The sequence below is a fragment of the Halomonas sp. 25-S5 genome (genome assembly GCF_029889845.1).
Taxonomy (GTDB): Bacteria; Pseudomonadota; Gammaproteobacteria; order Pseudomonadales; family Halomonadaceae; genus Halomonas.
In genome coordinates, this window is the sequence record NZ_JARANV010000001.1 from 338,502 (window position 1) to 395,425 (window position 56,924).

Genomic DNA, 56,924 nt, shown 5'->3' on the forward strand with positions numbered 1-56,924 from the left:
GACCTGCTGGTGGTCGCGGTGGGCAAGCCCGGCCTGGTCAAGGGCGAGTGGATCAAGCCCGGCGCCATCGTCATCGACGTGGGCATCAACCGCCAGGAGGACGGCCGCCTGATCGGCGACATCGACTTCGCCCCGGCCGCCGAGCGCGCCAGCTGGATCACCCCGGTCCCCGGCGGCGTCGGCCCCATGACCGTAGCCACCCTGCTCGAGAACACCCTGCAGGCCGCCGATATGCATGACGCCGAGAAGGAGCAAGGAGCAAGGGGACTATTGTAGGAGCGGTGCTTGCACGGCGATGGCTGCCGGAACCCGTTGTAGGAGCCGTGCTTGCACGGCGATGGGTGCCGAGCTAAGCAATTCGCGGTGCAAGCACCGCTCCCACATGCACCGTATCGCGAATTCCGCTAGAATCGCGCCTCCATTTTTCCCGACTCGCGAGGTCGCCCGATGACCGACCAGAAGATGAACGTCGAAAGCTTCAACCTCGACCACACCAAGGTGAAGGCCCCCTACATCCGCCTTGCCGACATCAAGACCGGCGAGCACGGCGATACCATCCACAAGTACGACATGCGGATCTGCCAGCCCAATCAGGACCACATGGAGATGCCCGGCCTGCACTCCCTGGAGCACCTGATGGCCGAACTTTCGCGCAACCACTCCGACAAGGTCGTCGACATCAGCCCCATGGGCTGCCAGACCGGCTTCTACATCGCGATGATCAACCACGACGACTACGACAGCGTGCTCGATCTGGTCGAAGGCACCCTCAAGGACGTGCTGGTGGCAGACGCGGTGCCCGCCTGCAACGAGATGCAGTGCGGCTGGGCGGCCAGCCACAGCCTGGAGGGCGCCCAGCAGATCGCCCGCGGTTTCCTGGCCAAGCGTGACGAATGGTCCCGGGTGTTCGCATGAAGCGCATCGGCATCATCGGCGCCATGGCCCAGGAGGTCGCCGCACTCGCTTCCCAGCTGGAGGATCGCCGCACCCGCCAGCACGTGGGCTGCACCTTCCACCTGGGCAAACTGCATGGCGTCGAGGTGGTGATCCTGCAGTCCGGCATCGGCAAGGTGAATGCCGCCATCGGCACCACCCTGCTGCTGGACGTCTACCATCCCGAGGCGATCATCAACACCGGCTCCGCCGGCGGCTTCGGTGAGGGGCTCGAGATCGGCGACGTGGTGGTCTCCAGCGAGGTGCGCCACCACGACGTGGACGCCGTGGTGTTCGGCTACGAGCACGGCCAGGTGCCCAACATGCCCGCCGCCTACGTCCCGGACGCGCGGCTGGTCACCATGGCCCGGGAGTGCGTCGAAGCGCTGGACGAGGTCAAGGTCGTCGAGGGCCTGATCGCCACCGGCGACGTCTTCATGGCCTGCCCCGAACTGGTGGCGACGACCCGCTCGCGCTTCCCCACCATGCTGGCCGCCGAGATGGAGGCCGCGGCGATCGCCCAGACCTGCCACCACTATGGCTGCCCTTTCGTGGTCATCCGCGCGCTCTCCGACATCGCCGGCGGCGGCGACAACCACCTCTCCTTCAGCGAGTTCCTGGAGAAGGCCGCCGACCACTCCACGCGCATGGTCACGGCCATGGTCGACCGCCTGGCATGCATGGAATCTCCGTCTTATCCTGAGGTCGAACAAGCGACTTGATCGCAGTCAGGAGTCTCCATGCTACTCGATGAACTACACGAGAAGCGCCATGCCATCATCAATGCCGCTAGGGCACATGGGGCCCATGGCATACGGGTATTCGGTTCCGTGGCTCGGGGGCAGGAAGATCAGGGCAGTGATATCGACTTTCTGGTGGATTTCGACAAGGGCTATGACCTCTTCACGCAACGCATGGCGCTTGCAGAGAGGCTTGCTGAGATTACGGGTCACGACGTCGACTTGATTCCCCTCCACGAACTCAATCGCCACATCAGGGATACTGTTCTCGCGGAAGCCCGAGAGTTATGAGCAAGGAGTCATGAGCAAGGAGTGGCAGCTATACGCCCAGCATATTCTTGACGTCATCGAGAAGATTGCACGCATCAGACAGCGTGGCGACATCACCGAAGATGACATCCTCTATGATGCTGCCCTGAGGAACCTCCAGACCCTGTCTGAGGCAACCCAGCGCCTACCCGACTCGAAGAAAGCCCGCTATCCGGATATCCCCTGGCACCAGATAAGTGGCTTCCGGAATATTCTGGCACATGAATACCTTGGCAATATTGACCCCTTCACAGTAAGCGGTGTTATCGACCAGCATCTGGAACCACTGGGTCGAGCTGTCCGGGAGATGCTGGCCGGTGACGATGGGTGCCGATAGATGAATGACAACAATCTCGCGGCACAAGCTCACTGGTTGCGAAAATTGCTTCTAGCCCTGCCCCTGCTGCTGACCGGCTGCGCCACCCACCTCGACCGCAACGGCGAGGTCATGGCCCTGAACGACGTGGAACCGGCCGACTATGCCGTCGAACGCCTGGCGCCGCTCACCTATACACCACCCGACTGGCCAGAGGCGCTGGAGGCGCGCGTCCTGCTACCGGACACCCCCGACGACCGGCTGCGCCCGGCGGCCCTGCTGGTGCATGGCGGTGGCTGGCAGCGGCGCAGTCCCGACGACATGGACGAGATCGCCGAGAGGCTCGCCGAACGCGGCTACGTGACGGTCAATATCGCCTACCGCTTCGCCCCGACCTACCGCTTTCCCGCCCAGCTCCACGACCTGCAGCAGGCCATGGCCTGGATCCACGAGCGGGCCGAGGCGTGGCGCATCGACACCGGCCGCATCGTCGGCGTCGGCTACTCCAGCGGCGCCCACCTGGTCAGCCTGCTCGGGGTGGCCGGCAATGTCGGGGCCCTGAGCGAGCCTTACGGCGGCGATCACGCCCGGCTCGCGGGGGTGCTGGGCGGCAGCCTGCCGAGCGACCTCTTCAAGTTCGCTGACGGGCGGCTGGTGGTGGAGTTCATCGGCGGAACCCGGGCGGAGAAGCCCGAAGCCTACCGACTGGCCTCGCCGATCTACCACGTCGATGCCGACACGCCGCCCCACTTCCTCTTCCACGGCCGCTGGGACAGCCTGGTGCCGGTGGACCATGCCACCGACTTCCACGCCGCACTCCTCGCCCAGGGGGTGGAGAGCGAGCTCTACCTGCAACACTACCGTGGGCACTTCACCAGCTTCCTGACCCGCGACAGCGCCATCGAGGCCGGCATCGCCTTTCTCGACCGGCAGCTACTCGACGGTTAAGCCCGCGCCTGGAACGACAGCGGCCGCCCCTCGGGGCGGCCGCTTGCTACTGTCGCGCTCACTGGTGACTGGCATCAGTCCTGAAGCGTCCACCCCAGCGTCTCGCCGGCGGCCAGGGGCACGATGGTCTGGCCCTCGGCATAGGGCAGCACCTCGGGCAGCTGCCAGGGCTCGCGCACCAGGGTGACGGTCTCGGCGTTGCGCGTCAGGCCATAGAAGTCGGGGCCGAAATGGCTGGCGAACCCCTCCAGGCGCTCCAGGGCCCCGGCCTGCTCGAAGGCCGTGGCATAGAGCTCCAGGGCCGCCGGCGCGGTGTAGGCCCCCGCGCAGCCGCAGGCACTCTCCTTGTCGCCCCGCGCATGGGGCGCGCTGTCGGTGCCCAGGAAGAACTTAGGGCTACCCGAGGTCGCGGCGGCCAGCAGTGCCAGGCGGTGGCGTTCGCGCTTGAGGATCGGCAGGCAGTAGTAGTGGGGGCGAATGCCACCCACCAGCATGTGGTTACGGTTGAACAGCAGGTGATGGACGGTAATGGTCGCCGCCACATTGGCCGGCGCCGCGGCCACGAAGTCGGCGGCCTGCGCCGTGGTGATGTGCTCGAAGACCACCTTCAGGTCAGGATGGCGCTCGAGCAGCGGCTTCATGACCCGCTCGATGAACACCGCCTCGCGATCGAAGATATCGATATCGGCGTCGGTGACCTCGCCATGCACCAGCAGCGGGATACCCAGCCGCGCCATGGCGGCCACAGCCGCGTCGCAATGGGCCAGGTCGGTGACGCCGGAGGCCGAATTGGTGGTCGCCCCGGCGGGATAGAGCTTCACCGCCTGCACCAGGCCGCTGGCATGGGCCCGCTCGATCTCATCAACCGGCGTATCGTCGGTCAGGTAGAGCGTCATCAGCGGTTCGAAAGTGGCCCCGGCGGGCAGCGCCGCAAGGATCCGCTCGCGATAGGCCAGCGCCTGCTCGGTGGTGGTCACCGGCGGCTTGAGGTTGGGCATGATGATGGCGCGGCCCATCTGGCGGGCACTGGCGGCCACCACGGCCGCCATGGCCTCGCCGTCGCGCAGGTGAAGGTGCCAGTCATCCGGGCGGGTCAGGGTAATCGCGTTCACGTCAGGTCCTGTGTCGAAAGCCTCTGTGTCGAAAAGATCAAAGAGGGTCTTGAGCCAAGGTGGGACCAGTATATCGCAAGCCCGCCGCCACCCCGAGGCCCACCCAAGTCATTTGTCTGCTAACATGTCCGGCCGATTTCTCCACGCCACGGTGACCGATGCCGCCCATTGACCCGACACGCTCGCCCCTGCGCGCCGACCTCCTGCTGCTGCTGGTCACGATGCTGGCCGCGGCCGGCTGGATCTTCTCCAAGGAGGCCCTGGCCGGCATGCCGCCGCTGCTGTTCATCGGCACGCGCTTCTTGATCGCCGGGGGGATCCTGGCGCTCTTCGCCCTTGCCGCCCTGCGTCGGCTCTCCCTTGCCGACTGGCGGCGAGCCGCCGGCGTGGGGCTGATCTTCAGTGCGGCCATCTCGCTGTGGGTGCTCGGCCTGCACCACTCCCGCCACCTCGGCGAGAGCGCCTTCATCAACAGCCTGGGTATCCTGCTGGTCCCGGTGGTGGCACGCCTGCTGTTCGGCGATCGGCCGCCGCGCACCACCTGGATCGCCCTCCCGGTGGCACTGGTCGGCTTCATGCTGCTGTCGTTGAATGCGGGCTTCCGGATCGAGCCCGGCCAGTGGCTGATCGCCGGCTCGGCGCTGGTCTTCTCGGTGCTGATCAATGCCAACTCGCGGGTGGTGCGCCGTGTGCCCGCCCTGCCGCTGACCGCCATCCAGCTGGTGGTGGTGGGCCTGGTACTCACCCTCGCCTCCCTGCCCGTCGAACCCTGGCCGTCACGCCTCTCGGCGGCCACGCTCGGCTGGGTCGCCGCCAGCATCCTCTTCGCCAGCACCCTGCGCTTCTTCCTCCAGGTCCACGCCCAGGGCCTGACCACCCCCAGCCATGCCGCGGTCATCCTGATGCTCGAGGCGGTCTGGACCGCACTGATGGCCGCCTGGTGGTTCGGCGAGACCATGACGCTGCTCCAGCTGCTGGGCTGCTCGCTGATATTCGCGGCCCTGCTGATCAACCGCTGGTACTGGGTACGGCGACTCTTCAAGCGGCGCTGAATGCCGTATCATGGCGCCAGCGTGCGCATCGCCACCGACGCTCGGCCACCCATGAGGACTCGATGCCCAAGGTAAGACACTACGCCGATATCGTTGCCATCCTCGCCGGCCTGATGTGGCTGGTGCTCTACTGGTCGGTCAGCATCTCCGCGCACCTGGGCAGCATCGAACCCAGCCTCGCCGCCCTGTTGATGTTCGGCAGCCTGATCCTGATCAGCTTCGTGCACCGCCCCATCCGCGTGCTGCTCGGCCGCTACCATGTCCGCAAGCGACGCACCGAGATGTGGATGCACATCCTCGCCCTGCCCCTGACCCTGGCCTTCCTGCTGGCCATCGTCATCGACCACCTCATCACCCCGATGAACGGCGAGCAGAAGATGCTGCTGTTCAACGTGCTGGCCACCGCCGGCTGGCTGGTGTTCGTCTTCACCCTGGTGGTCAAGCTGCTGTGTCACCTCGTCCAGCAGAAGCGCAAGGCCAAGCGATAAGCCGTCCACAAGGGTGCGGGATCTCCATCGCGTGCAAGGGGAGAAGCCCTTGTGGGAGCTGTGCTTGCACCGCGATTCGAACAGCCGAGCGCAAATCGCCGTGCAAGCACGGCTCCCACAACGCCTTATACCCCCCCCCTTCAGAACCTCTCGGCCCGAAACGGCGCCATATCGATTTCCGGACGCTCGCCGTCCATCATCTGGCCGAGCAGGCGGCCTGTGGCCGGGCCCAGGGTGAAGCCCTGGTGGCCATGGCCAAGCGCCAGCCAGAGCCCCTCCTGCCCCGGCGCCGGGCCGATGACCGGCTTCATGTCCGGGGTGCAAGGCCTCGCGCCTTTCCAGGGCTCGGCATCCAGCCGCTCGCCCAAGGGGAAGAGTTTTTTCGCCACACGCTCGGCGGCGGCCAGCTGTTGCAGGTGCGGTGGCGCCTCGAGGCGCTCGAGTTCCGCGCCGGTGGTCAGGCGGATCCCCGCCTGCATGGGAGCCAGCAGGTAGCCGACCTCGGCGTCCATCACCCAGTGGCCGAGCCTGGCCGAGCCCGTCGCGCCGTAATGCATGTGATAGCCGCGCTTGACGAACAGCGGTATCTCCAGCCCCAGGCGTGAGAACCAGTCACGCGACCAGGGGCCCATGGCCATCACCACCTGCTCGGCGTCCAGTTCACCCTCGGAGGTGGCGACCCGCCAACCGGCGCCATGGCGAGCGACGTCGGTCACGTCCGCCTGCAACACACGCCCCCCTTCGGCCTCGAAACTGCGGGCATAGGCCTGTACCAGGCCACCGGGATCGGCCACCGTCCAGGGCTGCTCCCAGTGGATCGCCCCGGCCAGCTCATCGCTCAGGTCGGGCTCCAGGGTCGCCAGCTCACTCGCATCCAGTGCCCGGTAGCGGACACCGAACCGCTCGGCGTTGGCCTCGGCATCCCGCAGGCGCGCCGACATGGCCTCCCGGGTGCGATAGACCTCCAGCCAACCCTCCTTACGTACCAGATGCTCGGCCCCGGCCGCCTCGACCATCGGCGCATGCGCCTCCAGCGACAGGCAGATCAGCGAGGCATATTCGGGCACGATGCGCGCATAACGCTTGGGGGCGGAGTTCTGCCAGTACTGCAGCAGGGCCCCGGCGGCCCGCACCATGCCACCGGGCCGGTAGCGGATATCCACCTGGCGGTTGGGCAGCACCCGCAGCATGGTGGCGAGATCCCGCGGGAAGGGATAGGGCCGCACGGCCTCGCGCTGGATGATGCCGGCATTGCCGAAGGAGGTCTCGCGCCCCGGCTCCCGGCGGTCGACCAGGGTCACCGAGTGCCCACGTCGAGCCAGGTACCAGGCGACCGACACGCCGACCATCCCGGCACCCATCACCACGATTTCACGCGCCATCTCTGACTCCTTGTCTGCTGTACGGGGGGCTGGAACCGAGCATGCACCTTAGCCGCGCAGAGAGAAAGCCACGGCTCGCCCTCAGTGGCTGGAATCATCCTCCCGCACCCGCAGCTTGGCACGGATGAAGTCCGAATGGCTCACGTGCAGCAATTCCGCCAGGCGGCGAATGCGGTGCTCCTCCAGGTGATGCTGCTCACCATCGGCCAGCGAGAGCGACCACATCATGCGCACCAGCTCGCAACGCTCGCCATAATCGAAGTGCTCCTTGACCAGGCTGACGAACTGGTAATGGTCCACCGCCGACTCGGCCTCTTCCCGGGCCAGGCGCATCAGTTCGTCGAGATCCGCCTCCGCCAGCTCGAAGCGCCGCTGCAGCAGTTGGCGAAGCAGGGCGACCTCGCTGTCGTCGAAGTGGTAGTCGGCACGTGCCACCTCGAACAGCAGTGCCGCCGTGGCCAGCTCCAGCGTGGGGGCCGCCTGCTCAGCGCCTCCACCGTCGGCCATCATATCGCTGAAAAAACGCTGTATCGAATCGATCATCCTGACTCTCCTCGTGGCGGCAGACCCGAGACAATCTTTCAGACCCGCCTTAAGGCTGGCTTATACCAGCAGCGACTCCCCCCGCCCCACGGCGAAGTAGAGCAGCCCGGCCGCCTTCACCGCGTCCGGCTCGAAGAGATTACGCCCGTCGACGACCACCGGCATGGCCAGCTGCTGCTTCAGCCAGGCGAAGTCCAGGGTGCGGAACTCCTTCCACTCGGTGCAGATCACCAGGGCATCGGCGCCCTTCACCGCCTGGATGCGATCGCCCACCAGCACCAGGTCATCGCGCTCGCCGTAGAGCCGGCGGCACTCCTTCATTGCCTCGGGATCATAGGCCTGCACCTTCGCGCCGGCGTCCCACAGCGCCTCCATCAGGGTGCGGCTGGGCGCGTCGCGCATGTCGTCGGTGTTGGGCTTGAAGGCCAGCCCCCACAGCGCGATGGTCTTGCCGGTGAGGTCATGGTCGAAGGCCTGCGCCAGCTTGGCGAAGAGGGTCTGCTTCTGGCGCCGGTTCACCGCCTCCACGGCGGTCAATAGCTCCGCCTGGTAGTCCACGTCGGCCGCGGTGCGCGCCAGGGCCTGCACGTCCTTGGGGAAGCACGAGCCGCCATAGCCGCAGCCCGGGTAGATGAACTGGTAGCCGATACGCGGGTCCGAGCCGATGCCGCGACGCACCTGCTCCACGTCGGCCCCCAGCCGCTCGGCCAGGTTGGCGATCTCGTTCATGAAGCTGATCTTGGTGGCCAGCATGGCGTTGGCCGCGTACTTGGTCAGCTCGGCGGCGCGCACGTCCATGAACATCAGCTTTTCCTGCTGACGGATGTAGGGGGCATAGCACTCGCGCATCAGCGCCATCACCCGTTCGGCCTCGGTGCCGACGATGATCCGCGCGCCGTGGGTGAAGTCCTCGATGGCCGCCCCTTCCTTGAGGAATTCCGGATTGGAGCAGACGTCGACCTCGAGGGCCTCGCCCCGGGCCTGGAGCGCGTTCACCACCGTCTCGCGCACCCGGTCCGCCGTGCCCACCGGCACGGTGGACTTGTCGACGATGACCTTGTAGTCCGCCATGTGCTTGCCGATGGTCTCGGCCACCGCCAGCACGTACGTCAGGTCGGCGCTGCCGTCCTCGTCCGGCGGTGTGCCCACGGCGATGAACTGCAGGGTTCCGAAGGCCACCGCCGCTTCCGGGTCGGTGGTGAAGCGTAGCCGCCCCGCCGCCATGTTGGCCTTCACCATGGGCTCGAGCCCCGGCTCGAAGATGGGGATCTCGCCGCCCTCCAGCCGGGCGATCTTGTCGGCGTCGACGTCCACGCACAGCACGTCATGGCCCACGTCGGCCAGGCAGGTGCCGGTTACCAGCCCCACGTACCCCGTCCCGAAAATGGTGATCTTCATTCCCTGTCTCCCGATCTGTCCTGATGATCTCTTCTATTCATGACGCATGCCTTGCAAGCGTCCATGGCAATCCCTTCGCGCTGCAAGCAGCGCTCCTACAATAGCTATGGCGCCCTCTCCCAATGTGATTCAGGTTGTGGGAGCCGCCGGTATTGTGGGAGCCATCGGTATTGTGGGAGCTGTGCTTGCACGGCGATGGCCCGACGCCTCCGCATGCCCCTAGACCCCATAGAACCCGCGGTACCACTCAACAAACTTCCTCACGCCCTCTTCCACGCCCACCCGGGGCCGATACCCCGTCGCCTGGAACAGCGCCTCGGTGTCCGCCCAGGTGCGTGGCACGTCCCCCGGCTGCATGGGCTGGAAATCGCAGATCGCCTCACGCCCGGTGGCCGCTTCCACCGCGCGGATGAAGTCCATCAACGGCACCGGGCTACCATGGCCGATGTTATAGAGCGCATAGGGCGCACTGGAGCTGTCGGGGCCCGCCTCGCTGGCCTGCCACTGCGGATTTGGCTGGGGGATGCGCGCCAGCACCCGCACGACCCCCTCGACGATGTCATCGATATAGGTGAAGTCCCGCTCCATGTCGCCATGGTTATAGACTTGGATCGGCTCGCCGGCCAGCACCGCCCGGGTGAACTTGAACATCGCCATGTCCGGCCGCCCCCAGGGCCCGTAGACCGTGAAGAAGCGCAGCCCGGTGGTCGGCAGCCCGTAGAGGTGGGCATAGGTGTGCGACATCAGCTCATTGGCCTTCTTGGTGGCCGCATAGAGGCTGATGGGATGGTCCACGGCATCCGAGGTGGCAAAGGGCACATGCTCGTTCATGCCATACACCGAGCTCGAGGAGGCATAGACCAGGTGCTCGACCCCCTGATGCCGGCAGCCCTCCAGCACGTTCAGGTGCCCCACCAGGTTGCTGTCAGCATAGACATGCGGGTTCTCCAGCGAGTAGCGCACCCCGGCCTGGGCCGCCAGGTGGATGACCCGGTCGAAGCGATGCTCGGCGAACAACGCCGCCATCCCTGCGCGGTCGGCCAGGTCCAGCCGGATGAACCGCACGTCCTCGCAGTCGGCGAGGTCGTCGAGCCGTGCCTGCTTGAGCGACACGTCATAGTAGTCGTTGAGATTGTCGATGCCGACGATCTCATGGCCCTGGCCGGCCAGTCGCCTGGCCACGGCATGACCGATAAACCCGGCCATGCCGGTGATCAGAAGCTTCATGGTAGTTCCCTGCCTTGTGCCTGACCCGCCCTTTGCCTCAACAGGCCGGCGGGAATTGTAACGCAATAGAAGACCAACCGCGTCCCTGCATGCCCGACACGACGGCATGATAGAATATGGCGTTTTCAAGACACCCCCTCGATCCGACCACGCTGACGTTCCAGAGGCCATGACCCGATCACACTCCCCGCGCCCCGCCCTCTTCCGCACCTGGCTGCGCTTCTTCCTGACGCTGGCCCTGCTGACCTGGGGCCTGCGCCTGGCGGCATCGTTTCTGATGACGCCGGAAGGGCTCTGGCCCACCGCCTGGTGGTGGGGGCTGCGCTTCGACCTGGCCATCGCGGCACTGATGGCGGGGCTCACCGTGCTGGTGATCTGGCCACTCGCCCGCCTGCTGCCTCGCCTTCCCCGCCGGGGCTGGCTGGTGCCGGTCACCGCCATCCTCCTGTTCGCCCATCTCGGCGACTGGCTCTACTGGCAGGAGACAGGCCGCCACGTCGGCTACGAAGCCGGCGAACTGATGAACTCAGCCGGCAGCCTGGGCGGCATGCTGATGGCCCAGTGGCCCTATCTCGTCGGCATCCTCCTGCTGCTGGGGCTGGCCGCGCTGGTTCCCTGGTGCCGAGCAAACGGTCAACGCCAAGGTCTGAAACCGGAACTCGCCCTGCTGGCCGTGATCGCCGCCACCGTGCTGATCGTGCGGGGCGGGATCAGCGGCGTTCCCCAGAGCCCGGACGATGCCCTGCGCCTCGGCGAACCCGAGGCGGCGACCGCCGCGCTCAACGGCGCCTATGCCGCCCTGCACGGCCTTCAGCGCGGCAAGCAGCATGACCTCGAACCGATGGTCCTCGATGACATGAGCGAGGCTGAGGCACGTCAACGGGTGGACGAGCTCTATCCGAACGTCTCTCGGCTAGGGCCCGACACCAACACACGGCCGGTCAACGTGGTCGTCGTGTTGCTGGAAAGCTGGGCCAGCGAGTTCATGCAGCCGCTCGAGGATGGCCGCGTCGTCACGCCCCGCTTCGATGCCCTCGCCGAGCGGAGCCTCAGCACGCGTAACATGATCGCCGGTGGGCGGCGCACCACCGAAGGCATGTTCAGCCTGTTTTGCAGCTTCCAGAACCCGCCCGGCGAGACCATCGCCCAGACCAACCTGGCCATGCGCGACTACGCCTGCCTGCCGGAGCTGCTGAACAAGGCCGGCTGGCAGAGCGCCTTCTTCCAGGGCTCCCACGAGAACACCAGCGGCACCGGCGCCTTCGCCCAGTCGCTGGGCTTCCAGGCGAGTTACGGCAAGGAGGCGATCAGCGAGCGCACCCTTGCCGAGAACTACTGGGGCGTTCATGACCGCGACCTCTATCGTTTTACGCTGGAGCACATGGACGACATGGCCGAGCCGATGCTGATCGGCATCAACACCAACACCACCCATGACACCACCGTGCCCGAGAGCGTGGATCGCCTGATCGACAGCGACAGCCGCTGGGCCGGCATCCGCAATACCCTGCATCTGGCCGATGAGGATCTGGGGCGCTTCATCGAGGCCCTGGAGAAACGCGACTGGCAGCATCCCTGGCTGGTGGTGATGGTTTCCGACCACACCTCCCGGGTCGAGGGCACCATCCTCGAGCGCTCGCGCCTGCCTTTCGCCCTCTATGGCCCCGGGCTGGTCGAACCGGGCACGCCGGAGCGCACGCCTCACCAGCGCGACGTGGCCCCCACCGTGGCCGAGATCCTCAATATCTCCATGCCCTCCGCCATGGGACATTCGCTGCTCGACCCGGATGCGCCCCAGCTGGCCGAGTATCACCAGGCCGGCACCCTGGGCTGGGTCATGGCCGACAGCGTGGTAGAGTTCTCCCTGCGCGACCCGAACCAGCAACGCTGCTTCGACTGGCAGCCACCAGAAACCCCGGGGCCGGAAAGGGCCTGCTCACCCCATGAAGTGGAAGGCGTACAGGATGCCTATGCCCTGACCCAACAGGCCCAGGAGGCCCTCTTCTCGGGAACCACCCAACGCTTTGTCCCGCTGGCCCGTCACCTCGAAGTCGACACGAGCCCACAGTTCGCCGGCAGGGAGGCACCATGATGACCACCGACGCAAAAACCCGAGAGCCGCAGAAGCGATTCGCCTTCGTCATCGAGGACCTCTACGGCGGCGGCGCCCAGAAGTCGCTACTCTATACCGCCGACCAGTTACGCCAGCGCGGCCACGAAGTCATCGTCTTTACTCTCCGTGAGCTGATCGAACACCGCATCCCGGAAGGGCTCGCCATCGAGAACCTTGGCGTGGTGACCCCCTTCACCAAGGCCACCACCACGGCGCTCACCGAGAAGTGGCAAGCGCGCAGGATCGCCCGGGCCCTGGCGGCCTGGCGCCCGGACGTGGTGATCTCCTGTTCCTGCGACAAGATCACCCGCCACCTTCGCCACCCCAACCTCTACTTCTGGGTGAAGTCCGACGTCTCCGCCAAGTTCAGTGACCCGAAGAAGCGGGAGCGGGCCTTCGACAAGGTGCGCCGCTTCTATGGCGGCCGGCAGGTCATCGCCGTCTCCAAGGGCGTGAAGGAGAACCTCGAGAACGTGGTGGGCCTCGAGGCCGAGCGGATCCTGCCCATCTACAACCCCTACGAGCGCGCCCCCTTCGTCGAGATGGCGGCGGAACCTGCCGAGCTTCCCGCGGGGGAATTCTTCCTCTGCGTAGCGGCGCTGGAGCCCCGCAAGCGCCACGACCGCCTGCTGCGCGCCTATGCCGAGAGCGGCGTGGCCACACCGCTGGTGATCATGGGCAAGGGCAAGCCGGAGCACGAAGCCGCCATCCGCCGCCAGGTCGCCGAGCTCGGCCTGGAGGCGCGGGTCCGCTTCGCCGGCTACCATCGCAACCCCTACCCCTGGATCGCTGCCGCCAAGGCGATGCTCCTGACCTCGGATGCCGAAGGGCTGCCCCGGGTGCTGATCGAGGCCTTGCTGCTGCACACTCCGGTGATCAGCGTCGACTGCCCCAGCGGGCCGAAGGAGATCCTCACCCAGGAGCTCGCCGACTTCCTGGTGGCCCCGGAAAACGAAAGGGGCCTGGCCGATGCGATCGCGCGCATGGACCAGGCCCCCATCGAGATCGAGGAACGCCACTACCGGCAGTTCCTCAAGGAAAGCGTGCTGCCCCAGTTCGAGGCCCTGTGATCAAGCTTGAGTAATCAGGACATGACGTGACCCTGCTGGATATCCCCTTCGATGACCGCCGCCGGCGCTACCTGGTCTTCCATCCGGAGGGCCTGCCGGACCGGCTGGCCCTGGCCAGCACCACCACCACCGCGGCCTTCGAGGCCGTGGGCAGCAGCCGCTTCTATGTCTCGGCGGACCAGCAAATCCTCGCCAAGGTGGTGCCGGACAAGTTCAGCAAGCGCCAGGCACCCTTCAAGTGGCTGCTGCGCGACTACCTGGAGAAGCGCTGGCTGGGCCAGTCCGATGCCCGCAAGGAGCACCTGAGCCTGCAGATCCTGCGCCGGGCAGGCCTGGCCACGCCCCGTTGCCACGGCTGGGGCATCTCGCTCAACCCCGGCAACCGCAATGCCTCGCTGCTGCTGATGGAACACCTGAAGGATGCCAGGGCGGGAGGCGAGGTCTTCGATGCTCTGGATGAGGAAAGGCGACTGGTGTTCCTGGAGCGCTTCTGCCGGGAAGTCGTACAACTCGCTCGTAGCGGCTACGCCCACCGCGATCTGCACTACAACAACCTGCTGGTCGACGCTGATGGTTCTCTGATATGGATCGACGCCCACGTGCGTCGGCTGCCCACGAAAAGCGCCGACCAATGGCCGGCACTTAGGAGGTCATTGACGGTGAACAAGCTGCGAGGGGAAACCTATCGACAGAAGGCCGAGAAATTACTCCATCGGCTTTTCGTCAACGGGTGAGGGGACAGAGAAATATTCGACCTCCTTCGAATAGAGCTTATGAACGCGCTCCACACTCCCTTCGTCGTACCAATCATGCAATTTTTTGGTACGCCGATGTTTTTCGACCTTTTCTTCGTGCAACCTTCCTTGATAATGGATACCCAACTGCTCACATAGCCAGGCGAAATCTTCCTCCAGGTTTTCATAGCGACCAACATGATCGACAGCCACCTGGTCATTGATGGTATAGAGTGGCCAATTACTGGTAAGACCACTGGGCATGATATCCCGATCTTCAATCTCACCACTCAGAGCCTTGAGAAAATAAACGAAGTCGAACTCACGTCCGGAGTTTCGCTTCTGATGCGAATACTCCGACAGCGCCTGTTCATAAGGATTACGGACGAAGCAGAACTTGAAATAATTCTCCCACTCGTGGGGAAACATCGCTTTGGCACTTTCCGCAGGGGGATGCACCGGGTTTCGGAACAACGAACGACGATAGCGAGCCTTGACGGCCGTGTTCACAAGATTACGATAGCGAGCGGTATCACCATGTTGCCACCGCTCCAGAGCCGCCTTGCGTGTCACGTTCAGTGCTCGTGGGTGCCTCATGGCTTTCCGAGCTGCCCGGTTGAGCTGCCCACCGCGCTGTAACACCTCATCGAGGCTGCCGATCATGATGTCGTCAGGGCCAAGATGAGGCCACAGTGTAGTCTTGATGGCGCTGCCCGCCACCTTGCGGCAATGGATGAAGATAAAACGATACTTGTGGCTGATAATCACAGCGCCACCCACATCGAGCTCATATCTGCACAACCCCCATATCAAGACCAAGGTTCCCTGGCTCGTAACCGACTCAATGATTCACAGACTCGGAGCCAGGCAACGAGACACTCTCATTTAGTAACACAGATCAAGGCTAAGTAATCGGTGACGGCGAAACGAAACGCGCGGCCACCGTCTCGGGCCGGAAATCATCCAGCCAGTTCTCCTTGATGAGCAGCTTGTCACCCTGCACGCCCGTGCGGATGCCCTCGGCCAGGCGCTCCTCGTCGTGGGGCACCACACAGCTCGCCAGTTCGCCCTTGAGGATCTCGCGAATGCCCCCGGGGCAGTCCACGCTGAGCACCGGCGTGCCGCAGGCCAGCGCCTCGAAGAGCACGATGCCCATGCCCTCGAAGCGAGAGCTGAGCACGAACAGCCGGGCATGGTGCATCCAGGGATAGGGATTGGCACGCTGGCCGGCGAAGATCACTCGCTCGGCGATGCCGAGCTCCCGCGCCAGGGCCCCGAGACGGCCCCGCTCCTGGCCCTCACCGACCATCACCAGGGGAAGATCCACCCCGGACGCCGCATAGGCCCGCAGCAACAGCGCCTGGTCCTTGGCCGGCACCAGGCGTGCCACGTTGACGATGTAAGGGCCTTCGGGAAGGTCGGGCTCAGGCTCGACCATCTGCCGACGAATGCTCTCGATCGGGCAGGGGTTGGGGATGACCTCGAGTGACTCCGGCGCGAAGCGCCAGGCCTGCATGGCCGCTCTGACGCTCTCGGCCACCCCCTGGGACACCGCCACCAGATGACGGCGGTGGTAGAGGCAGCGCGCAAACAGCCGGCGTTGCCAGTTGGCCTCACCCGCGTGCAGGATGTTCTCCAGCACGTAGCGCGCCCGGTCGTCCCGGAAGGACCACACCAGCTCGAAGGTGCCGACCCCGCGGAAGACGATACGGTCCACCCGGCCATGACGTCGCTCGAAGGCCTTGAGCCAGAGCCGGAACACCACGCCACCCATGATGCCCGAACCAAGAAACAGCGAGCGCTTAACCACCGGGTTCACGAACAACCGCACCAGCAGTTCCAGCACCAGGCCCACTCCGGTAAGCCGGGCCCACCAACGCAGCGCCAGACGGTGCTGCCGCACATTAGGGTGTTCCGGTGCCAACGGCGCCTCCACGCGCCGGAAGCTCAGCAGGTGACTCTCGTGCCCAGCCTGGGCGAAGGCATCCGCGAGGTTCACCGCCACCCGCTCCATGCCCCCCATCTTGAGCGAGCGAACCACCACCAGCGTGCGCATCAGGACTGCCTGCGGAAGGGGTTGGGAAAGACGGCCTGGCCGCTTTCCAGCTGCCATCGCCAGATATGAGTCACAAGCCCCCCCATGACCATGTTGAACACGTACACTCCACTCCCAAACCCCATGAAGGATTCGAACTGGTTCACCACCATCCAGAAGACGAAGAAGGCGGTGCCAAACAGCGCCATGTCTCCCGGCATCACTCCTGCGCGCCAGGCCTTCCAGGTACCGATTCCCATCCAGGCCGCCAACGCCACGAATAGCCCCACGCCAAGCAGCCCGTAAGCAACCCATATCTCGAGGAAGCTGTTATGCAGGTGGCCATAGCGCTCCTTGTAGATAGGGGGGAGCCACTCGGTATGATCCATCACAAGTCCACGAGCCTGACCTCCCCAACCGACCAGTGGCCGCTCGGCAATCCACTCCCCGGCGGCACGCCAGGAATGGATACGCACCCCGATGCTGGTATTTGGTACCTGCTCCACGTCACCGGCAATAATCTGCTCAATGACCTGACGCTCATTCCCCAGTCGCCTCTCGATGGTCTCGTGGAAAAAGCCGCCTACCAGCACCAACAGTAGAATCATTCCTCCCAGCAGGGCGAACATTCGCCTGGCCGCACGTGGGTGGCCGGTGACACGTTCGTATACCGCCCAACAAAGGCCAGCCAGGCTGAGCGCCAGCAGTAGCCCCAGCCAGGTAGCTCGGGTCTGGGTTACCATCACCCCAGCAAGGCAGACTGCAATACCCAATAGCCAGCTAATTAACCTGACAAGGCGCCATGGCCCGGCACCCAGCAAGCGACCCGACGTGGCCACCAGGCCAAGCAGTACCGTGCCCAGCAACATGGAATCGTGCTGGGCATTCTGGATCGACAAGTTGACCCGCGAGCCCCAAAGCCCCCGCTGCCACACTGACCAGGCGGTAAACGGCGGAAGCATCACCAGGATCACCCCAAGCGCCCCTAGCCCCCAGGCCAGCCAGGTGAACCGGGTATTGCCGCCCAGCCACCAGGCCACGCCGATGAACAGGAATAACTTGGCGAGGCGGTCGAGTTGCGGGTTATCGGAGATCCACTCGGAATGATGGAAGTAGCCGCCTGTCCAGGAGACCAGTTGCACGACCACCGCCGCCAGCAACAGCCAGAGCGGGCCCGAGCCGCGTACTCCCTTGCCCCAGGTGAGCGCAGCCACGAGGCCCAGGAGACCCATCAGCGTACCGCCGCCCTCGCCCACTTCGGGCCAGAGAAACCGCAGCGCGGCATAGGCCAGCAGGCCGATCAGGGCAAACCACCTCAGCCCTGCCGGGGTTTGCCATGCGGTTTCCGGCAACCCGCCAATGTTCTTCAGATGTGCCATACCAACCCGTGACAAGCCTTTTTGAAGAGGCATATCATACCAGAACGCACAGGCCCGAAGCTGCTCCCGAACCAGCACCAGAAGCAAGAGACCCGGCACCAGGGCCGGGTCTCGTTTCTCAAGGGCAGTGACGGTAACGTATCAGCCGCTACCGAGCTTTCGTGGCCTCGTGTTGACCGGCACCACCTTGCCGCCCGGCGTGGCGGGCAGCAGCAGGTCGCAGGGTTCGCTGCTGTGGGCGAAACCGCTCACGCCCCGTTTCAGGCTCTCGCAGGCATGATGGCAGTCGAGCCGCTGCTCGGCCTCGAGTAGCGCCTCCAGCAGTTCCCGCAGGGTCGGCGTCGGCAACACCTCCTCCCGGGCGCGCATGATCTTGGGGTGCGAGGTACCCACGACGTTGTCGCCGATCAGCAGCTCTTCAAAGAGCTTTTCCCCGGGGCGCAGGCCCGCAAAGGTGATCTCGATATCGCCATCGGGGTTGGCTTCGTCCTTCACCTCCAGCCCCGTCAACTGGATCATGCGCCGCGCCAGGTCGAGGATCCGCACCGGCTCGCCCATGTCGAGCACGAAGACATCCCCGCCCTGGGCCATGGAGCCGGCCTGGATGACCAGCAGCGCCGCCTCGGGAATGGTCATGAAGTAGCGGGTGATCTCCGGATGGGTGACCGTGACCGGCCCGCCCTTGGCGATCTGGCGGCGAAACAGGGGCACGACCGAGCCACTGGAGCCCAGCACATTGCCGAAGCGCACCATGGAGAAGATGGTGCGATGCCCTTCCTTCTGGCCATGGCGCGTGGCCAGGTCCTGGAGTACCAGTTCCGCCATGCGCTTGGTGGCTCCCATCACGTTGGTGGGCCGCACCGCCTTGTCGGTGGAGATCAACACGCAGCGCTCCACGCCGAACTTGGCGGCGCTCTCGGCCACCACCCGGGTGCCGTGGATATTGTTGCGCACGCCCTCCAGCACGTTGTTCTCCACGATGGGCACGTGCTTGTAGGCCGCCGCATGATAGAGGGTGTTCACCCCGTAGCGCCCCAGGGTGGCCTCCACACGCGTGCGATCGCACACACTGCCCAGCAAGGGGAGGATGGGGAAGGTGGCGCCCATCTCGCGCTTCAGGGTCTCGAGCTCCTGGTCGATGGTGTAGAGCCCGTATTCGCTGATCTCATAGAGCACCAGTGCCCGAGGCCCGCCGCGCATCACCTGGCGACACATCTCGCTGCCGATGGAACCCCCGGCGCCGGTGACCATCACCACCCGGTCGCGGATGCTGGCATCGATCAGCTCGTCCCTGGGCGGCACCGGATCGCGCCCCAGCAGGTCCTCCAGCTCCACCTCGCGCAACTGGTCCAGGCTTGCCTCGCCGGAGACGATCTCCGGCATGGAGGGCACCGTCTGCACATGAACGGGCAGCTCCGTCAGCTTGTCGAGCGCCTGCTTGCGCTGGGCCTTGGTGGCGTTGGGCATGGCCAGCAGCACACGCTGAATCTCGTGCGCCGCCACCATGGCCTCGACCTCCTTCGGCGAGAAGACCTTGACCCCCTTGATGAGGCTCCCCCACAGGGACGGCTCATCGTCCAGAAACGCCGCCACATAGAACTCGCGCCCATTGCCCAGCGCCATGGCCAGCTGCACCCCGGCGCCACCGGCACCGTAGATCGCCACCGCCTGCTTTGCGGTGTAGTGGCGAATCAACCACTGGTAGTAGCTGCGCACCAGCAGCCGCGTGCCCCCCACGTACACCAGGGTGACCAGGGCGAAGTTCACCGGTACCGAGCGCGGAAAGCCCTGCCACTGGTAGAAGTAGGCCGCCGCCCACATCATCAAGGCCAGCAACACCGAGCCCTTGATCACCGCCCACATCGCCTGGGGGCCCATGAAGCGCACCACCGCGCGGTAGAGCCCGAGCCTGGCGAAGATGAACACCCCCACCACCGGCACCACCAGAAACAGCCACCAGAAAGGCTCGATGTAACGCGCCGGCCACCACTCGGCCAGGCGCAATGCATAGGCCGACCAGAGCGCCAGCGGCAGCGCCACGAGGTCCGCCGCCACCATGATCAGCCGCTTGCGCGAACGGCTCAAGGTGGTAATCCGCTTATGCATGCCGTCAGACCTTTTCATACTCAAATCCCTGAGTTTTAAAGCAATTATGGCAAGAACCGCAGCACGTCTGCCCGACCAGCCAAGGGTGACATGATAGAGCGAAATTCTACTCTGCGTACCCAGCCTTAACTAGTGGCAAGTGAACCGCGCTCCCACTCCTTGCATCGTCTGGTTCCGATGTATTGATCGGAGGATGCAGGGGAGACCCTTGAGCCTGGTCACTAAAGGCTCAGATCCAGAATAAAAGTTACTGCGTCTGTTACAAGATCACCGACAACCGCATTTTCGGGGCGTATCTGATGAGTTGGCCCATGAGAACGCTGTCAGAAAGGAAATACCAGCGGCGTGAGCAGCAGCACCGCGGCCGAGTAGGTCAGGCTGACCGGCAGGCCGACCCGCAGGAAATCGCCCATGCTGTAGCGGCCGGGGGAGTAGACCATCAGGTGGGTCTGGTAGCCGTAGGGAATAAGGAAGCAGGCGCTGGCCCCGTAGGCCACGGCCATGATGAAGGGCATCGGATCCACGCCGAAGGCCTGGGCGGTGGTCCAGGCCACGGGGAAGGCCAGCGCCGCGGCGGCGTTGTTGGTCACCGTCTCGGTGAGCAGCAGCGTCAGGACATAGCAGCCGATGAAGGCGGCATAGACGCCATGGCCACTGAACATCGCCTGCATGCCGGCGGCGAGCAGGTCGGCGGCCCCGGAGGCCTCCAACCCCTGGGCGATGGCCAGGGCCGAGCCGATGATGACCCACAGCTCGAAGGGAAAGCGACGGCGCAGCTCGGCCGGGCTGAGTACCTTCCCTATCAGCAGTCCCGCCATCAGCAGCAGCAGGCCATGAAACAGCGGCAGCAGCTCGGCGGCGGCCAGACCGATCACGCTGATGAAGCCAACCAGGGTCAGATAGCTCTCCAACCGACTCAGCTGGGGGCGGGTCAGGCTACCGCTGAGCAGGTGGAAGTTGCGGTCGAGATTGCGGTGCTGGCGGAAGTCGCTGCCCACGGCCATCAGCAGGCAGTCGCCCGTGCGCAGGGGGATCTGCCCCAGCTGGCCTTCCAGCCGCTTGCCGCCGCGTCGAATGCCCACCACCCCGGCACTGAACATGCTGCGAAAGTCCACCTCCTGCAGGGTCTGACCGGCCAGTTCCGACTCATGGGAGATCACCACCTCCACCAGGTTGGTGGCCAGCAGGGCGTCGGCCTGGTGACCGAACAGCTTGAGCCCCGGGAAGCGCTGCAGCGCCTGCACCTTGCTCACCTCGCCGGTGAACACCAGGGTATCGCCTTCCTGCAGGATCTCCTCCGGCCCCACCGGGCTGATCAGCCGACCCTCCCGCTCGATCTCCAACAGATAGAGCCCATCGAGGCTGCGCAGGCCGTTGGCCTCGATGCTACGGCCAATCAGTTCGGAACCGGGCTCCACGTCGGCGGCAAGAAAGTAGGAAAGCTTGTCGGCGGTCTCCTCGGGCATGTGATGGGGCAGCGAGCGGGCCCGCCACAGCAGCACGCCGAAGGTGAGCAGCGCCACCGGAATACCCACCAGGCTGAACTGGAACATGCCCAGCTCGATACCACCGCTGCTCAGGGCGAAGGAGTTCACCACCAGATTGGTGGAGGTGCCCACCAGGGTGGTCATACCGCCGAGTATCGAGGCATAGGAGAGCGGGATCAGCAGCCGCGAGGGGGCGATGCGCTTCTGCCGCGAGATGGTGCCCAGAAAGGCGGCGACCACGGCAGTGTTGTTGAGGAAGGCCGACAGCACGGCGCTGGTGCCCATCAGCCGGGCCGTGGCGGTGGACTCGCGACCATTCAGCAGCCGCTCAGAGAGCCAGTCGAGCATCGGGGAACGCTCCAGGGCCAGTGATACCAGCAGCAGCAGCATGAGGGTGGCGAGTGCCGGATTGCTGTACTGACGCAGCAGCGTGGCGGTATCCACCAGGCCGAACAGCAGATAGGCACCGGCCAGGCTGACGAAGGCGATGGCCGGACGCACCCAGCCGCTGATCAGCAAAGTCAGCAGGCCAGCGATGGAGATCAGTACCGCCCAGGTCATCATGGTTACTCGTCCTTGAGGGGTCCGGGTTGGAATTCGCGGCTTGTGGGATTCTACTGGGGCTTTTATGATGATGTCGAATCAAGGGTTATCCACTTTTCACATGTCATTATTTTATTCTTTATACTCAACACCTTGGCGGAATATTGAGCACCAAACATTTATCGCCTGACGCGCTGAACGAACGCCGACTGGAGTCCGTCCGGCTGCGCCTGGATGGTCATACCGTGGTTGAGGTGGCCAAGCGGACCGGACTTTCCGCACCCACGGTATCGGCGGCCTGGAAGGCCTTCCGGGAAGGCGGGTGGGAGGCCGTGCCGGTGCGCCAGCGAGGACGGCGACCGGGCCAGGCGACAGCACTGGGCGAGCGTGAGCAAGCCGTGCTGTGGCGACTCCTGGCCGAGCAGCCCGAACCTCCCCGGTTGGCCTGGAACAGCCATGACCTGGCGGATGCCCTGGCGGCCGAGACCCAGCGCGAGGTCTCCCCGCGGGCCATCGAGCACTGGCTGGCGGCACAGGACCTCAAGCCAGCCCCGCTGCCGCTGGACGGGCTGGCACGCAAGCGCTCCACCGCGGGCCGCTGGGTTCGCCAACAGGTGCAACCGGTGCTCGATCAGGTCCATAAGGCCGGCGGTCCGATCTGGGAGGGCGGCGTGCGCGTGGCAAGGCCGCCAAAAGCAGCAGCAAATGCCCCCCGCCTCTATCAGCTATACCTGCACGGCAAGCGCGGTGCTTTATTCACTCGCTGCCTACCGGCACCGCCCAGAGCCGACGACTACCTGGCGCTGTTCGAACGGCTTCTCGCCAGTGCAAAGGGCCCCATCGCCCTGCTCTTCCGCGGCGCCTTCTTCCAGGCCAGCCCGGAAATCCAGCGGTGGCTAAACGAACATCCGGAGATGCGGCTGATGTCGGTGCCCCCGGGGTGTCTCCGGAGCCGTAAGCTTTAAGCCGTAAGTCTGCCGCTTCGCGGCAAAAGCCTGGAACCCTCGGCGTTGGGGTTACTTACCGCTTAAAGCTTATGGCTTACAGCTTTTCTTAACCAAGGACTGAGACCCCATGACCTCATTGACCCATCTCCAACGGCTCGAGGCCGAGAGCATCCAGATCATGCGCGAGGTGGTCGCGGAGACCGAGAATCCGGTGATGCTCTACTCCGTCGGCAAGGACAGCGCGGTGATGCTGCACCTGGCGCGCAAGGCCTTCGCGCCCTCCCCGCCGCCCTTCCCGTTGATGCACGTGGATACGCGCTGGAAGTTCCGCGCCATGTACGAGTTCCGCGACCGCATGGCCGAGGAGATCGGTATGGACCTGATCGTGCACATCAATCCCGAGGGCGTCGAGAAGGACATCAACCCCTTCACCCACGGCTCGGCGATCCATACCGACGTGATGAAGACCGAGGGCCTCAAGCAGGCGCTGGACAAGTACGGCTTCGACGCTGCTTTTGGCGGGGCGCGTCGCGACGAGGAGAAGTCCCGCGCCAAGGAGCGCATCTTCTCCTTCCGCACCGCTCAGCACCGCTGGGACCCGAAGAACCAGCGCCCCGAGCTGTGGAAGCTCTACAACACGCGCAAGCACAAGGGCGAGTCGATCCGCGTCTTCCCGCTCTCCAACTGGACCGAGCTGGATATCTGGCAGTATATCTACTTGCAGAACATCCCCATCGTGCCCCTCTACTACTCAGCCGAGCGCCCGGTGGTGGAGCGTGACGGCGCCTTGATCATGGTCGACGACGAGCGCATGCCGCTGGAGCCCGGCGAGGTGCCGATGATGCGCAAGGTACGCTTCCGCACCCTGGGCTGCTACCCGCTGACCGGCGCCATCGAATCCGAGGCCGACACCCTGCCGGCAATCATCCAGGAGATGCTGCTGACCAACACCTCCGAGCGCCAGGGCCGGGTGATCGACCATGACAGCGCCGCGTCGATGGAGAAGAAAAAGCAAGAGGGGTACTTCTAACGCGCCTCCGGCGCGTTAGAAAGCTGGAAGCTGGAAGAGCGGCGCTGCGCGCCTGGAAGCTGGAAGTCCCCGGCTTCGCCGGGAGCTAGAAGCCTGAAGCTGAAAGCTGGAAGAAAACCCCAGTGGCTCTTGGCCTACTCTTGAAAAGTGGTCAGAGAATGGAGGAACTGGGGATGGATTTCGAGAAGCTACAGGTGTGGAAGCGTTCGGCCAGGCTGTCGGCAGAGCTCTACAAGGCGATGCGGGATCTTCGAGACTTCGGTTTCAAGGATCAGATTACGCGCTCCGGGCTTTCGGTACCCAGCAATATCGCGGAAGGCATGACCCGTGGAACGCCTAAGGACAAGCGGCACTTTCTGCTGATTGCCAAGGGGTCATGCGCCGAGCTGAGAACACAGATCTACATCGGCATCGACATCGGCTACATCGACAAGGCCTGCGGATGCCGTTGGATACAGGAAACACGCGAGATTGCCGCCATGCTCTCCGGGTTGATCGGCAAGCTCACTAACGAATGAATCTGCTGTGCGGCTGGGGTTGGGGTTTCTTCCAGCTTCAAGCTTCCAGCTTCAAGCTAAAGGGTTTGTCATGGCACACGCCTCACCGCTGATCTCGGAAAACATCGAGACGTATCTGAAAGAGCACGAGAGAAAAGGCCTGCTGCGCTTCATTACCTGCGGCAGCGTCGACGACGGCAAGAGCACGCTGATCGGTCGGCTGCTGTTCGAGTCCAAGCTGCTGTTCGAGGACCAGCTGGCCGCCATCGAGGCGGATTCGAAGAAGTATGGCACCCAGGGCAGCGAGATGGACTTCGCGCTGCTGGTCGATGGCCTGGCCGCCGAGCGCGAGCAGGGCATCACCATCGACGTGGCCTACCGCTTCTTCTCCACGGACAAGCGCAAGTTCATCGTCGCGGATACCCCCGGCCACGAGCAGTACACCCGCAACATGGTGACCGGCGCCTCCAATGCCGACGCCGCCATCCTGATGGTCGACGCCCGTCACGGCATCCTCACCCAGACGCGTCGCCACAGCTTTTTGATGTCGCTGATCGGCATGCGCCAGGTAGTGGTGGCGATCAACAAGATGGACCTGGTGGACTACTCGAAGGAACGCTTCGAGGAGATCGTCGAGGAATACCGGGCCTTCGCCAAGCAACTGGGGCTCGAGTCGATCACCTTCATCCCGATGTCGGCGCTCAAGGGCGACAACGTCATCGAGCATGGCCACCACATGCCCTGGTACCACGGCCCCACCCTGATGGCCTACCTGGAGACGGTGGAAGTCGACGACCAGCGCCTGCAGCGTGACCCCTTCCGCCTGCCGGTGCAGTGGGTCAACCGCCCCAACCTGGATTTCCGCGGTTTCACCGGCATGGTGACCAGCGGCACGGTCAAGCCCGGCGACGCCATACGCGTGCAGCCCTCCGGCAAGACCAGCACGGTGTCGCGGATCTATACCTTCGACGGCGACCTCGACGAGGCGGTGGCCGGCCAGTCCATCACCCTGCTGCTGGACGACGAGATCGACATCTCCCGGGGCGACATCATCTCCGGCGTCGAACAGCCGAGCCAGACCGCCGACCAGTTCGAGACTACCCTGGTGTGGATGCACGAACAGCCGCTGCTCCCCGGCCGCCCCTACCTGATGAAGCTGGGCACCCAGACCGTCTCGGCCACCGTCACCGACATCAAGTACCAGGTGAACGTCAACACCCTGGAGCACGCCGCGGCCAAGCAACTGGACTTGAACGGCATCGGCATCTGTACGCTGAGCCTCAACAAGCCCGTCGCCTTCGACCCGTACCAGGAGAGCCAGGATACCGGCGGCTTCATCCTGATCGACCGCATGACCCACAACACGGTCGGCGCCGGCATGCTGCACTTCGCCCTGCGGCGTAGCCAGAACATCCACATGCAACACGTGGATATCGACAAGCAGGCGCGCGCCCTCTCCAAGGCCCAGCAGCCCGCGGTGGTGTGGTTCACCGGCCTTTCCGGCGCCGGCAAGTCGACCATCGCCAATCGGGTGGAGAAGAAGCTGCACGCCGCCGGCCAGCACACCTACCTGCTGGATGGCGACAACGTCCGCCACGGCCTCAATCGCGACCTGGGCTTCACCGACGCCGATCGCGTCGAGAACATCCGCCGCGTGGGCGAGATGGCCAAGCTGATGGTCGATGCCGGGCTGATCGTGCTGACCGCCTTCATCTCGCCCTTCCGCAGCGAGCGTGATCTGGCTCGCGACCTGGTGGAAGATAATGAATTCATCGAGATCTTCGTCGACACCCCGCTCGAGGTGGCCGAGGAACGCGACCCCAAGGGGCTCTACCGCAAGGCACGCCGCGGCGAGCTGAAGAACTTCACCGGCATCGACTCCGCCTACGAGCCGCCGGAGCGCCCGGACCTGCACATCAAGACCCAGGCGATAAGCACCGACGAGGCTGCCGATGCCATCATCGCGCTGCTGCGGGAACGCCAACTAATAAGCTAGAAGCTGGAAGAGCGGCGCTGCGCGCCTGGAAGCTGGAAGAATGCCGCTTCGCGGCATAAACCTCCAAACCTCAGGGTGTGGGGGTTTCTTCCAGCTTCCAGCTTATGGCTTACAGCTCCGGGCGGAGCCCGGGTCTTCCAGCTTCAAGCTTCAAGCTTCCAGCTTTTAAACCTGATAAGGAACTCAACAGATGGACGTTTCAGCATTACTCGATAGCGTCGAGGGCATCGCCCATGACGCCGGCCAGGCCATCATGGCCGTTTACGCCCGGGACTTCTCCATCGAGGAGAAGGCGGACAAGAGCCCGCTGACCGAGGCCGACAAGGCCGCCCATGACGTCATCGTCAAGGGGCTTCACGCCTTGCCGGGCGGCATTCCGGTGCTCTCCGAGGAGAACACCGAGGGCTTCGCCGGCGCGGATGCGAACGGTCGCTACTGGCTGGTGGATCCGCTGGACGGCACCAAGGAGTTCATCAAGCGCAACGGCGAGTTCACCGTCAACATCGCGCTGATCGAGCACGGCAAGCCGGTGCTCGGCGTCGTCGTCGCCCCGGCACTGGAGGTGTCCTATCTCGCCGCCGAGGGCACTGGCGCCTTCAAGGTCACGTGGGGTGAAGGTCAGAGCGGCGAGCGTCAGCCGATCCGTGTGGCCGGCAAGCCCGCCGAGGGCGCTACCTGGCGCGTGGTGGGCAGCCGCTCCCACCCCAGCCCGGACCTCGCCGAGTGGCTGGAGCAGCTCGGGCCCCACGACATGGTACCCATGGGCAGCTCGCTCAAGCTCTGCCTGATCGCCGAGGGCGCGGCGGATGTCTATCCTCGCCTCGGCCCCACCTGCCTGTGGGATACCGGCGCCGCTCATGCCGTGGTCGAGCAGGCCGGCGGCCGGGTGGAGACCCTGGCGGGCCAGCCGCTGCGCTACGCCACGCCCCAGGAGCACCTGAACCCCTACTTCATCGTCTGGGGCAGTCAGTAACCCACCCATAGACAGCAAGAGACCCGGCGCTTAGGCCGGGTCTCATTTAGTAAAGGGCGCGATTTGCGCGTCACACGCTGCCGAGCTTGAGCGGCCCTGCGCTGACCGGCACCACCTTGCCCTTCGGCTTGCCGGGAAGGAGCAAATCGCAAGGCTCTCCGCTATGGGCGAACCCGCTCACCCCCCGCTTGAGGTTCTCACAGGCATGGTGGCTGTCCATACGCTGCTCGGCCTGTTGAAAAGCCTCCAACAGCTCCTGCAGGGTTGCTTCCGGCAACAGCTCTTCACGAGCGCGCATGATCTTGGGATGTGAGGTACCGACCACGTTATCCCCGATCAACAGCTCCTCATACAACTTCTCGCCGGGACGCAGGCCCGAGAAGGTGATCTCTATCGCACCATCGGGATTGGCCTCGTCCTTCACCTCCAGGCCGGTCAGCTGAATCATGCGTCGCGCCAGGTCGAAGATCCGCACCGGCTCGCCCATATCGAGCACGAAGACGTCCCCACCCTGCGCCATGGAACCGGCCTGGATGACCAGCAGCGCCGCCTCGGGGATGGTCATGAAGTAGCGGGTGATCTCGGGGTGCGTGACCGTGACCGGACCGCCCCGGGCAATCTGGCGCCGGAACAGAGGCACCACCGAGCCGCTGGAGCCCAATACGTTGCCGAAACGCACCATGGAAAAGGTAGTGCGGTGCCCCTTCTCGGTGCCATAGCGGGTGGCCAGATCCTGGAGTACCAACTCGGCCATGCGCTTGGTCGCCCCCATCACATTGGTGGGGCGCACTGCCTTATCGGTAGAGATCAGCACACAGCGCTGGACCCCAAGCCGAGCCGCACTCTCGGCCACTACCCGCGTGCCGTGAATATTGTTACGCACGCCCTCCAGCACATTGTTCTCCACGATGGGCACGTGCTTGTAAGCCGCGGCGTGGTAGACGGTATTCACACCGAAACGGCGCAACGAGGCCTCCACGCGCGTCCGGTCGCATACGCTGCCCAGCAAGGGGTAGATGGGAAACGTTGCGCCCATCTCCTGCTTCAGCGCCTCGAGTTCCTGATCGATGGCGTAGAGGCCGTATTCGCTGACCTCGTAGAGCACCAGGGCCCGGGGAGCGCCTTTCATCACCTGGCGACACATCTCACTGCCGATGGAACCTCCGGCCCCTGTCACCATCACCACCTGATCACGGATGCTGGCATCCAGGAGCTCTGCGCGTGGCGGCACGGGATCACGACCCAGCAGGTCTTCAAGTTCCACCTCACGAAGCTGCTCCAGGCTAGCCTCACCGGAGACGATCTCAGGCATGGAAGGCACCGTCTGCACGTGAACCGGTAGATCGGCCAGCTTGTCGAGCGCCTGCTTGCGCTGTGCCTTGCTGGCGTTGGGCATCGCGAGCAGCACGCGCCGGATATCGAGCCGCTCCACCATCTGCCCTGCCTGCCCCGGGCAGTCGACCTTGACACCCTTGATGATGCTGCCCCACAGCGCCGGATCATCATCCAGAAAGGCCGCGACATAGAACTCTCGACCATTGCCCAGCGCCATGGCCAGCTGCGCGCCGGCGCCCCCGGCGCCGTAGATGGCCACCGCCTGCTTCTCGGTAAAATGGCGGATCAGCCACTGGTAGTAGCTACGCACCAGCAAGCGCGTACCGCCCACGTAGACCAGGGTGACCAGCGCGAAGTTGACCGGAACCGAACGGGGGAAGTCCTGCCACTGATAGAAGAAGGCCGCCGCCCACATCATCAGCGCCAGCAACACCGATCCTTTGACCACGGCCCACAAGGCCTGGGGCCCCATGAAGCGCACCACCGCCCGATAGAGCCCCAGCCGCGCGAAGGTGAATACCCCTACCGCCGGCACCACCAGGAACAGCCACCAGTAGGGCTCGATGAAGCGAGCGGGCCACCACTCGGCCAACCGCAGCGCATAGGCCGACCAGAGGGCCAGCGGTAGCGCTACCATATCCGTGACCACCATGATCAAGCGTTTGCGTGCTCGGCTCATGGTGGTCACGCACTTGTGCATCCTGTCGGATCGGGTCATCGAAACATCCTTACCATACACTTCATCGAGAAAGCGGCTGGATACCAGCAAGTCGCAACACGTTGGGCGTTGGCAGCATCCAGATGCCAAGACGTCGCCAAACGAAGAACAGCGCAACGAGGTTCTGTACCACCAGTACAAACGCAAGCGCCAGTGCTGCCCCCATGGGCCCCAAAGCCGGTATCAACACGAGGAACAGGCCAAGCCCTACCGCATTACAAATCAATGCAACATTGCGCATCAAAGTTTCATGCCCCGTCATGTTGAGCAAGAAGCCCACAGAGCCTGTGCCCACATTGATGAGCTGAGCCAAGGCGATCACGCGCAACAAAGTCACCGCTTCGGAGAACTCTGCCCCAAAAAGCGATAACACCCACTCCGGCACAACCAGACAAATAAACAGTAACGGAGACGCTACTACCACACCCAAGAGAGCGCCCTGTCGCGCCAAGCGGCCCATTTCAATATCTTTACCCTCACGATAGAGGCTCGCGAAGCGTGGAGGAATTACCGCATTGAGCACTATGAGAATAAAGCTGATCAACATGGCGGCCTGCTGAGCCGTCTTGAAGTGGCCCAGCTCTGCGCTACTTAATAACCAGCCCGCCACCATTATTCCGAGCACCGTCTGCATGAAGCTCGCCAGGCTCATCACGAAAAAAGCCTGTGAGGTTGCGGTAAACTGGTATCGATCAACCATCACTGCGTCAGACCATTCCCCGCTTCTGCGTCGTTGCCGGTGCCAGCGCCACAGCTGCCAACAACCTTGCAGCAGCACTCCCCAAGCCGCTGCCGCATAGGCCCAGCCGATAGCAGCCATCTGGGGCTCGCTTACCAGTTCCCTCCACCCCCAGAGCAATACTGCAGCCATTAGTGCGACCGAGCCATTCTCCAGCAGGCATGCAGTTGCCGGCATGCGAACCCCCTTGAAAAACCCCGACAACAGGAATCCCAAGGTAAATGCTGGAGCGGCCACGGCCATTCCCACCAGCACATCACCCAGCCCCCCAGCCTCGAATACTTCTACTAGCACACTTCTCATCAAGAACATGAGAACTGAGGCCATTAGGCTTAAAAGCACCGCCCTGCGGCAAGCCCAAAACAGGTAAGTCATGGCATGTGGAGAGCGGATATCCTGACCCACGTACCGCATCAAGGCGTTATCCATACCGTATCGGGACAACAGGCCGATACCCAGGATGATGCTATGTGCCAGAGCATAAATACCGACCCCGGTGGGGCCGAAGGTGCGGCCAAGTACCATCACCAAAAATAATGCCCCCAGTGCCGCGATGCCACGGGCTACGAAGGTCCTGGCCAGAGTTAATACCATCTCTCCCTTGAGGCGGGTCAGCAACTTCCTTTTCAGAGGCATGCTATTCAACTCGATGCAGCGAGATGCATGACCCCACGCAATACGTGGCAGGTCTTGTCAACCTCAACCGCAGTCAGCGTAGGGTGGCACAGGAACATCAAGCTGGTATCGTTCAGCTCGCGTACCACAGGCAGAGGCCGCTGGGGCCGCCAGCCGGTGCCGGCGAAGGCCTTCTCACGATAGACCTCGGAACAGGAACCGGAGAAACACGGCACACCACGCTTGACCATCTCGCCGATGATACGGTCACGATCCCATCCATCGTTCAACTTCTCGGGCTCCGTGAACAAATAGCATTTGTAAGCCGCATGTTCGATATGATCGGGAACCTCTGGCACCCGCAAACCAGGGCATTCACTGGCGGCCTGCCAGATTTTGCCGGCATTGGCCTGACGCGCAGCCTTCCATTCAGGCATGCGACTCAACTGGATCCGCCCGATCGCCGCCTGCATCTCGGTCAGACGCCAGTTGGTGCCGAAGCTCTCGTGCAGCCAGCGGAACCCGGGCGGGTGCTCGCGCTCGTAGACCGCTTCCCAGCTCTTGCCATGGTCCTTGAAAGCCCACATCCTGCGCCACAGGGCCTCATCGCTGGTGGTTACCATGCCGCCTTCCCCGCCGGTGGTCATGATCTTGTCCTGGCAGAAGGACCAGGCCCCCACATGGCCGATGCTGCCGACACTACGCCCCTTGTAGGTGGCACCATGTGCCTGGGCGCAATCCTCGATCACATAGATGCCGTGGCGCTCGGCCACCTCCATCAGCGCATCCATCTCGCAGGGCCAGCCCGCCAGGTGCACGGCGATGATCGCCTTGGTACGCGGGGTAACCCTGCGCTCCACGTCGCCACGCCAAATGTTCTGGGAGTTGCGGTCCACATCAGCAAATACCGGAACGGCCCCAGCCGTCACCACGGAGGAGGCCGACGCCAGGAAGGTACGAGAGGTGACGATGACCTCGTCCTGAACGCCATCATGGGTGCCAATTCCGAGGCCCTTCAGGGCCAGGTCTAGCGCCACGGTGCCGTTAGCAACGGCAATGGCATGCTGAGTACCGGCAAAGCAAGCGAACTCGCGCTCGAACTCGCGCCCTTCCTGACCCGTCCAGTAGTTCACCTTGTTCGAAAGCAGCACGCGCTGCACCGCCTCGGCCTCCTCTTGGGTGAAAGAGGGCCAGGGGGAGAAGGGACCGTTCAGCATTAATGAAACACCGTATCCAGGATATATCGAATATCACGTCCAAGCGACCAGTAGCGAATATACTCGAGATTCATCTGGACCTTATCCGGCCAGATCACTTCCCGATTATAAGCCTCAGGGTCAGTCTGGACCGCCAGCAACTCTTCTTCATTGCGATACTTAAGCGTGGCGGGTCCAGTAATGCCCGGCCGGATAGATAGCATGACCCGCTCTGCACCTTGTAGTGCATCGGCAAAACCCGGCACATCCGGTCGGGGCCCGACGAAGCTCATGTCGCCGGCCAGCACGTTCCACAGCTGCGGCAGTTCGTCGATCTTGGTGCGGCGGAAGAAGCGCCCCAGCGGCGTGATGCGTGGATCACCCGAGCGGGTCACCGTCGTGGTCAGCTCGCGGCTGGGGCGCATGGTCTTGATCTTGACCACGGTGAAGAGGCGACCATCTTTGCCGACCCGGCGTTGGGTGAAGAAGCCATTGCTGCGCGCATCCAGGCTGGCTGCCAGCCAAGCAGGAACAATGAGCCAGAACGTCAAGGCGAGGCCAACAGCTGCCCCCATAACGTCGAAGCCGCGCTTGAGCACGGCCTGGCTGGGAGAGAGACCTTTTGAAAGGTTGGCTTCAACGTTTCCAGCGACCATAGAACACCAGAGAAAGTAGAAAGATCCGTTTTTGCTCGCAACGCTTGGGCATGTCATCAAAGACCTGGAATGCTTCTTGGGCTAGTCCAACGAGTGCCAGTACATCAGAACGAGAGAAGCGGCGAGAAAGGTCATAGTCCGCCTCATGCCGTGCCTGCTGGAGATCGACGAACGCATTCGAGACTATCACAACACGCTCCTCTGGGCCCTCGGGAAGAAGCCTCCCCAGTGGTTGAACTGGAGAGCCAGGATTCCATCGCACCCAAGCCTGACAGGCCTTCTTCATGTCCGTATGGCCAAGCGCCCGGCCCACCTGCTGGCGCAGCGTGTCCAGCCCTTGCCCTGAAACTACCTCGCGACTTGCCGCATCCACCAGCAAATGAAACAGCGCGTAGTACGCTGAAGAAACTGCTCGCCTCAGACTGGCTTGCCGGGGGCGTCTCGGTTCGTGAGTCGCAAGCTGCCTCGCTTGATTAAGCAAATCCTTGTGCAAGGACACGACCGCTCTCCTTCAGACGTCACCTGCTTCCGATTCACGTACTCTGACGTAGGCCCAGAGGCCCGGCACCTCTTTCGAGAGCAGTTTCCGTATGCGATGTCGTAACTCTGTAAGAGCGGGCTGCAACTCTTCCTGCGGGGGAAATTCCGGTTCGAGAACAATCCATGCCCAAAGCGCCATGTCACCATCTGCATCGAGCTCTTCAGTCAGCTCGATACCCTGCACCCAATCCGGCCGCTCCAATCGTTCTAGTTGGTCTTGCAATGCCTCTAGCGAGGGGATATTGATCACCTGTGCCATCTTGCCTCCTCATCGCAGCCTGCTTGTGCCACGACTCACATAACCGGTTCCTTAACTTGCCCGGCCCTTTCGCGCTGCGATAGTGAAAATTATAGTGCAGCTGGGTTGGCCCACGTCCCAGCCATGAAGATTAACCGCGATAGCCATAACGCTCCAGTGCCTCACCGATCAGGGATTCCAGGCGTTTCACCTCGCCCTCTTCCAGGGAGGCACGCCCCTTGCCGATGCTCTTGCTGGAGACACCGGCAACGGCGCGGCGCAGCTCCTCCTCGGGCACCTCAAGCTCGAGAAACGCCAGCAGTCGCTTCAGCTGCGCCTCGGGGTCGCGCACGAAATCCTCATAGCGCACGCGGATCACCCGATCGGGCGGCATGTCAGTGAAAGCGGCCTCGGCATTCTCGACGCAGCGTTGCCACTGTAGCGCACAGACCTCATTCAGGCTGTGGCGCTCCAGAATCTCTGGCATGCCGTCGAGGGCCGGCCCCCAGAACGCCAGGCGCTTCTCCCGGGAAAACAGCCGATAGACGCGGCTCCAGAGGTAGCGCGTGCCGTAATACGGCAGGTCCGTCAAGGGAACGAATCGCACCTTTTCCAGCAGGTACGGAATGTCCAGCTTCGCCTGCCAGCGCAGCTTGGCCGAGCCGGTGGTGTCGAGACCATCGCGGTAGATGTAGACATAGCGGGCATCCGGCACGGCGCGATCGACGAAGGGCACGCGCAGGCTGTTGGCACAGGTCTTCTCGACCACCGTATGCGCGTTGTATCGCTGCGCCACCCACTCGAACTGCTTGCGCATATAGCTCTGCACGGCAGGCGTGGCACGCTCAGCAGGGATCTCGTCGGAGGGATGGCGGACATTGCCATGGCGCCAGAGGTAATTGATCTCGTCACACGGCCAAGTGGCCACGCCTTCGAACTGGCAGAGCACGTCGCGCAGCATGTTGGTGCCGCTTCGCGGGGCACCGATGATGATCACGTTGTTGGGTGTCACTCCCTTTCCACCTCGCTTGATTGCAGCAATTCGACCCACTGCTTGAGTACCACATCCTCGGAAAAGGTGTCTTTTGCCTTTTCGCTGGCCCGACCGCGCATGCCTGCGGCTTCAGAGCGGTCATCAGCCAGGCGCATCAGTAGCTCCGCCAGCGCTTTACTGTCATCGACCGGCACAGTGTGGCCATATCCACCCGCGACCACATCAGACGCCAACTCACTCTCGGGCTCCACGGCCACGATCAAGGGGCACCCCTGCTCCAGATAGGTCATGGTCTTGCTGGGATAGGCATAGCGATAGACTCCCGCCGCCAGGCTGACAAACCCCGCATCGGCCCGTTGCATGGCTGCCTTGGCAATTTCCACGGGCTGATGGCCGAGGAAGCGTACACGGGCCCCGAACTCTGAGGCCTTGCGCTGCAGCGCCTCCTTGGCGACCCCCTCACCCATCAGCACGAACTCGATGTCATCACGACCCTTGAGCAGCCCCATGGCTTCCACCACGCTATCGAGCCCCTGGAAGCGGCCAATGTTGCCGGCGAACAATACCCGGAAAGTCTCGTCGGACCATTCGAACGGGAGTTCGTCAGGCAGCACTTTTTCCGCGGGCAGGCTGAAGTTGTTGAGCACCTCAATGGACAATCGCTCGCCACCTCGCCGCTGCCGCAACGTCTTCTCCATGTCGCGGGACAGGACGACAACCGGATCGGCCCGGCGGCAGCTCCAGTTATCGAGCCTGCTCAGCACGCCGTAGACCACAGGATGCGCGAACTCGCCCGATACCTTGCCCACCTCGGGGTGAATATCCATGCAGTGATAGATGAAGCGCGCCCCGGTCAGTTTCGCGGCCAGTGCAGCTGCAGCGCCACCCAGTACCGGCGGTGCCGTGGAGATCATGATCACATCGGGTCGGCGCGTCATGGCGCGCCAGATCACGGCCCCCCCCAGGCGGATGGCGTTCACCACCCTCGTCAGGGGCCTGCCCGCCTCGGCAGGCAGGGACAGGCGGGTGACGCTGACGCCATCGATGTCATCGCGGCGGGGTCGCTTGGCGATGTCCAACTCACCCTTGTAGGAGGGCTGGGAAGAGAGCACTTCCACGTGGTGGCCTACATCACGCCAGCTCGCCACGATACGTCTCAGCATGGCGGCATAGGGCGGCGTGTCCGGCCAGTAGTAGCGGTGCACGGCCAGCACCCTGAGTGGCCTGCTCGTTGCCGTGGAATCAGTCAGTGACTGTGGGTTCGATTCAGCTCCAGTCATAACGACTGAACTCATCCATGTTGCGCCAGCGGTTGGCCAGCTTGGCCGTGCCGGTGATCAGGCGCACCACCCGCTCCGAGGTGTTGCGCACCTTGTACTCTTCCGGGATCTCGCGTTGCGTCCCCGAGAACACGTCTCGCGAGGCCGTGGCGATGCGCACACCGTCCACCAGCACCTCCTTGTCGAGCCCGGTCAGGGCGATGGCGCCGGTGTCCAGCGCCTCGGGCCTCTCGATGGAACGACGCATGGTCACCGCCGGGAAACCCAGGATCGAGGCCTCTTCGCTGATGGTGCCGCTATCGGAGATGGCGCAGTGGGCGTGCATCTGCAAGTGATTGTAATCCAGGAAGCCGAACGGCTTGAGGAAGCGGATAGCGTCGCTGTCCTCCGCGAGCCCGAGCTTCTCCAGGCGGTTGCGCGTGCGCGGATGGGTCGAGACCACCACCGGAAAGCCATAAACATCGTGCAGCGCCTGCAGCGCGGCGACCACCTCGCGCAGGTTGTCGCGGCTGTCGACGTTCTCCTCGCGATGCACGCTCACGATGAAATACTTGCCGCGCTCCAGGCCCAGCGTTTCAAGAACCGTGGACTGCTCGATTCGGGGCAGCATGTGCTCCAGCACCTCGCGCATGGGCGAGCCGGTCAGGTAGATGAAGCGATGGGAGAGGCCTTCGCTGATCAAGTGCCGCCGAGCATGTTCGGTATAGACCAGGTTGAAGTCGGCCAGGTGGTCAACCATCTTGCGATTGATCTCTTCAGGCACGTTGGCGTCAAAGCAGCGATTCCCGGCCTCCATGTGGTAGGTGGGAATCTTCATCCGCTTGGACATCAGCGTGGCGATGGCACTGTTGGTGTCGCCCAGCACCAGCACCGCATCGGGCCGCTCCTCCAGCAGCACCGCCTCGGTCTTGATCAGGATCTCGCCCAGGCTGCGTCCCAGCGTGGAAGTGTCCACCTCGAGGAAGTGGTCAGGGCGCCGCACACCCAGCTCCTCGAAGAAGACATCGTTCAGCTCATAGTCGTAATTCTGCCCGGTGTGCACGATCTTGTGGTCCACCACCTGATCGAGAGCGGCCATAACGCGTGAGAGGCGAATGATCTCCGGGCGAGTGCCCAGAATGGTCATGACTTTCATCAAGAGGCTCGCTCAGTCGGAGGCATCAGGGTTCAGCACCGGCTCGAAGTAGGTGTCCGGATTTTCTGGGTCGAAGATCTCGTGGCTCCAGAACATTGTCAGCAGCTCTTCGTCACCGGTGTTGGTGATGCTGTGGGTGTGCAGGGTCGGCATGTCGACGTAGGACGGCGCATCGCCGCTGACGTGGAACTCCTGGACATGGTCATCCAGCAGGCGCCGGATACGGATTACTGCCTGGCCCTTGACCACCAGGAAGCGCTCGACCTTGTTGAAGTGGTAGTGGTTGCCGCGGGTGATGCCCGGCCTGGTGGTGGAGAGAAACGCCTGGCCACCGTTGCGGTTCTTGACACCCTCGAACAGGGCCCCGCGGTCGTCGCTGTGAAGCTTCAGCGCCTTGGGGTAGTAGCCGGGGTACAGGAAGGAGCGCAGCGTATTGAACAGCTGCAGGTCGAAGGCGTCACGCAGATCCGGGATCACGTCGCCGGTATAGCTGCGATGCATGTCGACCAGCTTGCCCGCCGCCGCGGCGACGCTCATCAAGCGCCCCTGCAAGCGCAGCTCACCGCTCTGGCCACGCTCGAAGGCTGCCACGGTGGCCACTGCGATATCCTGGGCATGCAGTAACTCCAGCTGTCCGCCACCATTGATGGCCAGCTCCTCACCTTGGGCAAGCTGATGGCAGAAGGTATGAATCGCCGAGTTGTAGTGGGGGCGCCCTCGCTCGCCGAACACATGGGGCAGCACCAGCTCAGTGTAACGGCCACCCGCACGTTCAGACCAATCGGCAAACACTTGGTGGGCCGCCAGCTTGCCACGCCCATAGGGCACATCACGGTTGCGCTGAACGCTGTTGGCATAGAACAGATGCGGCGAGGCGGCAACGCCCTGCAAGGCTTGCGTCAACCGCTCGGCCAGCTCACGATTGCCGTACTCTACCCTCTCGTCGCTGTCGCGGTTGATGCCGGCACAATGAATCACCCACTCGGCATCTCTCAAGGCATCGGCCAGCGTCGCATCATCATTGAAAGCATGCCGATCCAGCAGCACCAACTCGTCCCGATAGGCTTCTCGAGCGCGCAGATGTAGATGAATATGCCGGCCCAGCAGTCCGTTGGCTCCGGTGATGACGATCTTCATTGAGTCTCCAGATAGGTTGGCGGGCAGAATCAAGCCTCGAGCGCGTCTCGAACGTCGGGCAGCGTCAGCAGCAGCTCCTTGAGCTCCGGCTTGTTGAGCTGATAGGTGTTGTGGGAGTGGTAATCCTCGGCAGCGGCCTCTTCCACGTCACCCTCGGTGAAGTACTTGCCGTAGTTGAGGTCGCGGTCGTCGAAGCTCACACGATAGTAATCGCCCATGTCCTCGGAGCGGCGTAGCTCTTCACGGCTGGCCAGGGTCTCGTAGAGCTTCTCGCCGTGGCGCATGCCGATGACGCGCAACTCGTTATCGGCGTCGAACATCTCTAGAAGCGTCTCGGCCAGCAGTTTGACCGTACAGGCCGGCGCCTTCTTGATGAAGATGTCACCCTGATGCGCATTCTCGAAGGCGAAGTTGACCAGCTCGATGGCATCCGGCAGCGAGAGCATGAAGCGCGTCATGCTGGCCTCGGTGATGGTCAGCGGCTTGCCTTCCTGGATCTGCTTGATGAAGAGCGGGATGACCGAGCCTCGGGAGCACATCACGTTACCGTAGCGCACGCAGGAGACGGTAGTTTCGCCTTCCCCCAGCTGCCGACTGGCTGCCTGGGCCGTCTTCTCCATCAGCGCCTTGGACATGCCCATGGCATTGACCGGCATCACCGCCTTGTCCGTGCTCAGGCAGACCACGCTTTTGACGCCCGTCTCCACCGCCGAATCGATGACGTTCTGGCTGCCCAGGATATTGGTCTTCACCGCCTCCAGCGGGAAAAACTCGCACGACGGCACCTGCTTCAGCGCCGCCGCGTGGAACACCAGATCCACCCCGCGCATGGCCTTGTCGACCGACTGCCGATCGCGAACGTCTCCGATATAGAACTTCAGTTCGGGGCGCCCACAGGCAATACGCATCTCCTCCTGCTTCGCCTCGTCGCGGCTGAGAATACGAACTTCTTTATAGCCATGATCCAATAGGTAATTGGCCATGGTCTTTCCAAAGGAACCAGTTCCTCCAGTAATTAATACAGCCACCCCTTTCATACTCATATCTTTAATCACAAAAAAATCCCCAATCGAAAAAGAAACTTAAATAGGCAGTTGTCGAATGAAAAAACTATCTGCAACATACTGCTTCCTCCATGCAGCATAGCGCGCAGACGAAAATTATCAAAGTGGGGTGGTCGGTTTGCTCCTCCACCCCCTATATCTTGTGGTCATCAGTCGTAGCCATGGATACTTGCGCTTCCGCCACGGGCCCGGTGACAATGGTTTTTTTGAACAGCCGATGGAATACGAGGCCGCGGCTGGCCGAGGGGTATCGGTTGAACTGGGAAAGTGAATTCCTCCAGGTATGCCTGTACGCCCGGTCGGCGTGGTGGCATCGAATGAAGAATCCACCACTACATATTGTAAGAGGAGGAGCAAACCGACCACCCCGCTTATCAAATAATCAACATAAGTTTTCCTGATTACGCATGATGCTCAGCTACGCTACGAAAGCCATCGAGAAACCCCTTAATTTTCATAATGATATGCGCGTCACTACATTCAGGACGCCAGCCGGAGTCAAAATTCACGATGGGGAGATTTCTCCGCAAGAGATTGAATCGTAGGTACTTAACGACAGATCCTTCACTGCGGCTGAGTCTAGTGCGTAATCAGGTAAGTTTTATTTCCTAAAACCTGATGACAAGAAACAACTAACGATAAAGGTTTTTAAACGACTCCATGAAAAGTTGACTCCGCTTTTGACCATCAATTTTATTTCCTGTTAGCTTCACAAGCATCGCATTCTGATACGGAACAAATACGATCACACTAGGATAACTAAGAAAAAAAACCATTTGATAAGCCAGCCCAAAAGAAAAAACAACTGGCACAACAAAGAATTTTACATCAACTCGCAAAGTGGCAATATAGATGCCATAAAGCAGCATTAACTCATAAAATATACGATCACGAAGGACCGTAAAAAAACCACTTGCCACTGCGAGAGCAGAAAAAACAACAATAAAGTTACGCAACGTTGTCACCCTATTATCGCAGATGGGTTGCGACCCTTTCATCATAGAGGCATGCAAACCTATCAAAAAAGCAAATAGCATCAAAGCAAGTGATTTTAACCCTAATCCAGAGGAAATCGCAACATCCTTATAATAACTAATCTTAGATCCCACAGCCGGAGGAAAGTAAGTGTTAAGCTCAAGAACTGCCAATAAAGCAGCATAGAAAAGTAAAGCAGCAAAAATCAGGAAAAACGCGCTTACAACTCGTCTATTATTCATAACAAACCAGTTCACAACCAAAACCCCAACATAGATAATTGCACTTGTGTGCGCAAGAATTGCAAGCAAACAAAAAACAATAGAGGGGAGCCGCCTCCCGCTAATATAATACATTAGTGCGATATTGAAAAAACTAATAGCTAAAGATTGACGAACAGTAGAAAATGCCACAGGGAGTAAAAAAAAGGACAGGAAGAGAGAAAGAGAAAGAGCAAGAGCCTTGTGAGACACATGAATCGCAGAGGCGAGCTTAACAAAAGAATAAAGCAAAAAAACTGTAAATATAGCTTGGACATATTCATATGATGGCAATATCTGTGCCAAAGCACCAAAAAAAACGAGAAAGCCTAACTCCTGATTATGTGTATGGTATATACTCATAACATCCGAAACTTGAAAACTTTCTTGAAAGCGACTGAATATATCCTTATAGACAGGCCAATCAAATCCAGTCTCAAAACGGAGTCCGACAAAAAGAAAAATACAGAAAAGAAAAACCCAGAGATCAATCTTTCTTTTTACAAACAGTGATGCTAGTATGCTAAAGACCCAAAAACACACATAGATAATCATTTGTTATCCGGAATTGTTTTAATGTAGCGAATAGTCAGTAAAATCATTCTTGGCATGATGATAACCCCATAAAAAAAAGCTGTTACCCAAGGCATATACCATGCGACTTGTGGACCCACAATTAACATTTTGGTTGTAGCAGTGGCAGCCACAAAGGCTGCCCAAGGTAAAATTTGCTCACGCGCCATGCCTGCCGCATTTAAAACCATATTAAAGGGTGATGTGACAGCAACTAAACCTGCAACCATGACCATTCCCATCAAGATGGCTTTTTGGTCAGTGAATGAGCGCCCCATCCACAGCCCAATAATCTGGTCTGCAAACACAACTATGCCAGAGCCAACTGCAATAATGACCAGAGATCCCAACGAACTCGTTCGAAATAACATTTTAGCCAGCCAATCCCTATCTCTGCGCGCGATAGCATCACCGAATAGAGACCACAGCGGCATAAACATTGTAAAAACAATCAACATTAACATTGCACCAAGTTTAGCAGGAACACCAAACTCAGCCACTATCGTAGGTCCGGCACCCGCCGCGATGACCAAATTATCGAGATTCATCCCAATAGCAGTTAAAATCGAAACAGAGAAGAACGCGCCCCCTAGTCCTAATAATTTCTGCATTGACCGAAAACCTAGCAAGTCGAAAGCAGGACGAGTTTTTGCGTTCATCAAGAAATAGACAATAGTCCAAATTAACTGTACTGACGGTACCGCCATTGTGTATAAAGCAATGACGACTATAGGACCAAGCCCCATTGCAATTCCAGCCAAGCTAAGAATCAACGCTGCGAGCGGGGCGGATGATTGCAAAAATGCCAAATAAACGTAAGCATGGCGCGCTTGCAGCAAGCGCATTATAACACTGGTCGGGAAGGTAATAAATAATGAAATTAGAACTAAGGCAATGATGTTCGCTTGTTGAAAACAGCTAGAACCTTCCGCGCAAAAAAACCAAGCTATTACCACTCCGACTAGAACAAATATTATTAAAAAAAAACTAATGCTTGCCAAAAGCACGTAGGACTGACCTAGAATAGAGCGTGCATTCGCGCAGTCATCACTTCCTAAAGCCCTAGAAAGACGAGTAAGGACAGCATTTCCTATCCCAAAGTCTAAAAAGGTTGCCATTGCTGACACTGACACTGCTGTGAGCCAAATGCCAAAAAGCGACTCACCAAGATGGTTAAACATGGCTGGCATGACTATCAGTGGCGTTAGAAATGCCACGCCACGCGCTAAAAGGCCCGACGTGATAGCCACGATTAAAGTTCTTGTACGAGGGGTCATTAGAAGCCCAAAAGAGGAAACTAAAACAGTAGATTATTGTCTTGGCTGGGCACGCCAGAGATCCAGAATACGTGTAACTTGTGCCTCAGGAGATTTACAGTTCAGCACGAAAGCTCTTCCGCTTTTACCCCGTGCTGTAATCCAATCAACAGGGCGAAGCGCTATATCCTGAAGTGACGCAGCCAAGCCCTCGACTCCTGGGCTCGAAGGCACGATCAAATGTTCATAATACTCGGCCGGGATACCCGGTAGCCTATGCATTATGACAGGCTTACCAGAAGCAAGATACTCCATGGTCTTCGACGGAAAGGAGTATTTCGTGAAATCACCATCAGGGCGACGAGGGTTGACTAAAACACTAGCTTTTCGCTGTAAAGAAAGTGCCTGAGAACGCGTAACCTGACCATAATAAAAAACTCGAGAATCACTACTTGCTATGTCTTCGACTCTCGAACGTGCATCACCATCACCGCATATCCATAGCTGCGCATCGGATAGGTCGATCATTTGGAATGCTTTCAAGAGATCAACGATGCCATAACGTTCTGCCAAAGTACCAGTATAAAGAATAATGAAACCGCTCTTAACTGGCTCTTCGCTTTTTTCTGTAACTAGATCATCGATAGGGTTGTAAATACCCTCAACAACAACGTACCTAGCAGGTGGCACTCCGAGCCGATCTCCCATCGCGTCAGTCAGAAAAACGAATGTGCTGAACCCTTGAACAGCATAACGGAAAAGAATACTTTCAATACTTTTTAATGCCCTATATAGCCGCCCCCCTACCCCCATAAATTCGGGCAAATCTGGCAGGATGATGCAGAGAACGGCATCTGGCTTCAAAATTTTCAAAAGTCGTGCCGCGACCAGAAAAGGTAAATGTGCGGAATAGACGACAATAAAAGGAGCTTTCTTACCTCTGGTAGCAACGCACAATCCATGAAAAGCTGATCTAAATCGCGACAAAAAACGAACAAATCGAAGGTTTAAAAATGGCCAACCTCTAACGTGGACCCTAGTCCCAAGCATTTCCTTACAACCAGGAAAAAAAAGACTACGGGCCCCTTTTGGATAGCTACCAACAAAGGGTAAGTTTACCACACAGACTTGGCCAAGACTGGCATCCGAAAACCCTTTAATAAACGCTTTTTGAAGTGCATCCGCTGCATTCTGGACCACTCCGCGAGAATTTTTCACTATTCTGTCGAATTGAGTGGGGGGGAAAATACCACCTAAGAAAACAACAGTCCGCTTCGTGAAATCGGTTTCTCCAATTCGATTAGCGCTCGAGCCAAGCATAGTTAATTATTCCCTGAATCCGTGAAGCCGGCGTCGGCACTTTCCCTGTTATCGCCAGCGACCATTTTTTGAACACCAGGCCCATCTCTATCACCCAGCGCATGCCTGCTATGGCCGACCATGGCTGCGTCGGCCGGCGATGAGGACGCGTCTTATCATGCACTTCTACCCGCTGGGCATGGAGCTACTCGCTGCAGGTGACCATCAGCCCTCTGCGTGGTGGCTTTGTCCGACAGGCGATCAGCATGGCGTTCCTCGTGGATAGCACAGGCTGTCAGTACCGATGCTAAAGTCCTCTGAGTACCGAAATAAGGTGTCTCCCCACTCAAGCGGGGTACCTTCTGGTTGTGAAGCAAAGTGATCAGAAGGTACCCGCAGGGAAAACGCATGAAAATTTTCACACCGCGAGAATGTCTGCCAGGTAGGCCTCATCCAGCGCGGCTTTCTTCTGTTTCCGCCGGATGCCGCCCTTGAAATACTTCTCCCCTTTCAGGTAATTCAAGGCAATATGACGAACCCTGGCAAGGTTTTCAGCGGCCTGACCACGATGGATTTTGCAGGCATCCTCACGGAGTGCCACGTCCAGTGACCAGTGGAGCTTATGGTGAGTAGACCGCAGGAACTCCCCCTGCAGCCTCTCGCAGAACGGAACGTGAACCTCTCGATTCATTCCGCTCCCATCAAGCAAACGCACCTCGCATACCCTGCCGCCAGTGGGCAAACAAACGGGGACACTGCTCCGAAATCCGTTCCATGAATTTCGACGCACGTATCTTGTGTCGACGCAGCGCTTTGAACTTTCTTCGCGCCCAACGTACAAGAGCCCTATTAATATGCCGGAAAATGACATATAGCGCTGACCGATAGAAAGCGCCATAGTACGCTAGCCATCCATTGATTATCGGATTAAGCCATTTTGCCATTTGGGCGATGCTCAACTCCGTACGCGACCGAACACGCATCGCTCTAATCTTTCGCTTCATTCCTTTCAGTGACGCTTTACTCACTGCAGGCGTAAAACTAACGAATAGGCTATTGCGTTTTCGATTCTTTACGACACGACGCCGAAAGGTGTAGCCCAGAAAGTCGAACCGGGTATGCTCATGATTCCCTTTTCGGCTGCCATCTTTGCAGTATACGATCTTGGTTTTAACAGGATGCAATTCCAGACCACATTCCGCAAATCGACTCCGAAGGACCGAGAGCATATGCTCCGCTTCTTCACGGGAGCGGCAGTGTACAAGACCGTCATCCGCGTAACGGCACCACTTGACGTTTGGATAGTGTCTCTCTAGCCACTTGTCAAAAACATAGTGCAGAAAGAGGTTCGCCAGCACAGGACTAATGACGCCACCTTGCGGTGTGCCTTGTGCCCTAGCTGTCAATTCACCGTCTTCACGTTGCAATGGTGCCGTCAACCAGCGCTCAATATACAGCTTTACCCAAGCTGAGTCTGTGTGTTTCTCCACAGCCGTCATCAACAAGTCGTGCCGGATATTGTCAAACAGTCCCTTGATGTCAAACTCGAGCACCCAGTCATATTGCCAGCATCGTTTCCGCGTGATGCCAACCGCATCCAGCGCCGACTTCCCTGGCCTATAGCCATAGGAGTCCGCCGAGAAGATGCGCTCCACTGCAGGCTCGAATGCCATCTTGACAACCATCTGAGCTATTCGATCGCTGACTGTCGGTATGCCCAGAATACGCTCCCCACCGCTTTTCTTGGGAATGGCAACGGCCTTTACTGGCGGTGGAAAATACGTTCCCGAGGACATTCGATTCCAGATCTTGTACAGGTTACCTTTCAGATTGGTGCCGAATTTTTCCAGCGATTCGCCATCAACTCCTGCGCTCCCTTGGTTGGCCTTCACCAACTGGTAGGCGCGCAGAACGTCCCACTTTGATATGCTAAACGGTTTGGCTTCCATCATGACCTCCTCCTGCCGAAAGGCAGTTGGGCCACAACACAAGCCCGCTTGACGCAACCCCTTCGCTCCATGCCCATTACAGGCACTTCTCCACTACTACGAGTTGCTCCGTCCCAGTATCACGCATCGGTACTCTCACGCTCGCCATTTCAGTAGCTTGCATTTCTCCCTTGGCATCGTGATGACTGGTTCCCGCAGTTCCCACAAAGAGCCCAGTACAGAGTCATGCCCACTATACGCCGGACACCGCTTGCACAGCCTTCGGAGCTCGCTTGCAAACTGTTCCCGGGAGGTAGAAACGCCCCCGGTTTTGATGTCAGTCTCTGGATTACGACGCGTCCACATGGGTTCGGGATAACTCATCTCTCTGCACCATACCTGCCAACTCATTGGCTGACGTTTCCTCAACGCTCACGACCCATGCTCTTAACAGGAGCCGCTTGAGGTGGTTTGAAGCCGACTTCCGACAGCAGACTTCGGTGGGCCTACCACCATCTCTTCATGAGCTTATGCCATAGTCAGCCACCTTCCTATGCAGCTGATTTCTGTGCCTGCGGCACACTCTCCACGAACCAATGCTGGCAGGCCGCTTCTGCGAGCTTTTGGCGCTCAGATCGGCTGAGCTGATGTAGTAACGGATCATCGGTGTCTCTGGTGCTTCGTCTCCTTCCTGGCGGAAACTCATCACCACGCCTACCGATTTCAGCTCTGGCCACTCATAGCTAAGCTCCTGAAATTCTTCAGTAACCTTGCTGACAATATGGTACCTCGGCTCCTGTCGGCCTCGTTTCTTCTCGTCCGTGACGTAAGCATCCCATTCGAAGTTGACTATCTTGGCCATGGGGAACGCTGCCTCGAAGGCGTCAGCCAAGGCCGGCTGGTTGTCCTTCACTGACAGCAGGTAATCGGCGCCCTTCTGCAGGACTTGTGTGGCGATTTTTTTCTGGTAGCCCATGGCATCGATCGTCACCAGGCAGTCTTGCAGATTGAGAAGCTTGAGCAGCTCGGGAATCGCCGTCATCTCGTTGGATTTCTCCGCCGTCTTGACTTGCCCCAGTAGCACACTATCTGCCGCGCTGATGCTGCACTTTCCACGCCTGGCGGAAGTCGGGAACGATCGATAAATGGTGCATAAGAGATGGTGTCAGCATCGGGTCATCCATGATAAAAGCTGCTAGATGACCACATTAGCTCCTACTGGTAAAGCGCTACAAAGCCCGTCGTAGAGCGGTTTTTCATGCGTTTTCCCTGTGTATGCACACTGATGGGCAAGGATCCCACGCTGCGACACGTCCTCCAGCACCCGGGGTGACGACTTGAGCAGGCCCAGAATGTAGTTGGTATCGAGCAGGTATCTATTGCCATTCGTCACGGAGCTGCTCCTGGATCGCCACCTCGTCACCGGCAAACGTCACCGAGCTTTCCAGCCCCCCCCCTTGAGCTCCAGCAGGGAACCCTGGGATGACGGAGCGGGGGCAACATGGTGCTTGCTTTGCAAGAACTCTACGAAATCAACCACTTCTTTCTGAAGAGGCTCCGGCAAGCGCTCGATCTGCTGCACAATGTGTTTGGCCAGTACCATTGTCATCTCTCCTGTGCCCGATGCAAGGCTCCAGTATAACCCCAGCGTGGCCGAGCCATCCGTCGCTCCTCACTCCTCACCCATTACCCCTCACGCAGCTCCCAGCCGTTCACGCTGATAGCTGCCGTCCTGCACGCGGCGGCACCATTCCAGGTTGTCAAGATACCACTACACCGTCTTGCGGATGCCGGATTCGAAGGTCTCCTTCGGTCGCCAGCCGAGTTCGCGTTCGATCTTGCTGGCGTCGATGGCGTAGCGCAGGTCGTGCCCAGGGCGGTCTGCGACGAAGGTAATCAAGCTGGAAGCTGGAAATGGCAGGTCGCATCTCGTCTATCAGTTCACAGATGGCCTGAACCACGTCGATATTTCGTTTCTCGTTGTGGCCGCCGATGTTGTAGGTCTCCCCTACCCGGCCTTCCGTCACCACCTTGTAGAGCGCCCGGGCGTGGTCTTCCACGTAGAGCCAGTCGCGCACCTGCTCGCCCTTGCCGTAGACCGGTAACGCCTTGCCTTCCAGGGCGTTGAGGATCACCAGCGGAATCAGCTTCTCGGGGAAGTGATAGGGACCGTAGTTGTTGGAGCAGTTGGTAATCAAGGTGGGCAGGCCGTAGGTGCGCTGCCAGGCGCGCACCAAATGGTCCGAGCTCGCCTTGCTGGCGGAGTACGGCGAACTGGGGGCGTAGGACGTCTGCTCGGTGAACAGCCCTTCCGGTCCTTCCAGGTCGCCGTAGACTTCATCGGTGGAGATATGGTGAAAGCGGAAGGCATCGTGGCGCTCGGCATCCAGGCCGCTCCAGTAGGCGCGAGCCGCTTCCAGCAGCGTATAGGTGCCGACGATATTGGTCTCGATGAACTCTGCAGGCCCATCGATGGAGCGGTCCACATGGCTCTCGGCGGCCAGGTGCATCACCGCATCAGGTTGGTGCTCGCGAAACACGCGCTCCACCTCAACGCGATTGCAGATGTCGACCTGTTCGAAGGCGTAGCGCGCATTGTCGGCGACATCAACCAGGGATTCCAGGTTGCCGGCGTAGGTCAGCTTGTCGACGTTGACCACGCTGTCGTCGGTGTTGGCGATGATATGGCGAATCACGGCCGAGCCGATGAAGCCCGCGCCGCCGGTGATGAGCAGTTTCATAGAGGGATAGCAACAAGAGTCAAGGGGCAAGCTTCAAGGAAAACCAAATGGGGCTAGCCTCTGACGGATCCCCACGAAATGTATAAGAAAATCAGAATGATATGATTGAAAAGACCTGCATGGGTCGGCATGTTGTTAATCGCCAAACAAACAATATGCCTAAGGAGACCCATGCAGGCCCCTCGATTCTTGCATACTCTGCTGACCTCATCACTCCCCCTGGTCCATGCCAAACGCCTGCAGGCACTGCTCGACACGGTGGGTGCCCTGCTCGGCGAGCGTCGCCTGGGCTTGACCGCCCTGGGCCGTGCCTTGCCAGGACCGGTGGATACCAAGCACACCATCAAGCGGGTCGATCGGTTGCTGGGTAATCATCATCTACACCAGGAACGGCCACTGTTTTATTGGCTCGTGGCGTCGCTGCTGATCGGCCACATGAGCCGCCCGCTGATTCTGGTGGACTGGTCACCGATCGATGACCGTGGCCAACAGTTCCTGCTGCGCGCTGCGGTGCCCTTCGCCGGGCGCTCGCTGCCGATCTTCGAGAAGGTCCACCACAAGGATGGCTGCCAACACTGTGAGGCATACTTGTTGGCCGCCCTGGCCGAGATACTGCCCGACAACGCCACGCCGATCCTGGTCACCGATGCCGGCTTTCGCAATCCATGGTTTCAGGCAGTCGAGGCGCGCGGCTGGTACTACGTCGGTCGGGTTCGTAGCCCCACTCGCTGCCAGGTGCCTGGCGACACATGGCGGCCAGTGACCGCCTTGTTTCAACAAGCCAGCTCGGTACCCCAATCGCTGGGTTCCGTCCAGATCGCTGAAAGCAACCCGCTCACCACCCGCATGGTGCTCTACCACCGGCCGCCCCAGGGACGCAAGCATCGCAACAAGCGCGGACAGGTCTCCCAGGACGGCCGCAGCCGGGCGATGGCCCAGCGCCAGAAGGAGCCCTGGGTGCTGGTCAGCAACCTGCCGAATCGCTCAACGCTGGCAGACAAGCTGGTCACTATCTACCAGCAGCGCATGCAGATTGAAGAGGGCTTCCGCGATATCAAGAGCCCCTTGTTCGGGCTGGGCTTCGGCATGCACCAGTCTCGCCAGGGCAAGCGCATCGAGATTCTGCTGCTGATCGCGATGTTGGCCAATGTCGCGATGATGGTTGCCGGCCTGCATGTCCGTGACAGCGGTCAACAGCAGCGCTACCAGAGCAACAGTATCCGGGACCGGAACGTGCTGTCCGTGTGGCGCTTGGGACTGGAGTGGCTACGGCGTTACCCACCATGCGCAGTGCCTTGGCCCTCCTGGAAAGCGCTTCGAGCGAGTCTTCGCGAGGAAGTCAGGGAGCAGGCATTGTGCGACGGATAGAACAAAATTCGTGGGGATCCGCCAGGGCTAGCCTGTTGTTTGATTAAACGGGGAGGGAGTAAATTCACGTCTCGACGAAACGAAGTGATATATCTGCATGGATAACATCAAAACTTAAGTCAAGAAAAGTTATACCCAATATATTATAAAAACTTAAATTCGATATCTAACGAACTTTGAGAGGTTTACCTACTCTTCCAGGAGGCTATCCCGAACGGCCACGGCAAACTGTGAAATAAAGGCCATCATCAGCGCCACCATGCCGCCGAGTACAATCGCCAGCGCCATCACCAGGCTTCTGCTTGTCCCCGAAGGCTTGAGGCTTTGAACCGCCGTCTGCACGGTCTGTCCTTCCTGCAACTGTTCGAGGCGATCCTGGATATCCGCCACGCGTTGGGAGTAACTAGCCACGAGTTCCGCGGCGGAGGGGCTCGTGGAATCCTTGGCCAGTTCCAGCGAGCGTTCCGCGCTCTCGAGCTGGCCTGTCAAGCTTTTCCGACGGCGTTCGAGCAAGACTTGTTGGTCTTGCTCGATCCGTTTCAGCACCTGGGCATGAAAGGATTCAACCAGAGGCGCATTTTCTTCGGTGGCTTGCGAGGTCAGCTTCACCAGAAACGTATCCTCGGGATTGCCGACTGAGGTATCGAAAGGAAGCGACTCCATGCTCTCGTTTTGCAGGAACTGCCGTGTGACGGAGCCCAGATAGAGATTGTTGGTCTTGGCCACCACCGTGACCGGCGGTTCGAGCCCGCCCCTCTCTCTGCCTTCCGTGGGTGCCTGCTCGGCCACCTGATAGAGGGAGACATAGTCGTAGCTGCGCTCCATCATCAGCACATAGACCAGCGCACCAAGCACGATCACCACAAAAGTGGCTGCCATGAGCTTCCAGCGCTTTATCAGGATCTTGACCAGGTCTACCAGGGAAATCTCGTCGTCGGCTGCGTGACGTTGCTGTGCGCCGAAGGGCTGGCGAGAGTCGTAATCAGTCATGTGCGTGAATCATTCCGTGAATAGTGATGGTACCGGGCACGCTACCGCCCGGGGATTGTTCCGGACGCATTCCCATGCCCTGTCAATAAGTCTGGAGACCCGCGCTTAGCCTGAGGTGTGACGAAGCGCCATCCCTATTTTGAGACGCTATTCTAAACTAGCGCCCCAGGGGCCACTACGCCTTGTGAGCGGCGACCGCCTGCACGCTGTCGCTGGGCTAATTCTAATTGGCCGGAGAAGGATACAGCCTTTGCCCTGAGGTTCAAAGCGACCGACCCCGCCTTCGATGCACGCCGGCCGCGCCAGTCGCTGGACAAGGTAAATCCATTGAAGAATCCATCAGATAAGCTTGCATCAGAGCCTGGTTGCCCAACGGTCTGTGGCGAGGCGCAAAAGTTCGTGTACCTCCTCGAAGACCTGGCGACTCTTCCGGTAGGGATCGGGGATCTGCCGTCCGTGACTCTCCTCCAGCCAGTGGCCCAGCAGCAGGGTCTTGCCCAGGGCCTCGGGCACCAGCTCGCCAACCGCCTGGCGCTGCCCCTCGCTCATCACCAGCACGATATCGGCGCTCCTGATCATCTCCGGGGTGAGCTGGCGGGCTCGGTGTTCGCTCACCGCCAGGCCATCGGCCTCGGCCAATGCCCGGGCGGTTGGCTCCACCCCCTGCCCGACCAGCGCTCCCAGCCCGGCGGATTCCACTTTGCGACCCGGCAATGCACGGGCGAGCATCGCCGCAGCGACCGGGCTACGGCAGATGTTGCCGGTGCAGACGACAAGGATGTGGTGGAACATCGCGACCCTTCCATGGTGGTGCGCCAGGAAGTGTACCAGTGCTCACGGCGAGGAAGTTAGTCTCGAGATAACCCTCGCCGTGCGAGTCGAGGTGTCGAACCGACAAGGAGGTTCCTATCACCTTGTGGGAGCAGTGCTTGCAATCAATCGCCGTGCAAGTCGACGCGTCGAACCGACAGCTCCTACGAAGGGCCGTCTATCGCCGTGCGAGTCGACGCGTCGAACCGACGGCTCCCACAAATTAGCAGCTCCTTTAGCACCTCGGTCGCCCCATCTACAGGTCCGCCAGGTAATCTCGACCGAGGGTCACCTCGACCTCTCGGCCGGTCTCCCTCGCCCACTGCTCGATACTGGCCTTGAAGGCGAGCTGGGCGTCGTGGTCGCCGTGCACGAGGCGGATGTGGCGCGGCGGGTGGCGCATGCGGCGGATGAAGGCGAGCAGGTTGTGCTGGTCGGCGTGGGCGGAGTAGCCACTGACGGTCTCGATATGCGCGCGGATGTCGAGGCGCTCGCCGTCGAGCAGCACCCAGCCGCCGCGCGGCCCGTAGCGCTGGATGTCGCGGCCCGGGGTGCCGGCGCCCTGATAGCCGATGAACACCACGGCGTGGCGCGGGTCACCCAGCATGCGCCTGAGGTAGTTGACCACCCGCCCGCCGGTGACCATGCCGCTGGCGGCGATCACCACCGCGGGGCGATGGGTGCGCGCCAGGTAGTCCACCGTCTGCTCGTGCTCGGCGTGGTCGTTCACGGTGTAGAGGTTATCGAAGCTCAGCGGGTGGCGGCCGCCGCGCAGCCGTCGGTGAGCCTCGGCATCCCACCAGGGCCTGAGCTCGCGGTACACCTGAGTGAAGCGCGCGGCCAGGGGCGAGTCGACGATGATCTCGAGCTCGCGCCAGCGCGGATCCGTGGCACCGTGGATCAGCCCCTCGAGCTCGTAGAGCAGCTCCTGGGTGCGGCCGATGCTGAAGGCGGGAATCACCACGCTGCCGGCGTTGTGAAGGGCCCGGTCGATGGCGCCCTTGAGCCGGGCGCGGCGGGTGGTGCGGTCCTCGTGGGTGCGATCGCCATAGGTGCTCTCGATCACCAGGGTGTCGGCGCGATACGGCGGCCTCGGCGCCGGCAGCAGCGGCGCGTAGGGCGCGCCCAGGTCGCCGGAGAACACCGTGCGGTGGGTCTCGCCCGTGGTGCGGTCGCGCACGTCGACCTCCACATAGGCCGAGCCGAGGATATGCCCGGCGCGCTGCAGCTTGATGCGGACATGGTGGCGCGCGTCGTCGATCAGGGTATGCCACTGTCGGTAGTCCAGCGGCACCAGCCGGTCTTCCACCTCTGCCAGGAAGCGCTCGATCAGCGCCCGGTCGCGGGTGAAGCCGATCTTCAGCGCGTCCTCGATCACCAGCGGCAGCAGCCGCGCGGAGGGCACCGAGCAGAGGATCGGCCCTTTGTAACCGGCGGCCAGCAGATAGGGCAGCCGGCCGATATGGTCGATGTGCACGTGGGTCACGATCAGCGCCAGCACGTCGTCGACCGGGAAGCGCACCCGGTGCTGCTCGAGGCTGTCGAGGTGGTCGGCGTCCTGGCCCTGGAAGAGCCCGCAATCCACCAGCAGCGCGCGGTCCTCGCTGACCTGCAGGCGGTGGCAGCTGCCGGTCACGCCTTCCGCGGCGCCGTGGTGGCGTATCTGTGGAGTGTTGTGCATGCGAGTGGCCTCCCTGCCGGCTATCCAGTACCCGCTATCCGATGCCCTCAGTGTAGGCAAGATTGGCGTCGGGGCAGCTGCCCCGGGGCGCAGCCTTTCAGCCGCTGTCCGGGTCGACCCGCAGGGCCTCGGCCAGTGCCTTCTCCCAGCGCGGGTCGCCCTGCCCGCAGGCGATGAAGCCGGGGTTGAGCAGGCTCTCGCCCTGGTTGCAGCGCAGCGGTTCAAGCGTTTCGACATTCAGCACCTGGCCGCCGGCGGCGGTCACGATGGCCTGGGCGGCGGCGGTATCCCACTCGTGGGTGGGCGCCAGGCGCGGGTAGAGGTCGGCCTGGCCCTCGGCGATCAGGCAGAACTTCAGCGAGCTGCCAATGTTCAGCGTGGCATGCGCGGGTAGTGCCCGGCAGAAGGTCTCGAACGCGGCCAGGCCGTTGCGCCGGCTGCCCGCCACCTGCCAGGGCTCGCGCTCGGGATCGGGCAGCTCACGTACACCGATGGCGCGTTCACGCCCCCCTTCGCGGCGAAAGGCCCCCTGCCCCACCTGGCCCCACCAGGTCACGTCGCCCTCGGGCAGCGCCGGGGCATGCACGATGCCGAACACCGGCACCCCGGCCTCGACCAGCGCCACATTGAGGGTGAACTCGCCGTTGCCGGCAACGAATTCCCGGGTGCCGTCCAGGGGGTCGACCAGCCAGTAGCGCTCCCAGTGCCGACGGGTGGCGAAAGCGGTCGCGTCGGATTCCTCGGAGAGCACCGGCAGCCCCGGCAACTCGCGCTCGAGCAGCGCCAGCAAGGCATGGTGGGCGGCCATGTCGGCCTCGGTGAGGGGGCTGTCGTCGGCCTTGTGCTCGACGGTGAAGCCCCGGCGATAGATCGCCATTACCTCGCGCCCGGCGGCGTCCACGCCGGCGATCAGCCGCTCGATGGCAGGATGTTCCAGCCTCATGCAGAGTCTCCCTTACCGACATCTACGACTTACGTCGTAGACAAGCGTTTGACCTCGGGTACAATGAAAACCGCTTCCATATCGATCAACCGGCCACCAGGCCTCGGAGACGCCTCATGACCGTTATGCCATTTGCCCCCCTCGGGGACCAGCCGCTGCCGGCGCGAGCGCAGCAATCGGCCCGTCGTCGCCGCCGCAACGAACGATTCCTGACGCTATGGAGCCGCTCCGGCACGCGGCTGCACGGCAAGGCCTCCCGCACGCCCCGCGCTCATCGCCTGCCGCGCGTCCATTTCTGAGCCTCATCACTCTCTCGTTGCATCCCCGCGCGCCGGCGTGTTGCGCAGTTCATCGCGGATCTCGCGCAGCAGCAGGATCTCCTCCGGCGGTGCCGTGGGTGGCGTGGGCGCCTTGGCCTGCTGGCGGCGCAGGCGGTTGATGCCCTTGATCAGCAGAAAGACGGCGAAGGCCACGATCAGAAAGCTGACCACGTTGTTGACGAACACGCCGATGTTGAGCGTCACCGCCCCGGCGGCCGTGGCCTCGGCCAGGGTGGCGTAGGGCCCCTCGCCCTTGAGTACCAGGAAGATATCGGAGAAGTCGACGCCGCCCATCAGCAGCCCGATGGGCGGCATCAGCACGTCCTTCACCAGGCTCTGCACGATGGTGCCGAAGGCCCCGCCGACGATGATCCCCACCGCCATGTCCACCACGTTGCCGCGCACGGCAAATTCCTTGAACTCCCTCAGCATGCCTCGCTCTCCCCACGGTTGATAGCGGGTGACAGAATACCAGACGCCGGCAGCGCCCTGCCCTGGATAGGCAGGGCTATCGCATGAACAGAAGAGTTCTCATCGGGGTAGATGGTGAAATGCGCTTGAAGAATGGGGGTCTGTCCCCGATTAGCCCTGCGGCGGCATTCGATAGTGGCTGCTGAACGACTTTACGTGCTCCAGCGCGGCGAGCAGCTCTTCTCCCAGTGTGAAGGCCTTGTTGAGCAGGCTTGCCTGGATATCGGGATCGTCGGGATAGTCATGAGAAAACTGATTGCGCATTTCGCGAAAACGCAACCACTGGGCGGCCGATCGAATGGCACCGATCTTCTCCAGGCGGTTGAGCTTGTCGATGAAGGCCGGGAACTCGCCCGGCTCCTGGGTCAGCTCGAGCACGCCGGGCAGGAGTCGTGCCCCCATGGCATCCTGAAGCTTGGAAAACCGGATCACGAATTGATCCACCACCGCGAGGTCCATTGGCGTGAAGTCGGCCAGGTCCTCAGGCGCGACAGGGAAGCGGTGTTTCAGTGTGCCCATCGCCCAGCGCAGTCGTTCAGCATGGCGTTCGCAGATGTCCAGGCTTCCCTCGAATGCTTCGTGGTTCACAGTGCCACTCCCGTCTCCCTCGCCACGCGATGCACCGGCAGATCCGGGCTCGCCTGTCGGCAGATCACCAGATCGATCTTCTGCTCACCCAGGCGCTGATGCAGCTCCACCATGGCAGTAAGCTTGGCCTCCACAATCTCGTCGGGGTCCTGCAGTTCCGGCTCTATGAACAAGTCGATATCCCCGCCTCGAGCCTGGTCATCCGCCCGGGAACCGAACAGCAGAATGCGAGTTGAGGCACCAAAATGGCGCGTCAGGATCGTTACGATCTCTTGGCGTTCTCGATCGCTCAAGCGCATCACTGCCTCCGCCACTCGCGTTTTATGCCTGTAAGTTTAGCATGGGCCCCTTAGCAGACCGGCATCTTGTGCTGGGAATGGGTGGGAATGGGGGTGGGAATGGGGGTCTGTCCCCGATTAGCCCCCGCCAGCAGGCCGCCGATCGAGGAGGATCGGCGGCCTGCTGGTGACTTATGCTATCCCCGGCCCGTGGGCCGGGACAGGCTTACTTGGCCTTGGGCGCAGTTTCCTTGACGGCCTTGGTGGCGGTCTCGGTAGCGCCCTTGGCGGTTTCCTGGGCTTGCTTGACGTTGCTCTCGGTCAGCTTTTGGCTTTCCTCGGCGAACTCCTGCTGCAGGGCCACAACCTTCTCGGCGTCGCCCTTCAGGCGCTCGGTCAGCTCGTTGGCGACCTGCTGCTGGCCTTCCATGTAGTTCTTGAGGCCTTCGGCATCCTTGACCTCGACCAGGCTACGCAGCTGCGCCAGGCTGGTGTCGGCGTAGGCACGAGTCGCCTCGAGCTGGGCATTGATCAGCTTCTCGGTGGTATCGACCGAGAGTGCGGCGAAGGCGCGTGCCGGAGCGAACATGGATTCCAGCTGGGCGGTGTCGAAGTGCTTGGTATCAAAGGCGAAAAAGTTGGTCATGATGGAACCTCCTGGGTTCTGGATGACGTGGAACGGGAGAGCCCCGCTCTGCTGCAGTGCACAATAGCAAAGAGTTTTGTGCAGTGCAACATCCACCACGCCCTCTACCAAACCCTCGCTGGATGACAGGCGCTATCACCGATCTCGTACAGCAGCCGGCCCTCGGCTAGGCCATGCTTGGCGTAGCGTCGCCGATTCCGAGGCCCTCATGACCCGTCGCGCCCGCCTGCTGCTGCCCGGCACCCCGCTGCATCTCATTCAGCGCGGCAACAACCGCAGCGTCTGCTTTGCCGACGGCGACGACTGCCAGGCCTACCTGACCCTGCTGGACGAGGTCAGCCGTGCCTGCGGCGTGGCGATTCACGCCTATGTGCTGATGACCAACCATGTGCATCTGCTGGCCACCCCGGCGCAGGATCCGCAGGCGATCAGCGCAATGATGAAACGGCTCGGCCAGGTCTATGTACAGCGCTTCAACCGCCGCTACCGGCGCACCGGCACCCTGTTCGAGGGGCGCTTTCGCTCCTGCCTGGTGGCCGAAGCCCGCTACCTGCTGGCCTGTCACGCCTATATCGAACTCAACCCGCTGCGCGCCGGCATGGTGGCGCATCCGGCGGAGTACCGCTGGTCAAGCTATGCCGCCAATGCCCAGGGCAGCCCTGATCCGATCATCACGCCCCATGCGGTGATCCGTGAGCTGGGCGCCACCCCCATCGAGCGCCATGCAGGCTACCGCGAGCTGTTTCGTGAGTATCTGGAGGAAGGGCTTGTCGACGAGATCCGCCAGGTCAC

The 56,924-nt window shown here is 61.4% G+C and carries 55 protein-coding genes and 2 pseudogenes (2 of these 57 cut by a window edge); 19 read left to right on the plus strand and 38 right to left on the minus strand.

Annotation, left to right across the window (positions count from 1 at the left end):
- The 6 genes from folD to OP498_RS01600 form a co-directional block, all read left to right on the plus strand.
- On the plus strand, window positions 1-276 hold the 3' end of the coding sequence (gene folD, locus OP498_RS01575; RefSeq protein WP_280551724.1) for a bifunctional methylenetetrahydrofolate dehydrogenase/methenyltetrahydrofolate cyclohydrolase FolD. 609 nt of this gene lie to the left of the window's left edge; 276 of the gene's 885 nt are visible here — the last part of the coding sequence; its start codon lies off the left edge, out of view; the stop codon is at window positions 274-276.
- A 171-nt stretch (window positions 277-447) separates the two neighbouring features.
- Window positions 448-915 carry an S-ribosylhomocysteine lyase gene (locus OP498_RS01580; RefSeq protein WP_280545732.1) on the plus strand — a complete coding sequence of 156 codons (468 nt, stop codon included), beginning with the start codon at window positions 448-450 and terminating at the stop codon, window positions 913-915.
- Entirely contained in the window at window positions 912-1,655 is a 744-nt protein-coding gene (gene mtnN / locus OP498_RS01585; protein ID WP_280551726.1) for a 5'-methylthioadenosine/S-adenosylhomocysteine nucleosidase, read from the plus strand. Before OP498_RS01580 ends, mtnN begins: the two co-directional genes overlap by 4 nt.
- A gap of 18 nt (window positions 1,656-1,673) precedes the next feature.
- A complete protein-coding gene (locus OP498_RS01590) occupies window positions 1,674-1,964 on the plus strand; it encodes a nucleotidyltransferase domain-containing protein (protein ID WP_280551732.1) in 291 nt (96 codons plus the stop codon).
- A 10-nt stretch (window positions 1,965-1,974) separates the two neighbouring features.
- A complete protein-coding gene (locus OP498_RS01595) occupies window positions 1,975-2,319 on the plus strand; it encodes a HepT-like ribonuclease domain-containing protein (RefSeq protein ID WP_280551735.1) in 345 nt (114 codons plus the stop codon).
- Window positions 2,320-3,246: an alpha/beta hydrolase gene (locus tag OP498_RS01600; protein WP_280551738.1), complete on the plus strand. Its 927-nt coding sequence runs from the start codon at window positions 2,320-2,322 to the stop codon at window positions 3,244-3,246.
- A gap of 74 nt (window positions 3,247-3,320) precedes the next feature.
- On the opposite strand, the gene pyrC is transcribed toward OP498_RS01600, so the two are convergent.
- Window positions 3,321-4,358 carry a dihydroorotase gene (gene pyrC, locus OP498_RS01605; RefSeq protein WP_280551741.1) on the minus strand — a complete coding sequence of 346 codons (1,038 nt, stop codon included), beginning with the start codon at window positions 4,356-4,358 and terminating at the stop codon, window positions 3,321-3,323.
- Window positions 4,359-4,516: 158 nt separating this feature from the next.
- Between pyrC and OP498_RS01610 the strand changes: the two genes are divergently transcribed.
- Window positions 4,517-5,410: a DMT family transporter gene (locus OP498_RS01610; RefSeq protein WP_280551744.1), complete on the plus strand. Its 894-nt coding sequence runs from the start codon at window positions 4,517-4,519 to the stop codon at window positions 5,408-5,410.
- Window positions 5,411-5,472: 62 nt separating this feature from the next.
- Window positions 5,473-5,898 (plus strand): hypothetical protein, encoded by a 426-nt coding sequence (locus tag OP498_RS01615; RefSeq protein WP_280551746.1) that lies wholly within the window; start codon window positions 5,473-5,475, stop codon window positions 5,896-5,898.
- Window positions 5,899-6,038: 140 nt separating this feature from the next.
- On the opposite strand, the gene OP498_RS01620 is transcribed toward OP498_RS01615, so the two are convergent.
- The 4 genes from OP498_RS01620 to OP498_RS01635 form a co-directional block, all read right to left on the minus strand.
- Window positions 6,039-7,280, minus strand: coding sequence for an FAD-binding oxidoreductase (locus OP498_RS01620; protein ID WP_280551748.1), 1,242 nt, complete (start codon window positions 7,278-7,280; stop codon window positions 6,039-6,041).
- 81 nt (window positions 7,281-7,361) lie between these two features.
- The gene (locus OP498_RS01625) at window positions 7,362-7,823 is read right to left on the minus strand and encodes a TerB family tellurite resistance protein (RefSeq protein ID WP_280551751.1); all 462 of its coding nucleotides are present in this window, start codon (window positions 7,821-7,823) and stop codon (window positions 7,362-7,364) included.
- 60 nt (window positions 7,824-7,883) lie between these two features.
- A complete protein-coding gene (locus OP498_RS01630) occupies window positions 7,884-9,221 on the minus strand; it encodes a UDP-glucose/GDP-mannose dehydrogenase family protein (RefSeq protein ID WP_280551753.1) in 1,338 nt (445 codons plus the stop codon).
- A 219-nt stretch (window positions 9,222-9,440) separates the two neighbouring features.
- A complete protein-coding gene (locus OP498_RS01635) occupies window positions 9,441-10,448 on the minus strand; it encodes an NAD-dependent epimerase (RefSeq protein WP_280551755.1) in 1,008 nt (335 codons plus the stop codon).
- A 169-nt stretch (window positions 10,449-10,617) separates the two neighbouring features.
- On the opposite strand from OP498_RS01635, the gene OP498_RS01640 reads away from it, so the two are divergent.
- From OP498_RS01640 to OP498_RS01650, 3 genes are read left to right on the plus strand one after another with little or no spacing between them, the layout of a single operon-like run.
- Entirely contained in the window at window positions 10,618-12,540 is a 1,923-nt protein-coding gene (locus OP498_RS01640) for an LTA synthase family protein (RefSeq protein WP_280551758.1), read from the plus strand.
- Window positions 12,537-13,631 carry a glycosyltransferase gene (locus OP498_RS01645; protein WP_280551760.1) on the plus strand — a complete coding sequence of 365 codons (1,095 nt, stop codon included), beginning with the start codon at window positions 12,537-12,539 and terminating at the stop codon, window positions 13,629-13,631. Before OP498_RS01640 ends, OP498_RS01645 begins: the two co-directional genes overlap by 4 nt.
- Before the next feature lie 26 nt (window positions 13,632-13,657).
- A complete protein-coding gene (locus OP498_RS01650; RefSeq protein WP_280551762.1) occupies window positions 13,658-14,365 on the plus strand; it encodes a lipopolysaccharide kinase InaA family protein in 708 nt (235 codons plus the stop codon).
- Here the strand turns inward: OP498_RS01650 and OP498_RS01655 are convergent.
- From OP498_RS01655 to OP498_RS01675, 5 genes are all read right to left on the minus strand, one after another.
- A complete protein-coding gene (locus OP498_RS01655; protein ID WP_280551765.1) occupies window positions 14,336-15,133 on the minus strand; it encodes a sulfotransferase family 2 domain-containing protein in 798 nt (265 codons plus the stop codon). The two genes, OP498_RS01650 and OP498_RS01655, sit on opposite strands and share 30 nt — an antisense overlap.
- A 136-nt stretch (window positions 15,134-15,269) precedes the next feature.
- Window positions 15,270-16,421, minus strand: coding sequence for a glycosyltransferase (locus OP498_RS01660; protein ID WP_280551767.1), 1,152 nt, complete (start codon window positions 16,419-16,421; stop codon window positions 15,270-15,272).
- A complete protein-coding gene (locus OP498_RS01665; protein WP_280551881.1) occupies window positions 16,421-17,857 on the minus strand; it encodes an O-antigen ligase family protein in 1,437 nt (478 codons plus the stop codon). Before OP498_RS01665 ends, OP498_RS01660 begins: the two co-directional genes overlap by 1 nt.
- 63 nt (window positions 17,858-17,920) lie before the next feature.
- Window positions 17,921-19,885, minus strand: coding sequence for a nucleoside-diphosphate sugar epimerase/dehydratase (locus OP498_RS01670; protein WP_280551770.1), 1,965 nt, complete (start codon window positions 19,883-19,885; stop codon window positions 17,921-17,923).
- Between the two features lie 323 nt (window positions 19,886-20,208).
- Window positions 20,209-21,936 (minus strand): SLC13 family permease, encoded by a 1,728-nt coding sequence (locus tag OP498_RS01675; protein WP_280551772.1) that lies wholly within the window; start codon window positions 21,934-21,936, stop codon window positions 20,209-20,211.
- Window positions 21,937-22,079: 143 nt separating this feature from the next.
- Here OP498_RS01675 and OP498_RS01680 point away from each other — a divergent pair, with 143 nt between their 5' ends.
- From OP498_RS01680 to cysQ (OP498_RS01700), 5 genes are all read left to right on the plus strand, one after another.
- Window positions 22,080-22,880, plus strand: a complete 801-nt coding sequence (locus OP498_RS01680) for a helix-turn-helix domain-containing protein (protein WP_280551774.1) — start codon at window positions 22,080-22,082, stop codon at window positions 22,878-22,880.
- 109 nt (window positions 22,881-22,989) lie between these two features.
- Window positions 22,990-23,892 carry a sulfate adenylyltransferase subunit CysD gene (gene cysD, locus OP498_RS01685; protein WP_280551776.1) on the plus strand — a complete coding sequence of 301 codons (903 nt, stop codon included), beginning with the start codon at window positions 22,990-22,992 and terminating at the stop codon, window positions 23,890-23,892.
- A gap of 173 nt (window positions 23,893-24,065) precedes the next feature.
- On the plus strand, window positions 24,066-24,410 hold the full coding sequence (locus OP498_RS01690; RefSeq protein ID WP_280545698.1) for a four helix bundle protein: 345 nt from the start codon (window positions 24,066-24,068) through the stop codon (window positions 24,408-24,410).
- A gap of 70 nt (window positions 24,411-24,480) precedes the next feature.
- A complete protein-coding gene (cysN, locus tag OP498_RS01695; RefSeq protein ID WP_280551779.1) occupies window positions 24,481-26,385 on the plus strand; it encodes a sulfate adenylyltransferase subunit CysN in 1,905 nt (634 codons plus the stop codon).
- 190 nt (window positions 26,386-26,575) lie between these two features.
- Window positions 26,576-27,358 (plus strand): 3'(2'),5'-bisphosphate nucleotidase CysQ, encoded by a 783-nt coding sequence (cysQ, locus tag OP498_RS01700; RefSeq protein ID WP_280551781.1) that lies wholly within the window; start codon window positions 26,576-26,578, stop codon window positions 27,356-27,358.
- 70 nt (window positions 27,359-27,428) lie between these two features.
- Here the strand turns inward: cysQ (OP498_RS01700) and OP498_RS01705 are convergent, their stop codons facing one another.
- From OP498_RS01705 to rfbB, 20 genes and pseudogenes are all read right to left on the minus strand, one after another.
- Window positions 27,429-29,411: a nucleoside-diphosphate sugar epimerase/dehydratase gene (locus OP498_RS01705; RefSeq protein ID WP_280545695.1), complete on the minus strand. Its 1,983-nt coding sequence runs from the start codon at window positions 29,409-29,411 to the stop codon at window positions 27,429-27,431.
- A gap of 22 nt (window positions 29,412-29,433) precedes the next feature.
- Window positions 29,434-30,786, minus strand: coding sequence for an oligosaccharide flippase family protein (locus OP498_RS01710; RefSeq protein ID WP_280545693.1), 1,353 nt, complete (start codon window positions 30,784-30,786; stop codon window positions 29,434-29,436).
- A 5-nt stretch (window positions 30,787-30,791) separates the two neighbouring features.
- The gene (locus OP498_RS01715) at window positions 30,792-31,982 is read right to left on the minus strand and encodes a DegT/DnrJ/EryC1/StrS aminotransferase family protein (RefSeq protein ID WP_280551783.1); all 1,191 of its coding nucleotides are present in this window, start codon (window positions 31,980-31,982) and stop codon (window positions 30,792-30,794) included.
- Window positions 31,982-32,617 (minus strand): sugar transferase, encoded by a 636-nt coding sequence (locus OP498_RS01720; RefSeq protein ID WP_280551787.1) that lies wholly within the window; start codon window positions 32,615-32,617, stop codon window positions 31,982-31,984. Before OP498_RS01720 ends, OP498_RS01715 begins: the two co-directional genes overlap by 1 nt.
- A complete protein-coding gene (locus tag OP498_RS01725) occupies window positions 32,598-33,116 on the minus strand; it encodes a hypothetical protein (RefSeq protein ID WP_280545690.1) in 519 nt (172 codons plus the stop codon). Before OP498_RS01725 ends, OP498_RS01720 begins: the two co-directional genes overlap by 20 nt.
- A 12-nt stretch (window positions 33,117-33,128) precedes the next feature.
- Entirely contained in the window at window positions 33,129-33,416 is a 288-nt protein-coding gene (locus tag OP498_RS01730; RefSeq protein ID WP_280545689.1) for a hypothetical protein, read from the minus strand.
- 130 nt (window positions 33,417-33,546) lie between these two features.
- Window positions 33,547-34,407 carry a sulfotransferase gene (locus OP498_RS01735; RefSeq protein ID WP_280551789.1) on the minus strand — a complete coding sequence of 287 codons (861 nt, stop codon included), beginning with the start codon at window positions 34,405-34,407 and terminating at the stop codon, window positions 33,547-33,549.
- Entirely contained in the window at window positions 34,404-35,594 is a 1,191-nt protein-coding gene (locus OP498_RS01740; protein WP_280551792.1) for a glycosyltransferase family 4 protein, read from the minus strand. Before OP498_RS01740 ends, OP498_RS01735 begins: the two co-directional genes overlap by 4 nt.
- 61 nt (window positions 35,595-35,655) lie before the next feature.
- Entirely contained in the window at window positions 35,656-36,804 is a 1,149-nt protein-coding gene (wecB, locus tag OP498_RS01745) for a UDP-N-acetylglucosamine 2-epimerase (non-hydrolyzing) (RefSeq protein WP_280551794.1), read from the minus strand.
- A gap of 12 nt (window positions 36,805-36,816) precedes the next feature.
- Complete coding sequence (locus tag OP498_RS01750; protein ID WP_280551796.1) at window positions 36,817-37,941, minus strand: NAD-dependent epimerase/dehydratase family protein; 1,125 nt, start codon at window positions 37,939-37,941, stop codon at window positions 36,817-36,819.
- 29 nt (window positions 37,942-37,970) lie between these two features.
- Window positions 37,971-38,984, minus strand: a complete 1,014-nt coding sequence (locus OP498_RS01755; protein WP_348533471.1) for an SDR family NAD(P)-dependent oxidoreductase — start codon at window positions 38,982-38,984, stop codon at window positions 37,971-37,973.
- Between the two features lie 154 nt (window positions 38,985-39,138).
- Window positions 39,139-39,298, minus strand: a pseudogene (locus OP498_RS01760) (IS1595 family transposase); the annotation flags it as partial.
- 339 nt (window positions 39,299-39,637) lie between these two features.
- Window positions 39,638-40,795, minus strand: a complete 1,158-nt coding sequence (locus tag OP498_RS01765; protein ID WP_280551801.1) for an EpsG family protein — start codon at window positions 40,793-40,795, stop codon at window positions 39,638-39,640.
- Window positions 40,792-42,063 (minus strand): oligosaccharide flippase family protein, encoded by a 1,272-nt coding sequence (locus OP498_RS01770; protein WP_280551804.1) that lies wholly within the window; start codon window positions 42,061-42,063, stop codon window positions 40,792-40,794. The genes OP498_RS01765 and OP498_RS01770 overlap by 4 nt, the downstream gene beginning before the upstream one ends.
- A gap of 60 nt (window positions 42,064-42,123) precedes the next feature.
- The gene (locus tag OP498_RS01775; RefSeq protein WP_280551806.1) at window positions 42,124-43,287 is read right to left on the minus strand and encodes a glycosyltransferase; all 1,164 of its coding nucleotides are present in this window, start codon (window positions 43,285-43,287) and stop codon (window positions 42,124-42,126) included.
- A 499-nt stretch (window positions 43,288-43,786) separates the two neighbouring features.
- Complete coding sequence (locus OP498_RS01780; protein ID WP_280551809.1) at window positions 43,787-43,969, minus strand: hypothetical protein; 183 nt, start codon at window positions 43,967-43,969, stop codon at window positions 43,787-43,789.
- 100 nt (window positions 43,970-44,069) lie between these two features.
- Window positions 44,070-45,320, minus strand: a complete 1,251-nt coding sequence (ltrA, locus tag OP498_RS01785) for a group II intron reverse transcriptase/maturase (protein ID WP_280551811.1) — start codon at window positions 45,318-45,320, stop codon at window positions 44,070-44,072.
- 496 nt (window positions 45,321-45,816) lie between these two features.
- A complete protein-coding gene (locus OP498_RS01790) occupies window positions 45,817-46,380 on the minus strand; it encodes an ISAs1 family transposase (protein WP_280551814.1) in 564 nt (187 codons plus the stop codon).
- 348 nt (window positions 46,381-46,728) lie between these two features.
- Window positions 46,729-46,899, minus strand: a complete 171-nt coding sequence (locus tag OP498_RS01795; RefSeq protein WP_280551817.1) for a DUF2281 domain-containing protein — start codon at window positions 46,897-46,899, stop codon at window positions 46,729-46,731.
- Window positions 46,900-46,989: 90 nt separating this feature from the next.
- Window positions 46,990-48,037, minus strand: a pseudogene (gene rfbB, locus OP498_RS01800) (dTDP-glucose 4,6-dehydratase).
- A 171-nt stretch (window positions 48,038-48,208) separates the two neighbouring features.
- Between rfbB and OP498_RS01805 the strand changes: the two are divergent.
- Entirely contained in the window at window positions 48,209-49,405 is a 1,197-nt protein-coding gene (locus OP498_RS01805) for an IS4 family transposase (RefSeq protein ID WP_280551819.1), read from the plus strand.
- Window positions 49,406-49,594: 189 nt separating this feature from the next.
- On the opposite strand, the gene OP498_RS01810 is transcribed toward OP498_RS01805, so the two are convergent.
- From OP498_RS01810 to cysQ (OP498_RS01825), 4 genes are all read right to left on the minus strand, one after another.
- The gene (locus tag OP498_RS01810; protein ID WP_280551821.1) at window positions 49,595-50,395 is read right to left on the minus strand and encodes a Wzz/FepE/Etk N-terminal domain-containing protein; all 801 of its coding nucleotides are present in this window, start codon (window positions 50,393-50,395) and stop codon (window positions 49,595-49,597) included.
- 354 nt (window positions 50,396-50,749) lie between these two features.
- The gene (locus OP498_RS01815; protein ID WP_280551823.1) at window positions 50,750-51,187 is read right to left on the minus strand and encodes a low molecular weight protein-tyrosine-phosphatase; all 438 of its coding nucleotides are present in this window, start codon (window positions 51,185-51,187) and stop codon (window positions 50,750-50,752) included.
- A gap of 274 nt (window positions 51,188-51,461) precedes the next feature.
- Window positions 51,462-52,886, minus strand: a complete 1,425-nt coding sequence (locus tag OP498_RS01820) for an MBL fold metallo-hydrolase (protein WP_280551826.1) — start codon at window positions 52,884-52,886, stop codon at window positions 51,462-51,464.
- Window positions 52,887-52,983: 97 nt separating this feature from the next.
- Window positions 52,984-53,829, minus strand: coding sequence for a 3'(2'),5'-bisphosphate nucleotidase CysQ (gene cysQ / locus OP498_RS01825; protein WP_280551828.1), 846 nt, complete (start codon window positions 53,827-53,829; stop codon window positions 52,984-52,986).
- Between the two features lie 116 nt (window positions 53,830-53,945).
- Here cysQ (OP498_RS01825) and OP498_RS01830 point away from each other — a divergent pair, with 116 nt between their 5' ends.
- Window positions 53,946-54,128, plus strand: coding sequence for a hypothetical protein (locus OP498_RS01830; protein WP_280551830.1), 183 nt, complete (start codon window positions 53,946-53,948; stop codon window positions 54,126-54,128).
- Window positions 54,129-54,134: 6 nt separating this feature from the next.
- On the opposite strand, the gene mscL is transcribed toward OP498_RS01830, so the two are convergent.
- From mscL to OP498_RS01850, 4 genes are all read right to left on the minus strand, one after another.
- Entirely contained in the window at window positions 54,135-54,581 is a 447-nt protein-coding gene (gene mscL, locus OP498_RS01835; RefSeq protein WP_280551832.1) for a large conductance mechanosensitive channel protein MscL, read from the minus strand.
- A gap of 150 nt (window positions 54,582-54,731) precedes the next feature.
- Complete coding sequence (locus tag OP498_RS01840; RefSeq protein WP_280551833.1) at window positions 54,732-55,208, minus strand: hypothetical protein; 477 nt, start codon at window positions 55,206-55,208, stop codon at window positions 54,732-54,734.
- A complete protein-coding gene (locus OP498_RS01845) occupies window positions 55,205-55,507 on the minus strand; it encodes a nucleotidyltransferase domain-containing protein (RefSeq protein WP_280550628.1) in 303 nt (100 codons plus the stop codon). The genes OP498_RS01840 and OP498_RS01845 overlap by 4 nt, the downstream gene beginning before the upstream one ends.
- 205 nt (window positions 55,508-55,712) lie before the next feature.
- Window positions 55,713-56,132 (minus strand): phasin family protein, encoded by a 420-nt coding sequence (locus OP498_RS01850; RefSeq protein WP_280550626.1) that lies wholly within the window; start codon window positions 56,130-56,132, stop codon window positions 55,713-55,715.
- A gap of 208 nt (window positions 56,133-56,340) precedes the next feature.
- Between OP498_RS01850 and OP498_RS01855 the strand changes: the two genes are divergently transcribed.
- On the plus strand, window positions 56,341-56,924 hold the 5' portion of the coding sequence (locus tag OP498_RS01855) for a transposase (RefSeq protein WP_280551836.1). The gene runs 124 nt beyond the window's last position; only the first 584 of its 708 coding nucleotides appear in the window; the start codon lies at window positions 56,341-56,343; the stop codon falls past the right edge of the window.

What these genes read in the sequence shown, in the direction of transcription:
- OP498_RS01795 (WP_280551817.1), bottom strand. Translation starts at nt 46,899, where the DNA reads ATGGTACTGGCCAAACACATTGTGCAGCAGATCGAGCGCTTGCCGGAG.
- OP498_RS01805 (WP_280551819.1), top strand. Translation starts at nt 48,209, where the DNA reads ATGCAGGCCCCTCGATTCTTGCATACTCTGCTGACCTCATCACTCCCC.
- OP498_RS01595 (WP_280551735.1), top strand. Translation starts at nt 1,975, where the DNA reads ATGAGCAAGGAGTGGCAGCTATACGCCCAGCATATTCTTGACGTCATC.
- OP498_RS01705 (WP_280545695.1), bottom strand. Translation starts at nt 29,411, where the DNA reads ATGACCCGATCCGACAGGATGCACAAGTGCGTGACCACCATGAGCCGA.
- cysD (WP_280551776.1), top strand. Translation starts at nt 22,990, where the DNA reads ATGACCTCATTGACCCATCTCCAACGGCTCGAGGCCGAGAGCATCCAG.
- OP498_RS01720 (WP_280551787.1), bottom strand. Translation starts at nt 32,617, where the DNA reads ATGGTCGCTGGAAACGTTGAAGCCAACCTTTCAAAAGGTCTCTCTCCC.
- OP498_RS01710 (WP_280545693.1), bottom strand. Translation starts at nt 30,786, where the DNA reads ATGCCTCTGAAAAGGAAGTTGCTGACCCGCCTCAAGGGAGAGATGGTA.
- cysQ (WP_280551781.1), top strand. Translation starts at nt 26,576, where the DNA reads ATGGACGTTTCAGCATTACTCGATAGCGTCGAGGGCATCGCCCATGAC.
- mtnN (WP_280551726.1), top strand. Translation starts at nt 912, where the DNA reads ATGAAGCGCATCGGCATCATCGGCGCCATGGCCCAGGAGGTCGCCGCA.
- OP498_RS01600 (WP_280551738.1), top strand. Translation starts at nt 2,320, where the DNA reads ATGAATGACAACAATCTCGCGGCACAAGCTCACTGGTTGCGAAAATTG.
- OP498_RS01730 (WP_280545689.1), bottom strand. Translation starts at nt 33,416, where the DNA reads ATGGCACAGGTGATCAATATCCCCTCGCTAGAGGCATTGCAAGACCAA.
- OP498_RS01580 (WP_280545732.1), top strand. Translation starts at nt 448, where the DNA reads ATGACCGACCAGAAGATGAACGTCGAAAGCTTCAACCTCGACCACACC.
- OP498_RS01820 (WP_280551826.1), bottom strand. Translation starts at nt 52,886, where the DNA reads ATGCACAACACTCCACAGATACGCCACCACGGCGCCGCGGAAGGCGTG.
- OP498_RS01765 (WP_280551801.1), bottom strand. Translation starts at nt 40,795, where the DNA reads ATGATTATCTATGTGTGTTTTTGGGTCTTTAGCATACTAGCATCACTG.
- OP498_RS01590 (WP_280551732.1), top strand. Translation starts at nt 1,674, where the DNA reads ATGCTACTCGATGAACTACACGAGAAGCGCCATGCCATCATCAATGCC.
- OP498_RS01750 (WP_280551796.1), bottom strand. Translation starts at nt 37,941, where the DNA reads ATGAAGATCGTCATCACCGGAGCCAACGGACTGCTGGGCCGGCATATT.
- OP498_RS01630 (WP_280551753.1), bottom strand. Translation starts at nt 9,221, where the DNA reads ATGAAGATCACCATTTTCGGGACGGGGTACGTGGGGCTGGTAACCGGC.
- OP498_RS01815 (WP_280551823.1), bottom strand. Translation starts at nt 51,187, where the DNA reads ATGTTCCACCACATCCTTGTCGTCTGCACCGGCAACATCTGCCGTAGC.
- OP498_RS01670 (WP_280551770.1), bottom strand. Translation starts at nt 19,885, where the DNA reads ATGCATAAGCGGATTACCACCTTGAGCCGTTCGCGCAAGCGGCTGATC.
- cysN (WP_280551779.1), top strand. Translation starts at nt 24,481, where the DNA reads ATGGCACACGCCTCACCGCTGATCTCGGAAAACATCGAGACGTATCTG.
- OP498_RS01690 (WP_280545698.1), top strand. Translation starts at nt 24,066, where the DNA reads ATGGATTTCGAGAAGCTACAGGTGTGGAAGCGTTCGGCCAGGCTGTCG.
- OP498_RS01755 (WP_348533471.1), bottom strand. Translation starts at nt 38,984, where the DNA reads ATGAGTATGAAAGGGGTGGCTGTATTAATTACTGGAGGAACTGGTTCC.
- ltrA (WP_280551811.1), bottom strand. Translation starts at nt 45,320, where the DNA reads ATGATGGAAGCCAAACCGTTTAGCATATCAAAGTGGGACGTTCTGCGC.
- wecB (WP_280551794.1), bottom strand. Translation starts at nt 36,804, where the DNA reads ATGAAAGTCATGACCATTCTGGGCACTCGCCCGGAGATCATTCGCCTC.
- OP498_RS01620 (WP_280551748.1), bottom strand. Translation starts at nt 7,280, where the DNA reads ATGGCGCGTGAAATCGTGGTGATGGGTGCCGGGATGGTCGGCGTGTCG.
- OP498_RS01645 (WP_280551760.1), top strand. Translation starts at nt 12,537, where the DNA reads ATGATGACCACCGACGCAAAAACCCGAGAGCCGCAGAAGCGATTCGCC.
- OP498_RS01850 (WP_280550626.1), bottom strand. Translation starts at nt 56,132, where the DNA reads ATGACCAACTTTTTCGCCTTTGATACCAAGCACTTCGACACCGCCCAG.
- OP498_RS01810 (WP_280551821.1), bottom strand. Translation starts at nt 50,395, where the DNA reads ATGACTGATTACGACTCTCGCCAGCCCTTCGGCGCACAGCAACGTCAC.
- OP498_RS01640 (WP_280551758.1), top strand. Translation starts at nt 10,618, where the DNA reads ATGACCCGATCACACTCCCCGCGCCCCGCCCTCTTCCGCACCTGGCTG.
- OP498_RS01610 (WP_280551744.1), top strand. Translation starts at nt 4,517, where the DNA reads ATGCCGCCCATTGACCCGACACGCTCGCCCCTGCGCGCCGACCTCCTG.
- mscL (WP_280551832.1), bottom strand. Translation starts at nt 54,581, where the DNA reads ATGCTGAGGGAGTTCAAGGAATTTGCCGTGCGCGGCAACGTGGTGGAC.
- OP498_RS01830 (WP_280551830.1), top strand. Translation starts at nt 53,946, where the DNA reads ATGACCGTTATGCCATTTGCCCCCCTCGGGGACCAGCCGCTGCCGGCG.
- OP498_RS01660 (WP_280551767.1), bottom strand. Translation starts at nt 16,421, where the DNA reads ATGCGCACGCTGGTGGTGGTTCGCTCGCTCAAGATGGGGGGCATGGAG.
- OP498_RS01675 (WP_280551772.1), bottom strand. Translation starts at nt 21,936, where the DNA reads ATGATGACCTGGGCGGTACTGATCTCCATCGCTGGCCTGCTGACTTTG.
- cysQ (WP_280551828.1), bottom strand. Translation starts at nt 53,829, where the DNA reads ATGAGGCTGGAACATCCTGCCATCGAGCGGCTGATCGCCGGCGTGGAC.
- OP498_RS01845 (WP_280550628.1), bottom strand. Translation starts at nt 55,507, where the DNA reads ATGCGCTTGAGCGATCGAGAACGCCAAGAGATCGTAACGATCCTGACG.
- OP498_RS01625 (WP_280551751.1), bottom strand. Translation starts at nt 7,823, where the DNA reads ATGATCGATTCGATACAGCGTTTTTTCAGCGATATGATGGCCGACGGT.
- OP498_RS01635 (WP_280551755.1), bottom strand. Translation starts at nt 10,448, where the DNA reads ATGAAGCTTCTGATCACCGGCATGGCCGGGTTTATCGGTCATGCCGTG.
- OP498_RS01615 (WP_280551746.1), top strand. Translation starts at nt 5,473, where the DNA reads ATGCCCAAGGTAAGACACTACGCCGATATCGTTGCCATCCTCGCCGGC.
- OP498_RS01715 (WP_280551783.1), bottom strand. Translation starts at nt 31,982, where the DNA reads ATGCTGAACGGTCCCTTCTCCCCCTGGCCCTCTTTCACCCAAGAGGAG.